This window comes from Paenibacillus sp. HB172176 (assembly GCF_011947265.1).
Lineage (GTDB): Bacteria > Bacillota > Bacilli > Paenibacillales > Paenibacillaceae > Pristimantibacillus.
In genome coordinates, this window is record NZ_JAATHD010000031.1 from 1 (window position 1) to 57671 (window position 57671).

At 51.7% G+C, this 57671-nt stretch carries 41 protein-coding genes (1 of these 41 running past the window's edge); 32 read left to right on the plus strand and 9 right to left on the minus strand.

Annotated features, from left to right (window positions below; genetic code table 11):
• Positions 1-151 precede the first annotated feature (151 nt).
• The 3 genes from HFP08_RS25700 to HFP08_RS25710 all read left to right on the plus strand — a co-directional run bounded on the left by HFP08_RS25700 (position 152) and on the right by HFP08_RS25710 (position 5709).
• Positions 152-1693, plus strand: coding sequence for an extracellular solute-binding protein (locus HFP08_RS25700; protein WP_168123499.1), 1542 nt, complete (start codon positions 152-154; stop codon positions 1691-1693).
• A gap of 83 nt (positions 1694-1776) precedes the next feature.
• Positions 1777-3612, plus strand: coding sequence for an FAD-dependent oxidoreductase (locus HFP08_RS25705; RefSeq protein WP_206109321.1), 1836 nt, complete (start codon positions 1777-1779; stop codon positions 3610-3612).
• Positions 3613-3624: 12 nt separating this feature from the next.
• Positions 3625-5709 (plus strand): beta-galactosidase, encoded by a 2085-nt coding sequence (locus HFP08_RS25710; protein WP_168123501.1) that lies wholly within the window; start codon positions 3625-3627, stop codon positions 5707-5709.
• Between the two features lie 7 nt (positions 5710-5716).
• Here HFP08_RS25710 and HFP08_RS25715 read toward each other — a convergent pair whose 3' ends face one another.
• Genes HFP08_RS25715 through HFP08_RS25725 form a run of 3 tightly spaced genes read right to left on the minus strand, consistent with a single transcriptional unit; the run spans position 5717 to position 9322 of the window.
• On the minus strand, positions 5717-6808 hold the full coding sequence (locus tag HFP08_RS25715; RefSeq protein ID WP_168123502.1) for a Ger(x)C family spore germination protein: 1092 nt from the start codon (positions 6806-6808) through the stop codon (positions 5717-5719).
• Between the two features lie 2 nt (positions 6809-6810).
• A complete protein-coding gene (locus tag HFP08_RS25720; protein WP_168123503.1) occupies positions 6811-7911 on the minus strand; it encodes a GerAB/ArcD/ProY family transporter in 1101 nt (366 codons plus the stop codon).
• Between the two features lie 37 nt (positions 7912-7948).
• Positions 7949-9322 (minus strand): spore germination protein, encoded by a 1374-nt coding sequence (locus HFP08_RS25725; RefSeq protein ID WP_168123504.1) that lies wholly within the window; start codon positions 9320-9322, stop codon positions 7949-7951.
• A 163-nt stretch (positions 9323-9485) separates the two neighbouring features.
• Here HFP08_RS25725 and HFP08_RS25730 point away from each other — a divergent pair, with 163 nt between their 5' ends.
• From HFP08_RS25730 to HFP08_RS25750, 5 genes are all read left to right on the plus strand, one after another.
• A complete protein-coding gene (locus HFP08_RS25730; protein ID WP_168123505.1) occupies positions 9486-10832 on the plus strand; it encodes a spore germination protein in 1347 nt (448 codons plus the stop codon).
• On the plus strand, positions 10825-11904 hold the full coding sequence (locus tag HFP08_RS25735) for a GerAB/ArcD/ProY family transporter (protein ID WP_168123506.1): 1080 nt from the start codon (positions 10825-10827) through the stop codon (positions 11902-11904). Before HFP08_RS25730 ends, HFP08_RS25735 begins: the two co-directional genes overlap by 8 nt.
• Positions 11888-12961: a Ger(x)C family spore germination protein gene (locus HFP08_RS25740; RefSeq protein ID WP_168123507.1), complete on the plus strand. Its 1074-nt coding sequence runs from the start codon at positions 11888-11890 to the stop codon at positions 12959-12961. Before HFP08_RS25735 ends, HFP08_RS25740 begins: the two co-directional genes overlap by 17 nt.
• Before the next feature lie 106 nt (positions 12962-13067).
• Positions 13068-14162, plus strand: a complete 1095-nt coding sequence (gene rlmN / locus HFP08_RS25745; RefSeq protein WP_168123538.1) for a dual-specificity RNA methyltransferase RlmN — start codon at positions 13068-13070, stop codon at positions 14160-14162.
• A gap of 263 nt (positions 14163-14425) precedes the next feature.
• Complete coding sequence (locus HFP08_RS25750) at positions 14426-15427, plus strand: hydroxyacid dehydrogenase (protein ID WP_168123508.1); 1002 nt, start codon at positions 14426-14428, stop codon at positions 15425-15427.
• A gap of 25 nt (positions 15428-15452) precedes the next feature.
• Here the strand turns inward: HFP08_RS25750 and HFP08_RS25755 are convergent, their stop codons facing one another.
• Entirely contained in the window at positions 15453-16358 is a 906-nt protein-coding gene (locus tag HFP08_RS25755) for an AraC family transcriptional regulator (RefSeq protein WP_168123509.1), read from the minus strand.
• A gap of 132 nt (positions 16359-16490) precedes the next feature.
• Here HFP08_RS25755 and HFP08_RS25760 point away from each other — a divergent pair, with 132 nt between their 5' ends.
• A complete protein-coding gene (locus tag HFP08_RS25760) occupies positions 16491-17324 on the plus strand; it encodes a sugar phosphate isomerase/epimerase family protein (protein WP_168123510.1) in 834 nt (277 codons plus the stop codon).
• Between the two features lie 16 nt (positions 17325-17340).
• On the plus strand, positions 17341-18258 hold the full coding sequence (locus tag HFP08_RS25765; RefSeq protein WP_168123511.1) for a Gfo/Idh/MocA family protein: 918 nt from the start codon (positions 17341-17343) through the stop codon (positions 18256-18258).
• A gap of 101 nt (positions 18259-18359) precedes the next feature.
• Here HFP08_RS25765 and HFP08_RS25770 read toward each other — a convergent pair whose 3' ends face one another.
• Entirely contained in the window at positions 18360-20549 is a 2190-nt protein-coding gene (locus HFP08_RS25770; protein ID WP_168123512.1) for a helix-turn-helix domain-containing protein, read from the minus strand.
• 274 nt (positions 20550-20823) lie between these two features.
• Here HFP08_RS25770 and HFP08_RS25775 point away from each other — a divergent pair, with 274 nt between their 5' ends.
• The 5 genes from HFP08_RS25775 to HFP08_RS25795 all read left to right on the plus strand — a co-directional run bounded on the left by HFP08_RS25775 (position 20824) and on the right by HFP08_RS25795 (position 29331).
• Positions 20824-21774 (plus strand): ABC transporter permease, encoded by a 951-nt coding sequence (locus HFP08_RS25775; RefSeq protein WP_168123513.1) that lies wholly within the window; start codon positions 20824-20826, stop codon positions 21772-21774.
• A gap of 16 nt (positions 21775-21790) precedes the next feature.
• Entirely contained in the window at positions 21791-22660 is an 870-nt protein-coding gene (locus HFP08_RS25780; RefSeq protein WP_168123514.1) for a carbohydrate ABC transporter permease, read from the plus strand.
• 48 nt (positions 22661-22708) lie between these two features.
• Positions 22709-24346: a type 2 periplasmic-binding domain-containing protein gene (locus HFP08_RS25785; RefSeq protein WP_168123515.1), complete on the plus strand. Its 1638-nt coding sequence runs from the start codon at positions 22709-22711 to the stop codon at positions 24344-24346.
• A gap of 82 nt (positions 24347-24428) precedes the next feature.
• The gene (hepB, locus tag HFP08_RS25790) at positions 24429-28145 is read left to right on the plus strand and encodes a heparin/heparin-sulfate lyase HepB (protein WP_168123516.1); all 3717 of its coding nucleotides are present in this window, start codon (positions 24429-24431) and stop codon (positions 28143-28145) included.
• A gap of 67 nt (positions 28146-28212) precedes the next feature.
• Positions 28213-29331 carry a type I phosphomannose isomerase catalytic subunit gene (locus tag HFP08_RS25795; protein ID WP_168123517.1) on the plus strand — a complete coding sequence of 373 codons (1119 nt, stop codon included), beginning with the start codon at positions 28213-28215 and terminating at the stop codon, positions 29329-29331.
• Positions 29332-29491: 160 nt separating this feature from the next.
• Here HFP08_RS25795 and HFP08_RS25800 read toward each other — a convergent pair whose 3' ends face one another.
• Positions 29492-29965: a GNAT family N-acetyltransferase gene (locus HFP08_RS25800; RefSeq protein ID WP_168123518.1), complete on the minus strand. Its 474-nt coding sequence runs from the start codon at positions 29963-29965 to the stop codon at positions 29492-29494.
• A 395-nt stretch (positions 29966-30360) separates the two neighbouring features.
• Between HFP08_RS25800 and HFP08_RS25805 the strand changes: the two genes are divergently transcribed.
• The 6 genes from HFP08_RS25805 (at position 30361) to HFP08_RS25830 (ending at position 36595) form a co-directional block, all read left to right on the plus strand.
• Complete coding sequence (locus tag HFP08_RS25805) at positions 30361-31884, plus strand: NarK family nitrate/nitrite MFS transporter (RefSeq protein ID WP_168123519.1); 1524 nt, start codon at positions 30361-30363, stop codon at positions 31882-31884.
• A gap of 208 nt (positions 31885-32092) precedes the next feature.
• Positions 32093-32716, plus strand: coding sequence for a TetR/AcrR family transcriptional regulator (locus tag HFP08_RS25810; protein ID WP_168123520.1), 624 nt, complete (start codon positions 32093-32095; stop codon positions 32714-32716).
• A gap of 62 nt (positions 32717-32778) precedes the next feature.
• Positions 32779-33660, plus strand: coding sequence for an ABC transporter ATP-binding protein (locus HFP08_RS25815; RefSeq protein ID WP_168123521.1), 882 nt, complete (start codon positions 32779-32781; stop codon positions 33658-33660).
• A gap of 6 nt (positions 33661-33666) precedes the next feature.
• Positions 33667-34461: an ABC transporter permease subunit gene (locus tag HFP08_RS25820; protein WP_168123522.1), complete on the plus strand. Its 795-nt coding sequence runs from the start codon at positions 33667-33669 to the stop codon at positions 34459-34461.
• Complete coding sequence (locus tag HFP08_RS25825; RefSeq protein WP_168123523.1) at positions 34458-35252, plus strand: ABC transporter permease subunit; 795 nt, start codon at positions 34458-34460, stop codon at positions 35250-35252. The genes HFP08_RS25820 and HFP08_RS25825 overlap by 4 nt, the downstream gene beginning before the upstream one ends.
• 74 nt (positions 35253-35326) lie before the next feature.
• Positions 35327-36595: a hemolysin family protein gene (locus tag HFP08_RS25830; protein WP_168123524.1), complete on the plus strand. Its 1269-nt coding sequence runs from the start codon at positions 35327-35329 to the stop codon at positions 36593-36595.
• A 76-nt stretch (positions 36596-36671) separates the two neighbouring features.
• Here the strand turns inward: HFP08_RS25830 and HFP08_RS25835 are convergent, their stop codons facing one another.
• The 3 genes from HFP08_RS25835 to ggt all read right to left on the minus strand — a co-directional run bounded on the left by HFP08_RS25835 (position 36672) and on the right by ggt (position 42235).
• Positions 36672-38717 carry an eCIS core domain-containing protein gene (locus HFP08_RS25835; protein WP_168123525.1) on the minus strand — a complete coding sequence of 682 codons (2046 nt, stop codon included), beginning with the start codon at positions 38715-38717 and terminating at the stop codon, positions 36672-36674.
• Positions 38718-39358: 641 nt separating this feature from the next.
• Positions 39359-40615 (minus strand): amidase family protein, encoded by a 1257-nt coding sequence (locus HFP08_RS25840; protein WP_168123526.1) that lies wholly within the window; start codon positions 40613-40615, stop codon positions 39359-39361.
• Positions 40616-40648: 33 nt separating this feature from the next.
• Complete coding sequence (ggt, locus tag HFP08_RS25845) at positions 40649-42235, minus strand: gamma-glutamyltransferase (protein ID WP_168123527.1); 1587 nt, start codon at positions 42233-42235, stop codon at positions 40649-40651.
• Between the two features lie 243 nt (positions 42236-42478).
• Between ggt and chrS the strand changes: the two genes are divergently transcribed.
• The 11 genes from chrS to HFP08_RS25900 all read left to right on the plus strand — a co-directional run.
• Positions 42479-42961, plus strand: coding sequence for a chromate efflux transcriptional regulator ChrS (chrS, locus tag HFP08_RS25850; protein ID WP_168123528.1), 483 nt, complete (start codon positions 42479-42481; stop codon positions 42959-42961).
• Positions 42962-42964: 3 nt separating this feature from the next.
• Entirely contained in the window at positions 42965-43612 is a 648-nt protein-coding gene (gene chrB / locus HFP08_RS25855; protein WP_168123529.1) for a chromate efflux transporter ChrB, read from the plus strand.
• Positions 43599-44150 (plus strand): chromate efflux transporter ChrA, encoded by a 552-nt coding sequence (gene chrA / locus HFP08_RS25860; RefSeq protein ID WP_168123530.1) that lies wholly within the window; start codon positions 43599-43601, stop codon positions 44148-44150. Before chrB ends, chrA begins: the two co-directional genes overlap by 14 nt.
• Before the next feature lie 717 nt (positions 44151-44867).
• Positions 44868-46688, plus strand: coding sequence for a sensor histidine kinase (locus tag HFP08_RS25865; RefSeq protein ID WP_168123531.1), 1821 nt, complete (start codon positions 44868-44870; stop codon positions 46686-46688).
• The gene (locus tag HFP08_RS25870; protein ID WP_168123532.1) at positions 46681-48201 is read left to right on the plus strand and encodes a response regulator transcription factor; all 1521 of its coding nucleotides are present in this window, start codon (positions 46681-46683) and stop codon (positions 48199-48201) included. Before HFP08_RS25865 ends, HFP08_RS25870 begins: the two co-directional genes overlap by 8 nt.
• A gap of 150 nt (positions 48202-48351) precedes the next feature.
• A complete protein-coding gene (locus tag HFP08_RS25875; RefSeq protein ID WP_168123539.1) occupies positions 48352-49791 on the plus strand; it encodes an ABC transporter substrate-binding protein in 1440 nt (479 codons plus the stop codon).
• 85 nt (positions 49792-49876) lie between these two features.
• Positions 49877-50815, plus strand: a complete 939-nt coding sequence (locus tag HFP08_RS25880) for an ABC transporter permease (RefSeq protein ID WP_168123533.1) — start codon at positions 49877-49879, stop codon at positions 50813-50815.
• A 36-nt stretch (positions 50816-50851) separates the two neighbouring features.
• Positions 50852-51790, plus strand: coding sequence for a carbohydrate ABC transporter permease (locus tag HFP08_RS25885; protein ID WP_168123534.1), 939 nt, complete (start codon positions 50852-50854; stop codon positions 51788-51790).
• 33 nt (positions 51791-51823) lie between these two features.
• Positions 51824-53143: a glycoside hydrolase family 125 protein gene (locus HFP08_RS25890; RefSeq protein ID WP_168123535.1), complete on the plus strand. Its 1320-nt coding sequence runs from the start codon at positions 51824-51826 to the stop codon at positions 53141-53143.
• The gene (locus HFP08_RS25895; RefSeq protein WP_168123536.1) at positions 53140-56286 is read left to right on the plus strand and encodes an alpha-amylase family protein; all 3147 of its coding nucleotides are present in this window, start codon (positions 53140-53142) and stop codon (positions 56284-56286) included. Before HFP08_RS25890 ends, HFP08_RS25895 begins: the two co-directional genes overlap by 4 nt.
• A 26-nt stretch (positions 56287-56312) precedes the next feature.
• Positions 56313-57671, plus strand: the 5' portion of a protein-coding gene (locus HFP08_RS25900) for an alpha-mannosidase (RefSeq protein ID WP_168123537.1). 1389 nt of this gene lie beyond the right edge of the window; only the first 1359 of its 2748 coding nucleotides appear in the window; the start codon lies at positions 56313-56315; the stop codon falls past the right edge of the window.

Consider the following 57671-nt stretch of genomic DNA (forward strand, 5'->3'; position numbering starts at 1 on the left):
CCACAGGGATCGCTTGGCGTACGATGTTCCTTGAAGGAATATCGCTACAACTTTGCTCCTTCAGGAGTAACAACCCAAGAATCCCCCACCTCTTCTAGGTGGAGGGAGTGTTCAAATAAGCTCCAACATTATGACAGAGAGAAGGGGTACTATGAATTTGAAGAAAAACGCACTGTCAACTTCAATTGCCATTCTATTAATCATCGCATTGCTTGCCGCATGCGGCGGCAATAACAACAATAACGGGAATGGTTCAAACACCGGAAACGGCAATGCGTCCAGTCCCGGGACGAACGCGAATAACGAGAAGAAGGTTATCAATCTCGAGATGGTCATGAATACCTCCGGAGCAACGCTGCCGGATAATGACTTCATTAAAACGAAATTGAAAGAGGTGCTTGGCGTCAATCTGACGATTACGCCGGAATCCCAGTTGATGGAGAAGCTGAATGTGCGCGCCGCGGGCAATAATCTGCCTGATCTCATTACCTTCGCAACCGCCAACGACTTCCGCGAATACGCCAAGCGCGGCTTGCTTGCCGATCTTACGCCATACAAGGATAAGCTGGACAAGGTTCAGGACTTTCTGGGCGATGAAGGCTTCACCAAGGCTACGGTAGACGGCAAAGTATACGGCGTCGCAAAAGCAGCTCCCGTGCGAGCTTTCTCCTACTGGATTCGTCAAGATTGGCTGGATCATCTGGGCTTGTCCATGCCGAAGACGCTGGATGAATTCTATAACGTGCTGCTCGCGTTCACGAAGGACGATCCTGACGGCAATGGCAAGGACGACACTTACGGACTTACCGGGACCTTCGGCGGTCTGCATGCTTTCACGCCGATTCTGGCGACGTTCGGAGCGGCTTCCGAGTATCAGATTCGGGATGGGGAGCTTGTAAACTTCTATGAGGACCCTCAACTGAAAGAAAGCTTGAAATATATGAAAAAGCTGGCTGATGCGAAGGTGCTCGACCCCGAGCTGCCTACGAATACGGGGCAGCAGTATTTCGACAAAGTGTATCAAGGCTCGGCCGGAGTCGTCTTCTCGAAATGGACGGAAATGACGAAGGATGACAAAGTGGAAGCTTATAAAACAGCGAATCCGAATGCGGAATGGACAATCATTCCTCCATTCGAGGATCATGTGTACGGCGCGGCCGTAGACGCCGAAAATATTGGCGGATCGTCGGGCTATGTCGCGGTCTCGAAGGCTGCGGGAAGCAATGAAGAGAAGATGAGCCGCATTGTTGATCTGTTCAATTATGTTTCCTACGGCGAAGGCCTGAACATGGTGCAGTACGGCTTGGAGGGCGTTCACTATACCTTGGATGGAGACAAGGTAACGCTTACCGACAAATCGGGCGAGGCTGGATTTACATGGATTTATCAACTAATGGGCCGACCGGAGAAGGAATATCTGTCCACGAAGTTCGCCAAGCAGGCGGAGTGGATCGAGAAGACGGCGGATGCGCCGAAAATTCCGGTCTATGACGGCTATCTGACTCGTCTGGAGGGCGTGAACTATTCGGATAAGGATCGATTTATTTCCGAGGAGCTGCTCAAGTTCGTTTACGGCAAGAGGGATATCGAGGAATTCGATCAATTCACGCAATCGCTTAAGGATATGTTCAAGCTTGACGAGGAAGTCGAACAGTCGAAGCAAACGTTGAAGGAACAAGGTTTATTAAAGTAAGAATAACGATCGGGAAGGACCGCCCGTACGGATGCGCTGGCTTCCGTGCCGCGGTTCTTTCCTCTGCCAAGGGGATGAGCGAGATGAAAGAAACGACGATGGAAACGATAGAAGCGGACGTGCATGTCGCCGGAGGAGGCATCTCCGGCGTTGCGGCGGCGCTGGCGGCTGCCCGCAACGGCGCGAGGGTTGTCTTATGCCAGGATCGGTCGGTGCTCGGCGGGAACGCCTCTTCCGAAATTCGCATGCATATTGTCGGGGCGGCCCATTCCAAACGAGGCAAGCCGCTGGAAACGGAGGCGAGAGAAGGGGGAATCATTGAGGAAATTTTGCTGGAATGCGCCGTTCGCAATCCGCAGCGAAGCGCGTCGATGCTGGATCTCATCCTGTACGAGAAATGCCGCGCGGAGCCGAATCTGAGGCTGATGCTGAATACCGCCGTTACGGGCGCGACGATGGATGGAAGTCGGATCGTGTCGGTGCAGGCTGCCAGGGAAAGCACGGAGCATCGCTTCGACATCATCGCCTCCGTCTTTATGGACTGCACGGGTGACGGCCGCCTGGGCAAGGAGGCGGGGGCGAGGTTCACGACGGGCAGGGAAGCCTCAAGCGAGTACGGCGAATCACATGCCGGCGAGGAAGCGGACAGCTACCGACTTGGCTCATCGCTCTTGTTCACGGCGCGAGATATGGGGAAGGAGATGAGATTTATTCCGCCGGTCTGGGCGAAGCGCTATACGGAGGAGGATTTGCAATACCGCGGCCATTCCTCCTGGGAATACGGCTATTGGTGGGTGGAATTCGGTGGCATGCTGGATACGATAGCGGATAATGAATCCATTCGGGACGAGCTGCTGGCGATCATGATGGGTGTCTGGGATCATATCAAGAACAGCGGCCATCATCCCGAATCCGCGAACTGGGCGCTGGACTGGTTCGGCTTCTTGCCCGGCAAGCGGGAATCGCGGCGATTCATCGGGCAGCATCTGCTGACGCAATCCGATCTGGAGAATGCCGTTCACTTCGAGGATGTCGTGGCGTTCGGCGGATGGCCGATGGACACGCATCCTCCGCAAGGCATCGAAGCCAGGGATCTGAGTCCCGCCAATCAGCCCCATACTCATTATGTGTACGGCATCCCGCTCCGTGCGATGATCAGCGCCAACATCGATAATCTGATGTTCGTCGGGCGCAACATATCCGCAACGCATATCGCGTTCTCCTCTACTCGGGTGATGGCCACCTGCGGCGTGATGGGACAAGGCGCGGGCACCTTCGCCGCCTTGGCGGCCAGAGAGGGACTTCCGCTGGAGGAGGCGCGGCTGAGCAAGGCTTTGGTTCGCAAAACGCAGCAGCAGCTGATTCGCCAGGATGCCTATCTTCCCGGCATCGAACCGGAGCTTCGTAATCTGGCTTCCCTGGCGACGGTGCGGGCATCCTCCGAGCAGCCGGAGGGACGGGCGTCGAATGTCATTGACGGTCATACTCGAGCCATGCATGGGGATAGGGGAGTGCGGGAGGATCTGGCCGTCCCTGGTACGCATCGCTGGATGTCGCTGCCGCTGCCGCTGGATCACTTGCCCTGGATCGAGCTGGAATGGGCGGAGTCCGTTTCCTTGCGAGAGCTTGCAATTGTGCTGGACACCGGCATGCATCGGCGACTGACGCTGACGCACGAGACTCATTTGCACAAGCAGTTGGAATGGGGACCGCAGCCGGAGACGCTGAAGTCGTTCCGCGTAATCGCATACTTGGCGGATGCGCCTGAGGAAGAGCGCGAGATCGCTCGAATAGAAGATAATTACCAGCGGCAAGTGGTCATCCCTGTCGAGGCGGAGCGGGTCGTCAGGCTTCGCATAGAGGTTCTGAGCACCAACGGTTTGGATCATGCCCGAATATTCGAAATCAGATTATTTTAGGAGGATTTGAGGATGATAAAGCGTTACCCGCCGATTAACGGCAGCTTGCCTGCGCTTATGCACGGCGCGGATTATAGCCCGGAGCAATGGCTGGACCAGCCGGAGTTGCTTCAGGAAGATATTCGCTTGATGCGGCTGGCCAAGACGAATGTGATGGCGGTCGGCATCTTCTCCTGGTCGGCGCTGGAGTCCGAGGAGGGCGTGTTCTCCTTCGACTGGCTGGATCGGCTGCTGGACCGTTTCGCCGCGAACGGGATATTCGCCTGGCTGTCGACGCCGAGCGCGGCGAGACCGGCCTGGATGTCGGAGAAATATACAGAGGTGCTTCGCGTCGGCGCCAACCGCGTGCGCAATTTGCACGGCTTCCGGCACAACCATTGCTATACCTCGCCAATCTATCGGAAGAAGGTTCGTCTGATCAACAGCAAGCTGGCCGAGCGATACTCGGAGCATCCGGCGGTCATCGGCTGGCATATCTCCAATGAATACGGCGGCGAATGTCATTGCCCGCTCTGTCAGGAGGCATTCCGGGAATGGCTGAAGGCGAAATATGGCACGCTGGAAGCGTTGAATCGGGCCTGGTGGACCTCGTTCTGGAGCCATTCCTATACCTCCTGGAGCCAGGTCGAGTCACCCTCTCCTCACGGCGAGAACAAGACGCATGGCCTGAACATCGACTGGCGCCGATTCGTTACGGATCAAACCGTAGATTTCTGCCGGCAGGAGATCGTGCCGCTCAAGGCGGCAAATTCCGAGCTTCCCGTTACGACGAATCTGATGCGCTGGTATGGCGGATTGGATTACAGGAAATTCGCCGATGTCATCGATGTGGTGTCTTGGAACGCCTATCCGGAGTGGCATCAGCATCCAAGCGATCAAGGGGACGGCGATATGGCCGCCGAGATTGCGTTCAATCATGATCTGTTCCGCTCGATCAAGGGCGGCAAGCCGTTCGTGCTGATGGAGAGCACTCCGAGTCTGACCAACTGGCAGCCTGTCAGCAAGCTGAAGCGGCCGGGCATGCATAAGCTGTCGTCTCTTCAAGCGGTCGCCCATGGCGCGGACGGCGTCCAGTATTTCCAGTGGAGGAAGAGTCGCGGCTCCTTCGAGAAATTTCATGGCGCCGTTGTCGACCATGCCGGTCATGAGCATACGCGGGTGTTCGGGGATGTCGCCGACGTTGGCGATTCTTTGGAGCGGTTGACGGAAGTGACGGGCACGACGGTGGATGCCAAGACGGCCATTCTGGCGGATTGGGATAATCGCTGGGCGGTCAATGACGCGAAGGGGCCGCGTAATAGCGGGCTTCATTACGAGGGAACGGTCATGCAGCATTACAGGGCGTTCTGGAGGCTTGGCATAGCCGTTGACGTCATTGGCAGAGAGGATGATTTCTCGAAATATAAGCTGATCATCGCACCGATGCAATATATGCTGGATGATGCGGCGGGTGCGCGGATCGAAGCCTTCGTGGAGAATGGCGGCACCTTTGTTGCGACCTATTGGTCGGGCATTGTCGACGAGAACGATCTGTGCCATCTTGGCGGCTTTCCCGGACCGCTGCGCAGAACGCTTGGCATCTGGTCGGAGGAGATTGAGGGGCTGTACGATCATGATCGGAATGCTCTGGCCTTCCTCGAAGGAAACTCGCTGGGTCTATCCGGGGCGTTCGATTCCCATGAGCTGTGCGAGTTGATTCATCTGGAAGGAGCCGAGGCGCTGGCGGTTTATCGGGCTGATTTCTACGCGGGCCGACCAGCTTTAACCGTTCATGCCTTCGGCAGGGGCAAAGCCTACTATCTGGCGACGAGAGCGAGTGAGCCGTTCTACAAGCCCTTCTATACCGAGGTGGCGAAAGCGGCGGGGATTGAACGGGCGCTCGAGACCGAACTCCCGACAGGCGTAACCGCTCAGGCTCGCACGGATGGGGAGAACGACTATGTATTCGTGATGAATTTCAGCGGACGGGCGCAGGAAATTCGCTTGGATGACCGCCGTTATACAGATTTGGAGACCGGAGAGCCGAGCGGCCCGAAGCTTGCTTTGGATGCGAACGGCGTACGAATCTTGAAGCGCTCTGCCATCGAGAACGAATAAGGCTGACTTAATTCAGAAACTCCAGACCTGTGTTTCTCATCGTAATATAGAAGGTATATTTGATTTCGGCATTCTTGAACATATCCGGCCATTTGTCGAATTCGGAAGGGTGAAGACGATCGCGGAAGTGATTGCCGAAGCCGAAAATATCCGCTCCCTTTGCCTGTGTTTTTGCGAACATGGAGTCCGCGTTCGTAGACAGAATTGATTTCAGCTCGGCGACAATCCCGGCTACATCCTGATGTTGGAAGCTGGAGCGGTCGACTAATGTTGTAACCAGCGAGCAATGTAGTTGGATTAGCGGCTTTCCGTTTTTAAGAGATGTTTGCATATGCATGTGATTGTGAAGAATTCTAACGTCGGCCCGATTCATTAATTCCACTTCGGAATCATGAAAGCGATGGGTGAAAATTTCATACAACAAAGATTCTTCTTTATTTAATTGGCCAACGAGCTTTCCTTGCATGAAAATCGCATTCCCGGTCAGGACGAAGGAGTTCTGGCTGCCTTCCGTCAAAAACGGGATAAGGTTGGCGTGCAAAGGATTGTACAGCTTCGAGTAAACTTCCCATAATAAGGTTTTGTTCTTGCGCGGGATGCCGCCGGCGTAAGGCTCGAAAAAAAGCTTCGTGTAAATGCCCGAAAGCTCTCCCGTCGGATTAGGCACGGTGAAAATCCGCTCCATCTTGCCTTTGACAACCGCCACTACCGCGTCTAGCGGGATGGAGCGTTCTCTGACGGCGAATTCCAAATAAGGCGAAAGCCCGGATTGAGCCAGGGATTCATCCAATAACAGGGCGCGTGTAGAAGATGATTCCACTGATTTGGGGAGCTTGTACCTCATTTTGTTGATCGCATCGGGGACGGTGCGCCCGCTCTGGCTCATGACGAAGAAGTCTTTCTTCGTCGACTCCTGCGTTGCGCTAGGGAGCGGAAACCGCAGCCATACCTTAAGCGTGGATTCGGATGTTTTTTCGAGTCCCATCGCGCCCACCAGAAGGCGATTATCAACATCCTTGGCATCCCAGCATCCGGACAGCAAGGGCAGAACGCAACAGCCCGCAACCATCCATCTTAGCAGCTTGCTTTTTCCTCGCATGGTTATTCCCCCGCTTCAAGCTTCTTCTTTCCATAGGCTAAAGCAAGCATGCCCAGCAACGGAAAGAAGAACATAACATAGAATCTGCAGCCAAACGTCAACAGGATCATATTCTCTACCGTTCTCCAGGAAGGGATAGCCGTTGCCGCCGCATACACAATAAGAGAAAGACAAGTATATAGGATCTTCTTGTTGGCCCGAGGCATGAAAATTTTCATCATTTCGCCGATCGCATGCAGCTTCAAAGCCATGATGAGCAGCAGATAGAACATGATGGCCGAGACGAAAATAGCGGTCAAATTTTCAAATACAAGCCAATAATGCGTAATGGTATCCATTTTGGATATGAATGGAAAGGTTAATCTTTGGCTTAGCTCTCTGCCGAAGGTCATGACCGGCAAATAGATATAGCTCGCAATGAAAGGGAAAGCGCAAAGGAGGGAAAAAGCGTAGCTTTTCCATGCGCTTTGCGCGGAGGAACGCGTATAGGTCCCGATAAACGAGGTGATGGCAAAGCCCATCCAAAGGAATGATCCGGCATAGAATCCCTTGTCCCGTAAGAAATCGCCGTTGGTTCTCATCCATGGCATGCCAAGCACCCACTTCACGTCGCTAAGGCCGATGAGCAACAGACAGAAGGTAAACAAGAATCCTAACAGAAAAAAAATTCGCGCCGCTCGCACAATCGGCATCATACCGGCAAATGCAAGCGCGGCAGGAGCCAGCAGCATTCCGTTCAGAAAAGAAATGGGAGTGGTCGGCAGTATCGTCATGGTGATCATCTCAGTGTAGGCTCTCAGCATAATAACGAGAGCTATGATGAGAAAAAGCAAAACGGGAGCGGCCAACAGGGAGGCTCCCCATGTGCCGAGAGCGGATTGAATCCGGGCAATCATGTTCCCGCCATCGAGCCTTGCGAGCAATCGGCTATACAGGAATGAGCTGGCCAAGGCTCCTGCCGTCCAGATTGCAAGCGGAATCCAGTAGGCTCCCTCGGTGCTCTGAATGATGAAGTTTGGATAGATGAAGCCTGCCGAAGCGCCGGCATACAGCATTTGAATGGCGATCATTTCGTACCGCTTAACAGACAAGGGTTGTTTCATAAATGAGCTCCTTCTCGATGCATGGGCTGAGAGCGGGTCAAGACGGCTTGGTTCTTTTCTTGGGCAAGAGCGATGTCAGGTACGGCGCTCCGAATGACTCCAGGCAGCTAAGGTAGATAATGAGACAGGAGAAGCAGAAGACAATTCCGAGCAATCCCGCGATTGAGGCCCCGATTACGATGAAATATTTTAAAATGCGTTGAACCAGCCCCATTTGGTAATCGATCACAATGTAATTGGAAATGGCTGTTGTCGCCACGATAATGACGAGCAAGTGGCTGACAATATGAGCCTGGATAATCGCTTGGCCAAGCACGACGCCTCCTACCATCGTGACGGTCGAGCTTATCGTCTTGGGAAGACGCAAGCCGGCTTCCGTAATCAAGTCAATAACGATAAGCATCAATATCGTCTCTATGAACACGGGGTAGGGGACAGCCTCGCGACTGGCGGAAGCGGCCAGAGAAATTTCAAGCCGATTGACATCCACATTAATCGATGTGAGCGCTACATATAAAGCGGGAAGAAACAAATTCAGGAACATGGCAATAAACCGCAGGGAAAGAAGGAAATAGGCGACATAAGGATTCATGTAATCGTCTTCGGGCGAATGCCAAAAATCCGTATAGACAGAAGGCAAGCTGAGAGCGAACGGAGATCCGTCGACCATGATGACGGCTTTTCCTTTCAGCAAATCCGTGGCTGCGTGGTCGGGTCTTTCCGTCGATATTCCCAGAGGGAACAAATGCATTCGTTTTTTGGACGACAGCAGCTTTAGAAGCTGATTAATATCGCGAAGTCCGGTAATGTTGATTTGCTTTAATTTCTCCTGCAGATGCGACAGCAGCAGAGCATTCATGGCTCCTTCATAGTAGAACAAAGCGACTCGTGTATGACTGGCCGAACCGATAACGGTTTCCCACATTTTCAGTTGCGAGGAGCGGATTTGCTGCCGGATCAGCGCAACGTTGGTATCAAGGTTCTCGATGAACGCGTTCATAGGTCCTTGAAGCACATTTTCGGTAATGGGTGTACTAACGGCTCTCTGCTGAACCTCGGATATGTTCACAATAATGCCGGTGGAAGAAGCATGCTTGCATAGAATGGCCGATCCATGGCAAATCGCTTCCATGCAGCTTTGAAAATCGCCTTCCGTTGGATTCGTGCCGTAATATTGTCCCAACTGAACAAGCAGATTTTGTTCATCGATGCCTTCAAGGGAATAAATTAATTTTTGCGAAGAGCAGAGGGATTGCAGATAACAAATAAACCAGTCGCCCGAATCGCGCATTCCAAAGGGGATCGCTTTATAATCTGCCGAATTCGCGAAAGCATCCTGCAAGAGAGTAAATAAAGGGAGCTCCTTCGATTGTTCGCTTAATCGGAATGTCGATGAAAGGAGATCTGGCATGGCGATACCTCCGAAATGAACCTGAACATGGAATCATAAGAGTAAACTGCCCTGCTATACCGTTTTTATACAGAGCAGTTGATTCGCCCGTATAAGCCATTTTATCGCATATTCGTATCGTTTGAGGGCATACTCCCATTATCTTCATATAGTCAAAGGATGGATGGGAATGTCAGCGCTCTTACGTCAACTAAGCAGTGAGTTTTCGGATGATGATGATTTTTTTTATGTTCAAGAAGCTATAGTCAATGTGCCTGTTGTCTATTTTGGTCTGCATTCATTAATTGATTTGGCGCATACCAGGCTTAATTTGCAAATTTTTTTCGAGGCGGCTGTGCAATCCAATCTGACCTTGGAGCAGCTTAAAAACGATCTTGGAGAAGTATGGGAGGAAGCAGAAGTTAACGACCTCATTCTCAAAATGGTTCAAGGAAAGCTGCTCATTTTTTTTGAGAATGACGAATCGTTCGTCATTATGAATCCTGCTGCCAAATCGCTTGACCGAGCGATTGCTCCGCCTGTTAATGAAAATATTTTTCTGGGTCCTTTGGATGCGTTCACGGAGGATATTCATTCAAATATCGGGATACTCAGAAAGCAGCTTCAGTCTGAGCGTGTCAAAACGAAATCATTCTTTTCCGGGAATGAAGATCATTCGAAGCTTGCACTCCTTTATTACAGTGGTGTCACGGATATGAATTTCATTCAGAAAATGACCGATCAAATCGAAAAAAACAAGCATATAGCCATTCATAATCTTCAACAGCTATCTCGACAAATGATGGAATTCCCCTCTTGGCTTATGATTTCGAAGTTTAATCAGACAGAACTCCCGCAAGAAGCTGCAGCCTTCTTGAAGCAGGGACGAGCGATTGTATTTATTGATCGGTTCCCGCTGGCATTAATCTTTCCCGGTATGTTTGTAGACGTCTTCTGTCTCAACAATGACCGTAATTTCCCATTGCCGTTAATGCTGTTTTTGCGTACATTGCGGCTCTTCGGCATATGGTTAACCATGATTCTGCCAGGATTATACGTTGCTTTTGTATCGGTTAATCCAGAAGTGCTGCGAATAGAGATGGCTCTATCCATAGCCGAAACGCGGATAGGCATCCCTTACCCCGCCTTTATTGAGATGATGTTTATTCTCATTATACTGGAGCTGACCATTGAAGCTGCCATTCGACTGCCCAAAAATATTGGAGTGACTGTAACTATGGTTGGAGGGATCATTCTAGGACAAGCTGTCGTACAAGCAAAGCTGGTTAGCAGTCTTCTGATCATAATACTGGCTGCGACAACGATTGCGAATTCGACGATTGTTGGCATGCAGCAATCGCTTGCTCTTCGCGTTTCGAAATATATTGTCCTTGTGATGGCTGCCGTTTTCGGTGTGCTTGGCATTTTGGAGGGCATGGTATTCATATGCGCCTATTTAGCTAGCGTGGAAACCTTCGGTGTCCCTTATATCGGATTATTAAAGTCAAAGGATGGCAGCAAATATGGATAAAACCTGGCAAGTAGCTTCCATGTATTTTATGACGCACCTGGGGCTTATCTTCTTTATCTATCCCGGTGCAATCATAGCGAGTACAACTCAAGGCCACTGGATTCCGATCGTCATGGGATTTATCGTTCATATGGCTGCCATTTCCTTCTATATGAAGGGACTTAAAGATGCGGGGAATATGGATATTATCAGTTTGAATTTGAAATTCGGCAAAGGGATGCCCATCTTGATTCTCCTGCCGCTTACGTTATATCTGTTGATGAGTTGTATTGTTACCGTTCGATCTTTAGCTGAAATGATGACCATCGTTTTCCTCTCCAATACGCCGCTTTGGGCAATCATGATATTGTTTCTCCTGATCTCTACGTATATGGCATTCAAGGGCATTTCGTCTATCCTTCGCACAGGAGTGCTTATCGGGTTATTGAATGTTCCGATTATGCTCTTTTTTTCATTGTTTTCGTTTCAGAACGTGGACTGGCATTATGTATTTCCTCTGCTGGGGGGCTTTTCGTTTCTGACGAATCCCTATTACCTTCAAAGCTTATTTGTATTTACGGGAGGTTTTTTATTTCTCGGCTTCATTCCGTCCAGTGTCGCTTATCGAAAGCGCTCTGTATGGTTTGCTGCGATGGCGCTGCTTCCTTTCTTTCTTTTCTCCGTTTATATTCCATTATTAACATTTGGAGAGGCGACAGCTTCTACTTTCATCTTTCCATTCATCGTGTCTCTGGATACGATTGCGATTACATGGTCGATGTTTGATCGGATTACGATATTTTTATTTCTGAGTCTGGTTTCCTTTATCATGTTGTTTCTCTCCATCACATTGTGGTCAATGATGAGGGTTGTTAGCACTTGCTTTACTGTTGCAAAGTCTTCCTATTGGCTTATTTTCATATCGGTTCTCGTGTTTCTGGCATGTATGGCTATTCCAAACTGGAAGGATGTCGAGGCAGTGGTTAACTGGGATACCAGCTTAAGAATTTATATACTAATTGCCGTACCGCTTTCGACCTATTTTATTGGAAGACACCTCAAAGGCAGGGTAAGCTATGATGCAACGGATTAGTCGATTGCTCGGAATCATGATCAGTTTGGGATTGCTTGGATGTCTATGCGGTTGTTGGGATAATAGAGATATCGACCATCGTTCCATGCCTGTCGTTATGGGCGTATCGTTTCACAACAACTTATATAAGGTTTTTCTTCAAATTCCTGAACCCAGACCGAAAGGAATAAATATTAGAATCTTGAAGCAAGAGGGCATAACGATTAGTCAAGCCGTTGATAAGTTAAGTGAAAGGGTGGAGAGCAGTGTTGATCTTCTGCATCTGAAAATGATCTTGGTTGAAAAGGGGTATGCGGAGCAAGGGCTGAACGACAGTATCAAAAGCTTTATGCGCTCGAGACAGATCTCTTCCAAAGCGATTATCGTTATATGCGAAGAAAGGCTGGATCCCTTCTTTGATTATGTGAAAAAATCGATGACTCCCAAAGGAACGACGCTTTACGATTGTTTCGAGAAAAATGCAGGCTGGAATCCGCAGATGTCGCTGACGCGTATCTGGGAGGTATACCGGAGCATATTCTCCTATACACGCGATGTAGCCATCCCGATTATTAAGTCCGGAACGAATGGAACCATTGATTATCTGGGCTCGGCAATCATTAAGAATGGAAAAATGGTTGATCGGATCACACCAGAGGAAACCTTGTTGTTCAATTCTTTTAAAGGGAATAGCGCGCAAGGGAAAATCGAAGTGATGAATGATGCAAGTGTGCAGGTATTGAGCAGTTCCATGAGGCATCACAGCTCATTCAAGAATCAGATTCCTTATTTGGATGTGCAAATTACGATTAAGGTTACCATTATGGAAACCAGAGGCGATGTGACAACAGAGAGGATTAAACAAGAAATGAATGAAATTCTCTCTGCAAGCTTTAATCACATGTTTCAGAAAACGAAAGCTCGGGAAGCCGATATTCTTGGCTTGGGGCAGCTGTTTCGCAAACAAATTCCGCGAGATCGATTAAGCAATTGGAGGAAGGAGTATCTCCCGAAGCTGGAGCTCCGACTGAAGTTCAAAACGATTATTCAGAATGAAGGGAATACAAAGCTGGCATAACGATTTGCTTGTGTTTGAGCGGGCTTTTTGCGACAATGAGAGCAGAATGCTGCGAGGCGGAATGAAATGAGGAACAAGCATGAGCGATAATGGGTTGAATGTACAAATGAATGAGGAAATCAAGGCTGCGGAGCGCGATGCGCTGCCTTCTATATATGGACTTGCGCTGACGCAATTAACGGCGTGGCTTGAGGAACGCGGGCATCGAAGGTTTCGGGCGGGCCAGGTATGGGACTGGCTTTATCGGAAGCGCGTCACATCCTTTGACGCGATGGAGGATGTAAATCCGGAATGCCTGGCGTTGCTCAAGAAGCATTTCGTCATCGATGCGCTCGAGGAGCATGTGAAGCAGGAATCCTTCGACGGGACGATTAAATTTCTACTTCGTCTGAGCGACGGCAATTTGATCGAGACGGTGCTCATGCGCCATAAATTCGGCTTGTCCGTCTGTGTGACGACGCAAGTCGGCTGCAATATCGGCTGCAGCTTCTGCGCCAGCGGCCTGCTGCCGAAGAGCCGCGATCTATCCAGTGGCGAAATCGTCGGTCAAATCATGAAGGCGCAGCTCCATCTGGACGCGGCTGGCGAGGGAGAACGGGTCAGCCATGTGGTCGTGATGGGCATAGGGGAGCCGTTCGATAATTTCGAGAATATGTCGGATTTCATCAATGTTATTAAAGATCACAAAGGCTTGGCTATTGGCGCCAGGCATATTACGGTTTCGACGAGCGGCCTGGCCGGCAAGATCAAGGAATTCGCGGACAGCGATTTGCATGTGAACCTGGCCGTCTCTCTGCATGCGCCGAACAATGAGCTTCGCACACGCATTATGAAGATTAACAAGGCGATCCCAATCGAGAAGCTGATGGATGCGATTGATTATTACCTCGAGAAGACGAACCGCAGAATGACGATCGAATATATCCTGCTGAAGGACGTGAACGACGGAGTCGAGCAAGCGCTTGAGCTGGCGGAGCTGATGCAAGCTCGTCGCCAGCTCGTTAACGTGAATTTGATACCGTACAATCCTGTAGATGAGCATAGTCAATATCAGCGAAGCCAGCAGGAATCCATTCGCTTGTTCTACGATGCGCTTAAGAAGCAAGGCATCAGCGTTAGCGTGAGGCTTGAGCATGGCGCCGATATCGACGCGGCTTGCGGTCAATTGCGCAGCAAACAGATTAAGTCGATGGCGAAATAACAGATGGAGTCGGATTTTTGCTCGAAAAGAGGTTGCCCGCGAAAGCATCATGTTGCAACAAATGATGCTTTCGCGGGCAACCTCTTTGTCATTTTGCAGCAAAGGCAAGCACCCGCTTATTATACGAATTGCGCAAATGTGCAAAAGGTTCGTGGAAAAAGAAAAGCGTTGCTTATGAGCGTGTGACATAGTTATGACATGTAGGTATTGCGCCAAAGCAATTGGCCAATATCGTACAATTTCAATGAAATGAGGTCATATTGTTGAAAACATTAATCGCCATCTCAAATGAAGATTTGCGGGAATTGTTCTGGCAAGAAGCTGTGGAAAATAAACTGGCGAGCTTTTCGCAAGTTGATTTTATTCCAAAGGGAGTCAAAATGACCAGTGACGGTCTTGCCGGAATAATCGGTGAATACGACGCTTGCATTACTTCCTGGGGCTCCCCGTCTTTCACGAGCGAAGTGCTTGCAAGAGCCTCGAAATTGAAATTTATTGGTCACGGGGCAGGAAGCGTAGCCGCCGTTGTCAATGAAGAGGCGTTCGAGCATGCCATAACGGTAACCTCTGCGAATAAAGTGCTGGGGCTCTCGACTGCGGAATGCGCGGTCTCCTTGATGTTTGCGGGCGCCTGGGATTTGGGCGGATACGCCTCGCGCTTGAAACAAGGGAAGTGGAGCGACAATAGCCGAGACACCGTGCTTGGCTTGACTCGAAGGGTGGTAGGCTTGGTAGGATTCGGTGAAATATCCCGAAATGTGATTCGTATGCTTCAACCTTTCAATGTGAAAATTCTCCTCCATTCCAGCTACTGCAGCGAAGAAGAAGCGACTGCAATCGGTGTTGAGCGTTGTGAGCTGAATGAGTTGTTTGAACGCAGCGACATTGTCTCCATGCACAATACGTGGACTTCCAAAACAGAAGGCATGATTGGCGAGGAACAATTGAAGCGGATGAAAGACGGTTCGCTCTTCATCAATACGGGAAGGGCGGCAACGGTGCAGGAACATGCTCTCTTGGAGGAGCTTCGAACCGGGCGCATTTTTGCGGCTCTTGATGTATTCATGAACGAGCCCCTCCCCGTCAATCATGAGTTCTTAACCTTGTCCAATGTGCTCTGCGTCCCCCATATTGGCGGGTATCATGGATTGTTGAAGCGAGAGTTATGCGATTTTATTGTGGATGAGCTGCATCGATTTGTAAGAGGAGAGGTTTTGCTCGGCAAGGTTTCCTTGGCGCATTATAGAAGATTGACCCCGAGGTGAATGCAAGACGCCGCCCGTTATTCGGCTAATTGGAATAGGAAGGGTGCTTTCGGAAATCTCGGGGAGTCACACCCGTATGTTTTTTGAACATGCGGTTGAAATGGCTGATATGATTATAGCCCGTGCGGGAAGCGATTTCGGTTACATGAAGTCCGGTGCTTCGCAAGAGCTCCATAGCGGCCTGCATGCGAATGGCGGACAAGTATTCGATATACGATTTTCCTTTGATCAGTCGCAGCATACTGCTGAAATAAGAAGGGGACATGTACGCAATGCCGGCTACATTCTCAAGATGAAGGTCTTCGTGATAATGGGATTCCATATAAGCAATGGCCTGATGCAGAGCCTCGCGATGCAGTAAGACGCTCTGATGCTCTTGTTGGCCCTGGTTTTCCGAATACCGGGCATACTGCCGGCCTGTAATCACAAGCAGCTTTAGGAGCTCGGCTTTAATGGCCAGCCGAAATCCGTCTTCCTTCTCCGTCCATTCGGTCATCATGACCTCCAGCAAGCTTTCAACGGATAACTGGTTGCTTGGCGGAAGGGACATCTTGGGAATAAGATCATCTTGCGAAATCAGCGGTCTGATGTATGCAAAGTCCATAAACGTTTGCATGTGAGTAAGGTCGCGAAGATTCTCGTTAATAACATGCGGCATGAAATCGATCTGAACGAGGACGAATTCCATCGACTCGCGCACTTCGAGCCGGTGCTCCTGATAGGGAGGGATGGAAAATAGATCGCCCTTGGTTAAAATGTAAGACCGGTTATTCGTCACATGCCGACAACTGCCTGACATCATATAGCAAAGCTGCAAATGCTCATGTGCATGCTGGACCCTATTCATGTCCGCAGGCGTACGCACCTCAACTTTAAACGGAAACTCGTCGTCCATCATTTCGATGTACGAATAAACGGGGAAATCAGACATGAGACTCGCCACGCTTTCATTTTCTATTATTCATGATTTTACAGGGAGTCACGAAAATGTACAACACGGTTGCAACCGACAGGCCAACGCATGCCGTTAAGATAAAGGGATATGGAAGAGGAGGTATGAATCTTGAGCCGATTAGCGTTTAGTACGCTGCCTTTTGGAGGCTGGAGCTTGAAGAAAATCGCGGCTTTTGCACGGGAAAGCGGATTTTCAGCTCTGGAATTGCGCGAAGGCGAAGAATGGTCGATTACCGTTGACATGTCTTCAACCGAGCGGAGGGAGGTCTGCGCATTATTTGATGCAGCGGGCTTGAATGTTTTGGATATTGGATCAAACGTATGCTTGAAGGGTAGAGATTCGGATCATGCCATGTCGAAGCATTTTGAGAAGGTTGCGCGGCTCGCTCATGACTTGAAGGCTCAAGGCGTTCGGATTTTTCTCGGACATTTCAATGATCGCAGAGACAATGAAGTTCCTGAAATCTCTTGCGAATCTATTATCGTTTCAATTAGGCAGGCCTGCGATTATGCGGCCTCTCTGGGGGTGCAAGTATGGATAGAAACGCATAATGAGTTTGCAACGGGCAGGATTCTCCGCAAGCTGCTCCATGACGTCGATCGGGTCAATTGCGCTATCATCTACGATATCATTCATCCTATAGAAGAAGGGGAAGCTCCGGCAGATACGATTGCGCACCTGGGAGATGCCTGCGCGCTTATTCATATGAAAGACGGCGTGCCCTTCGTAGATCCGATGAAAATCGATTGGGAGTACAAGAAGATTGGCGAAGGCGCGCTTCCGATTGGTAATATTATAAGCCTGTTGAATCAAGCGGGATACAAGGGGTATTATTCCTTGGAATGGGAAACGAAATGGCGCAGGGAGCTTCAGGTTCCCGGTATGGAGCCTGAAGCGATTTTTCCCGATTATGTGGATTACATGAAGGCTTTGTCGATTTGAACGGGAGGATGCGATTATGAAAATAGCCATTATTGGTCTTGGATTTATTTCATTGACAGAATTTTTTCCTGCGTTAATGAAACTGGAGGACATGGAGATCGTTTGCGCGGTGGATCCGAATCAGGATCGCTTGCAGGGCGCAGCACGCAAGTACAATATTCCGAGGCTGTTCTCGAGCTTCGAGGAGATGGTGGAGGTTGATATCGACGCAGCGCTTGTGTTGACGCCCTATAAAGCGACTTACGGGATCGTACGGGCGCTGCTTGAGCGAGGAATCGACGTCTTCAGCGAGAAGCCGATGGCGGAGACGATGGAGCAGGCGGAGGAGCTCGTGCGATTAGCCGATGAGAAGAACGCGATCTATATGATTGGATTGAACCGAAGGTTCGCAGATTCGTTCCTTAGAGCGAAGGAGTTGATGCCAATTGCGAAGACCGAGCTGGTCTCGGTCGAGAAGGTCAAGCATATGACCTATTATCACGACAAGCCCATGCTCGATTTCGGCATTCATTCACTGGATGTGTTGTTGTGGCTTTGCGAAGGAAGAGTAACGTCATGCTCGGTCGATTGTACGCGGATGCCGGACGGGCGGGAATCCTCGGTTCAAGTCCAACTGGGCTTTGATAACGGGGTGAAGGGGCAGTTTCTGATGAGCTGTTGTGCCGGGTTATGGGAGGAATCCGTGCGCATGTTCGGGCATGCGAGGACGGTAGAGATACAGGCTCCCGACGTACTCAAAGTCAAGGAAGACGGCCAGGTGATCGAGACGGTATTCGGAATGGCCGGACCGGGCGGGGGCAGCAATTCCTTTGGTTTTCGCCAGGAACTGGAGCATTTTTCGGAGTGCGTACGAACGCGCGCGCAGCCGTTGACGTCCGGCAAGGTGGCATTGTACACCCAGCAGGTGATGGATATGATCTACAAGCAGATGTGAAAATAATCCCAAAGAAGGTACTGTTCCTCGAACGTCTGGAGGAGCAGTACCTTTTTTGCGGTACAATTAACGCATTAAAGCGGCTTCGCCATACATCCGAATTAAGACTGTTGTTGATCACCCTTCATCAATTGCTGAAACTCGCTGGGAAGCATGCCGGCATGCTTGATGAAAAGCCGGGTCAGAATGTCCGTATTACAGCCGGTCAACTCGGAAATTTGCTTGATTCTCATATCCGGATCAGACTTCATGATCTCGCAAGCCTTCTGAAAGCGAAACTCTCCAATATACTCCTTGAAGTTGCGTCCGACGGTATTTTTAAACAAGGTCGACACGTAATTGCGTGATAGATTCAGGTGATCGGCCAAATCGAACAGGCCAATGTCCCTTTGATAATGTTCGTGAATATAGGACAGCATTTTGGCGGCAAGCCCCGAGGTTGACTTGTCTTGCTCTTGCGCGAACCAAGCCTCGAACAAGCGGAGCACATGTTCAACCTTATGATGCAATTCCTCGAAGGTCTGGCAGGAGCGAAAGCGCGGATTGGCGGCCTCGGCTCCGATTGGCTCCAGATTCTCGACTCCGGCGCCATCCATAATCCGGGTAACGGTCGCTTCAAGCATGCGGGTCAAGGGTGGCAAGCTTGTCTTGCGTTCCACGCTATTCGTGTGAATCAATTCCTCAAGCGCAGCCCTCCATACGGATGTCTTGCCATGGACGACGGCATTCACAATCGATTGCTCCACTTGCAAGGGATAATAGACGGAGCTTGTCCAATGGGCGTTCAACTCCTTCACTCGAATGACTTTGGAATTGACGTTCCAATAAAGCTGCTGATCGGCCGCATTGACCAGTTGGCGATAGGAAGCCGGGATAGCGTGCAGAGTGGAGCATGGCGAACCGACAATTGCCGAGATTTCCAGGCCGAGCTTTGGCTCAACGGAGATGATCGAGTTGCGAAGTCGTTCGAGATCGATCTTTTCTTCATCCGAATGGACGACGATGACCTGCGTTTCAAAATTCAGGTCCACGATTCGAAATAATCGTCTGGCTGCGAATATTGCTTCAAGAGAAGCTTGCAGACTGTGTTTGGAATCGAGCACAATGTTCTGCAGGAACTCCGTAGTGAATTGCCCGGTGTCAGCATACTTGAGCAGGATCGCGACAAAGGGTCCCTCGACCTGAAGCTGCGGGAAGGGATTGAGCGCCTCATCGATACGTTCCGGGGGAATGAGGCCAAGCAATAGCTCGCGGAATTGCTTGTTCTCGACCGAAATTTGATATTCCCCGAGCGAATGGGACATCGTCTCCATATCGAAATGCAAGGATTGAATGGTGTTGCGAATATGAGCGAATTCATCTCCCTTCGTGAACGATTCCCCCGTCGATTGAAGAACGCCCTCGATCGGCGTATACATCCGATTGGTAATATAGGCCATCAGTCCGATGCTTGCGGCAAGCGCAAGCAAGCTGATGCCGATAATCATCATGAGCGTAGGCGACATGATCGATTGCGGTTCGTACAGGTACAAATAACTGAATCCGCTAACCGTAGAGTATCCCATTCGATATTCTTTGTCTGAATTCTTCAACCCGGCTGACCAAATACTTTCCAATTCTCTCATATTCAGTTCTCCTGCGGAGGCTACAAGCTCGTTATTATAGAGGATGGCAAAGGTGCCCCCGCTTGGAAGCGCATTCAAATGAAACAATTGATAATCATAATAACTTGAGAAAATATACAGTGGCTGCAATGCGCCGAGCCACTCTCTGCGGGCGATCACATACAGTTCCCGATCTCGGTCGTCGCGCACGGAGAGCACTTGCATCGGCAGGGTTCGATTATCATTGAAGACCCGAATGATTTCCTGGAGTCGATCATCGTCGATATGAAATGTGGATTGGAAGAAATCAACGCTTCCAGTCATGTTATTCATCGTGACGTAATCGTCCGTGATCATCGTGACGGCAATATCGTTATAGGGGGGCAATGTGATTCCCGATATGCCGTTCACGTATTGATAAAACTTCAGACGCTCGAAATCGGTCATATATTGTCCCATATACTTCTTCGTGTAATCCGAGATGCTTAACATATGACCTATATATTGAGGGGATTGCAGCCTGCTGTCGGAATACTCAATCAACTGCTGTGTAGTCGTCTCCAATGATTCGGAAAATTTGTTATGAAAGGATGTCCAGTAGAAACTGATAAAAACGATTTCCAGCAGGATTGTATAAATGACTGCGATTCCCGCGAAGGTACGGAACATCTTTCTATAATAATGCAATGCCATTCCCCCTTATCTATATAGTTTTATTTTATCGGATACAGGCCTATAAATGAAGACGGGACAGCCCCTTAAAAGTTACGGTTGCCTATTTTGTAAGAAATAAGGGCTGTTTCGGTATTTTTGCGGCGACAGGAAAAAGAAAGGGTTTTCATTGATAGACGAAGGTGTTACATTGCAAGAGCGGAAGGTTCACAAGCGAACTGAAAGCGTTGCCGTGGCATCATAGCCTGTAGCGATCGCGAACGCGACAGGCGCATTAGGAGGGACGGATTTGAAACAAAAGGAATTGCACGCATCAACAGGCAGTCGGTCCCGCCGGAGAGGAAGACTGGATTCTATCTTTGCCAACCGTTATTTGTACATGATGATTGCTCCGTTTCTTCTTTATTACATCCTCTTTTATTATGTTCCTTTTAGCGGATTGCGAATGGCATTTATGGACTATAAGCCTTTTCTGGGGATGAGCGGGAGTCAGTGGGTCGGGTTTGACAATTTTATCGAATTTTTTAATGGACCGTTTTTTTGGAGGATTATTCGCAACACCATCTATATCAGTGTACTGATGTTGTTTTTTTCGTTTCCGATTCCCATTGTTCTCGCGATATTGTTCAATGAGCTTGGAAGCAAAAGGTTTCGAACTCTCGTGCAGACCATCTCCTACATGCCGCATTTCATTTCAACGGTCGTCATTGCCGGGCTGGTCGTTAACTTTTTGTCGCCGTCAACGGGGATCGTCAATATTTTTCTCAATATGATGGGCTTTGAAAGCGTTTATTTTTTAACGAAACCAGAATATTTCCGTGCCATTTATGTGATTCAAAGCATTTGGGCCACCGCGGGATTTTCTTCGATTATTTTCTATTCGTCCTTGATGTCTATCGATTCGTCTCAATATGAAGCCGCTACCATTGATGGAGCGGGGCGATTCAAACAGATTCTGCATGTCTCGCTGCCGGGATTGTATTCGACGATCGGCATTATGCTTATTCTCAGTATCGGCAACATTATGCATGTCGGTTACGAAATGATTATTCTGCTGTATCAGCCAATCACTTATGAAACGGCCGATGTTATAGGATCTTTCGTATACAGGATGGGGATGGAGAATACGAATTACTCCATGTCAACGGCCGTAGGCTTGTTTAATGGGATCATTTCATTAGTTCTGGTGTTGACGGCCAATCGGATTTCCAAAAAAATTAGCGAGGTATCCATTGTATGAGGAGGGGAATCGGAGGATGAGTCGAACAACGGGAGAAAAAATATTCGGCGCCGTCAATATCGGATTTATGCTGGTCCTGATGGCGGCGACGCTGTATCCCCTCTATTACGTGGTAATTGCCGCCATCTCCAATCCGATGGCCGTATCGATGGGAACCGTTACGGTTTGGCCGCAGGGCCTGGCGTTGGACTCCTTCAAGAAAGTGGTCAGCATGGATAATATCTGGACGGCATACGGGAATACGATCTTCTATTCCGTCGTGGGCACGGCAATCAGCATGACGCTGACAGTACTGGGCGGTTATCCGTTATCCAAGCGGCGGTTGAACGGAAGAAAAGTGATTACGATCTTCATATTAGTCACTCTGTGGTTCAACGCCGGCATGATGCCGACCTATTTGAATTTTCAGAACCTCGGATTGTTAGATACGCGATTGGGTATTTTGCTTTGCTTCGCCGTGGATACGTTTTATGTCATTCTTATGCGTACTTTTTTTGAGAATGTGCCTGATTCCATGGAAGAATCGGCCAAGATGGACGGAGCTAACGACTGGACGATTCTGACGCGCATCTATTTGCCGCTATCCTTGCCTGCGCTTGCGACGCTGACCATGTACTATTTCGTAGGACGCTGGAATGCGTATTTCTGGTCGATGCTATTGCTTAGGGATCAGGATCTGGTTCCGCTGCAAGTATTGCTGAAGAAGCTCATCGTTGAAGTGTCGTATAATAATAACGAAACTTTCGATATGAGCGCCAATCTCATGACGGAGCAGACGATTGTTTATGCGACCATCGTTGTCGCCGTATTGCCGATGCTTGTGATGTATCCATTCATTCAACGTTTTTTTATCAAAGGAATTATGGTAGGCGCAATTAAAGGGTAATCGCCATTCTGAGCAAAGACACGACTAATCAATTGGGGGAATCGATCCATGAATAAAAATCTTTCAAAAAGTTTACTGTTAGCGCTGCTTGGCAGTATGCTCCTGACCGCTTGCACCGGCAACTCGAACGAGGCTGACAATGGCAAATCGGGTTCCGTTGCCCCGACCAGTTCATCTGCTTCGGGGGGAACGCAAACCTCGGGATACAACGGCGTCGACAATCTGAAGGTGTCGGAGGAGCCGCTTACGGTGTCCTTATTCTATTCTTTCGGAATAAACGGGGCGCCTAAAGGGGATATGCCGGTCTGGAAGAAAACGGCGGAAATTACGAATGTTACGATGAAGAATGTCGCCAATGAATCGATCTCCGACGATCAGCAATCGTTGAATACGATGCTGGCATCCGGTGATATTCCCGATATTATTCAAGGAAGCTTGACGATGCTGAATCCTGTCATTTCGCAAGGCGTTTTTATTCCGTTGGATGATCTGATTGATCAATATGCACCCAATATCAAGAAGTTTCTGGAGGATTATCCGGATGCGCGCCGTGCCGGTACCGCTCCGGACGGCAGCTTGTACGCGATTACGGGAACGCTTGGCGGCGAGCCGGGCAAGGCGCTGCCGGCCGTGGGCTACTTCGTTCGCCAAGATTGGCTGGATAAGCTGAACCTGCAGACGCCAACGACGCTCGAAGAGTATAAGGATGTCTTGTACGCCTTCCGGAATCAGGATCCGAACGGCAACAACAAGAAGGACGAAATTCCGTACTTCTTCCGGGACAAGGGAATTGCGAACTTGCTTCAACTGTGGGGAGCCCACAAAGATTGGTATATCGGAGAGGACGACAAAGTTCATCAGGGGAAGGCCGAGCCTGAGTACAAGGCGGCTATGAAGGAGCTCGCCCAGTGGTATAAGGACGGCATTATCGATCCGGAAATCTTCACCCGCGGTTCCCAAGCCCGTCAGTACTTGCTCGGCAACAATCTGGGCGGTGCAACGATTGACTGGTTCGCTTCGACCTCTGCTGTGAACGATGCCGTGAGAGAGCAAGTGCCGGACATTCATTTTGCCGCTATTGCGCCGCCTGCGGATGTTAACGGCGTCGTCAAGATGGATATTACCCGTCCGGCGATTCATGGCATGGCTTGGGGAATTTCGAGCGCTGCGAAGGATCCGGTCACTGTCATTAAATACCTGGACTTCTTCTTCAGCGAGCAAGGCGAGATGCTGATGAACTATGGTATTGAAGGCGAGGACTACACGATGATTGACGGTGAGCCGGTACCATCGGACGAAGCGCTTACCTATCCGACCGGATTTCCTTTCTACCTCAGAAGCATCGGAGCCGGCTACGAGATCGGACGCCGAGGCAGTTCGGACAGCGAAGTGAATACGATGAACGAGATTGGCAAAGCGGGGTTTACGATGTATGCGGAAAGCGATTGGTTGTCGCAGCCCTTTCCAACCCTTTCCTATACGGAAGAGGAAAGAAAAACTATTGATAACGCGATGGTCAATTTGAAGCCATTCATTGATGAATACGAGCAGAAGGTTCTTATGGGGGCCGAGGATGCAGATTCCTCCTGGGATAAGCATCTGGAAGAAATGAACAAGATGAATCTGCAAAAAGCGTTGGATGCTTATAACAGCGCTTATGAAAGGTATAAGGCCGATAATAACTGACGGCGCTTAAGCATGAAACCAACTGTTCCTCCCGAAAGCGGACCCGGGAGGAACAGTTATAGGAATGGGAGGGGGTAAGATCATGAAGCTGGAATGGGAAAAGCCAAACAGGATAGTGTCCTTATTCATTTGTTTTTGTTTATTTTTGCAATGTATTACCGCATACTTCATACATGCCGATACGGCTGCGGCTACTGCGGCTACTTACGATCTGGATACGGTGATTGAGCTGGAGAACACCGATTTTCAAGGCGCATTTTCGGTGGTGGAAAATGTATACGCTTCCGGCGGCGAATATATTGTAAACAATGACAGCGGCGGAAATCTGAGCGACCCTGACGGTCAGGAACCGGAAATTCTGTTGCCGCTAACCATGGAGGAAGCCGGCACTTACTATGTCTGGCTTAGGGCCAATGCGCTTAATAGCGGGCGGGATTCATTCTATATCGGCTTTAACGACGAAACATTAAATAGTAAACCTTACGGCACCACCTTCCCGATTCGCGAGGACGGGAGTTTCATCTGGGTGCGGGTGAAAACGGCGACGCTCAGTGCAGGAGAGAATACATTGAAGCTCTATCATCGCGAGCGAGGGCTTCAAATGGACGCTATCTACGTGACATCTCGCGCATGGTTCGATCCTGACGCGGCACCGCCGCCAACGTATGCGCTGGATACGACAATCGAGCTGGAGGATACGCCGTTCCAGGGGAATTTCACGGTGGAAGAGAGCGTGTACGCTTCCGGGGGCCAATATATATCGGACACCGTATCGAGCGGCAACCTGACCGATCCCGACAGCCAAATGCCGGAAATAGCGATGTCGTTCGAGATTGATGAGGCGGACACGTACTACGTGTGGCTGCGGGGCAACGCGGCGAGCAGCTCGGCCGACTCGTTCTATCTCGGCTTCAATAACGAGGAGCTGAGCGGCGGGTCCTACAGCAGCTTCCCAATTCGCGAGGACGGCAGCTATAGATGGGTGCGAGTCAAAGCAGTCTCGCTCGAAGAGGGGACGAATACACTGAAAATCTATCACCGCGAGAAGGGGCTCAAGATGGACGCGATTATGGTCACCTCGAACGCGCTCAACAATCCCGCCAGTTCCGAATACGTGGAGCCGGCTTACCCGATGCCTTCCGAGTTTACTCCGCCGGCTGGTCATCCGCGAATTTATTTTGGAAGCGATGATATTCCGGATATTCTCGCGAATAGCGTCAAGCCGCAAAATGCGGACGCAATGGCCAAGTTTCAGGCCAATTTGCTTTCGACCGCGGACGGCAGCCTGCCCGTTGTCGCGGGGAGCGCCAACTTTAACGCCGCGACGCTCGACGTCATTGAGAGCCGCGCGTTCGAATACGCGCTTCATGGCGACACGCAGATCGGTCTCAGCGCGATTTCCGCGATGCGCAATTTTATGGAGACGGTGAGGTTCTCTTCGACAGACTATAACGGACAAGGGCAATCCATCTTCGTCGCTGCTGAAGTGTATGATTGGTGCTACGCGCTGCTGACGAGCCAGGATCAATCGAAATTCATCAATTTCGTGACGTCTGCGGCGTCGCTTATGGAGATTGGATGGCCGCCGGTCAAACAAGGAGCCGTCGTTGGCCATGGGGTAGAAGGTCAGCTTTTGCGAGATTTGGCGGCTGCGGGCATCGCGATGTACGATGAACGGCCCGATATTTTTCAGCATACGGTCGGACGCATCTTTGCGGAGTATATCGATCCGAAGCTATTTATGTACCAGGCGCAAGCGCACAATCAAGGAGACAATTATATGCAGTACCGCTTTCAGTGGGAAATACTGTCGACCTGGTTGTTCGATCGTGCCGGATATGCCGAGATTTTTGGCCCCGATCAGCAATACGTAATGTATTGGCCGCTCTATGCCAGACGTCCCGACGGCGTGGTTCTGCGCGACGGAGACAGCAGTCGCAACAATAATGTAGTTGGGAAGTATGACCCGTCGTTCTACCGCTCCATGCTGCTGGCAGGCAATTACTTCAACGATCCGTATTTGAAGGAAGAAGGAATGCGGGAGCTGCCGTTTTTGAAGCTGCCGGATCCATTCAGCAATCAAACGATTAACCCGGTCGAGTTTCTAGTGTTCAATAACCCGGATCTTGGCGGCCGACCAACCAGTGAGCTGCCGATGACGATGTACTATCCGTCGCCGAAGGGAGGAATGATCGCCCGGACCGGCTGGGAGGATGGCTTCGATTCCCCGGCTGTCGTGGCGGAGATGGAGATTAACGAATGGTGGTTCGGCAATCACCAGCATCTGGATGCAGGGTCCTTCCAGATTTATTATAAAGGCGCGCTCGCGACCGATTCAGGGTACTACAAGGCCGCTCTGACAACGCCCAGCCAGACCAATAACGGCAGCACGGCATACGGGAGTCTCCATGACATCGATTATAACAAGCGTTCCATTGCGCATAATACGATGCTTGTCTACGATCCGGACGAAGAGTTCGTCCGCGGGGGCGTCCGCGCCAACGACGGCGGGCAGCGCATTCCGAACGAAGGCAAGGAGCCGAGGACGCTGGAAGAGATGCAGGACCCGGATAACGGATACCAGACAGGAGAGATTCTCGGTCATGAATTTGGCGAGGACCCTGTTGAGCCGAATTATACCTACTTGAAGGGCGATCTGACAAAGGCATACTCGGATAAAATATCAGATTACGAACGAAGCTTCATGTTCCTGAATTTACAGGATGACGATCATCCGGCGGCGATGGTGGTGTTCGACCGCGTCGTGTCCTCGAATCCCGACTTTAAAAAGACTTGGCTGCTGCACGGCTTGGAAGAGCCCGTAATCACGGGCAACCGGACGGTGTTCAAAAACGAGCGTCCCGGATACAATGGCAAGCTGACGGTCGATACGCTGCTGCCGCAGGCGAGTGACGCTCAAATTGAGAAGATCGGCGGACCGGGCCAGGAGTTTATGGTGGATGGCGTCAATTACGACGCGTTGACCGTCCCCAATGGCAATAATGAAGGGGGAGGCTGGAGAATGGAGCTTTCCCCGCAAACGGCCAAAGCCGAGGATTATTTCCTGAACGTGCTTCAGGTGGGCGATGCCGATGCGGAGGTTGAAGCGCTGCCGGTTGCCAGAATTGAAACCGATGATGTGGCAGGCGCTGTTATTGCAGACCGCGTAGTGGTGTTTGGCAAAAATAAACTGCGGACTTCCTCGGATGTTGAGTTCGAATTCTCGGGCGAAGGCGAATACGAGATTACCGTCGCCGATTTGACGGCAGGCACGTGGACGGTTGAACGTGACGATGTCGCGGTAGACGAGGCGATTGTAACGGAAGAAGGCGGCATCGCCGCATTCCATGGAACACCGGGAGCTTACAAGCTCGCCTATCTTAATGCCAATGCCGTTCGCCCTGTCATTCCCGTGGACCCGCCCGTCCATAACGAAACGGCCATTCGCGTCAATAACACGTTTGTATACGCCGAGGTATCGCCCTTTATGGAAGGAGAACAGCTGTTGGTTCCGGTGCAAACCATCTTCAATCATCTGGATATCCCTTTTGCATGGGACGAAGGGACCCAGACCGCGACGATAACCAAAGACGGGCAAGAGCTGACCATCGAGAGCGGTTCTTCCACCGCTTATCTGGATAATGAGCCGGTACCAATGCAAGCCCAAGCAAGAATAGTCGACGGTGTGTTTATGGCTCCGGCCAGCCTATTGTCGTCGGATACCTGCTTTGCTAATTTGGAGATGGATGATTTCGCGAACGTCTTGTACGTGACTCCATCCATAGAGCCTCCAATTTAAGTAGGACCAGGACGGCGATTGCAAAGATTATCGTAATATACGGCATGATGAGGAAACGGGTGAAACGATGAAAGAGCAAAGATTATCGACGCAGCCGCTCAAGCTGCTGCCGAATCGAGTATGGCGAACATACGAGGGAGGGCGCCTGCTGGAGGCTTGGTCAGGCGCGATCGAACCGAAAGACGGTCCGTTTCCGGAAAATTGGATAGGGTCCGTAGTACGGGCTCATAATGTTGGCAGGGAGCGGCTCGTAGAGGGTTACAGCAAGTTTATTGCCGCGGACGGTACCGAGCATCCTCTTAAAGATTGCATAGAGCAGGACCCGCAAGCTTTTCTCGGCAGACGTCATGCGGAGAAGTACGGAAGGCAGACGGCAGTATTGGTGAAAGCGCTCGATTCCAGCGAGCGCCTCACCATTCAGGTTCATCCGGATCGCCGCTTTGCCAAACGGCATTTCCAATCCCATTACGGCAAGACGGAAGCTTGGTATGCACTGGGCGGCAGAACGATTGACGGCGAGGAACCCTATGTGTTGCTTGGCTTCAAACCAGGCGTGACGAAGGAGGTATGGCGCAGGTTGTTCGAAGAGCAAGATCTCGAGGGCATGACCCATGCGCTTCATAAGGTTCCTCTGCGCGAAGGGGAGGTCTTCCTGATCGAGGGGGGCGTCCCCCACGCCATAGGCAGCGGCTGCTTGATCATCGAGATTCAGGAGCCGACGGATTTGACCTTGCGAACCGAACGTACGACTCCTCGCGGAATGCTCGTGCCGGATCAAGCTTGTCATCAAGGCATTGGATTCGATCGCATGCTGGACTGTTTCCATTACGAAGAACTGAGTTATGAGGATACAATGCGAAGATGGAAGAAGGAACCGCGCGTCGTCAACGCTACGTTGGACGGGACGGAGTGGGAGTTGATCGGGGAGAACGATACGGAATGCTTCCGCATGCGCAGGCTGGATATTAGCGGTCGGTACGGCATGAGCGGAACAGGCGTGTTTTGCATTGTGATCGTCGTTGAGGGCAAGGGGAAAATAGGCTGGTCTTACGGCGAACAAAGCCTTAAAGAAGGGGATTCGTTTTTTATCCCTGCAGATTGCGAGTTTGTGCAGTACGTGCGCGAAGGAGATACAGAACTGCGGATTGTGCTTTGTTTCCCTCCTCAGACAAATTTGGGAGTTTAGGTAGAATTTGAAGCGAGAGAGCATCTATGCTGATGTTTGGAAAAACAGCAATAGATACTGCTCTCGCTTTTGCTTGGGAGTTGAATCATTGGTGAATTCTCTTGAATTGTTGTTGACCAAATTGGTCAACGTTTAGTTGTCTCATGGCATTCCGGGAGGATCAGCCCACCGCAACCGGCAAATTTTTCTCGAATAACAGCACATCGAAGCCATCGATAATCGAAGAGCCGTTTCTGGCGTAGCCGTTCTTCTCGAACAGCTTATGCGCATGCTCTTGATTCCTCAGCGCATCGAGATAGATATGCGTGAAGCCAAGCTCTGTCGCGCGTTCCTCCAGCCGGCTGAGCATAAGCTGGCCGTAGCCCCGCTTCTGGTAATCGGGATGAACGCGCAGGCGTTTGATTTCCGCTTTGCCTTCTCCCAGTTTCTTCAATCCGCCTATGGCAATAACCTGTCCGTCATTATCCGTTCCGACTAGAAAATCGCCTCCGTTTTGCAGGTATTGCTCATCAATATGGAAGATATCGTGATAGTGCTGATGGGTGGGTTCGACGCCGGCTTTAGAGATAACCAGCAAATGAACGCGCCATACATAATCATGATCAATTGTGGAATATTGTCTAAGTTTTAACATAAGGACCACTCCTCGGCAAAGTTATGTTATATAATCTAACGCGAATTTCGGAAAAAGCAACTAAAATTTTAAAAAGTTCACATAAGACTATTGACTAATCCGGAATCGACGTTAAAATAAAATCAAAGCCTAGCCGAAATGAAAGGTTTAGTGTTAGGAAAACTAACGTACGAGAAAACGGAAAGAAATCCAATTTAATAATTTACGCGAGGAGAATGACAATGATGTCATTCCATCGCGGGCAATGAAGCCCTGTTTGTGCAAGAGAAGGACGTACCGAGGTGTCGGTATATCGTTCACTCTGTGCAAATGGGGCTTTTCGGTTTTGCGGGAACGAAAGATAGGCAGACAGAGAGAAAACAAAAAAAGAACGAACAAAATGGAGGGATTGGACGATGAAAGCAGCGGACTTATTCAAGGTGAGGGATGAGCGAATTAAAGTATTGCATTTGACGATGATTGCCTTCTTCATTACGTTTGTAACCTGGTTTAACATGGCTCCGCTCGCAACAACGATGATGGATGATCTCGGCTGGATGACAAAGCAGCATACGGCCGTGCTTGGTTTACTGAACGTAGCTCTCACGGTGCCGGCGCGCGTTATTATCGGCGGTCTGTTGGATCGCTTTGGTCCGAGAAAGGTGTTCAGTATTCTGCTCATAGGGATGTCGATTCCTACCTTTGTCTTCGCCTTCGGAGACAGCTGGGCGCAGTTGGCTATTTCGAGACTGCTCCTTAGCTCGATTGGCGCAGGCTTCGTTATCGGCATTCGGATGGTATCCGAATGGTTTCCGCCGAAATCGGTTGGTTTCGCGGAGGGCTTCTATGCCGGATGGGGTAATTTCGGTTCCGCGTTCGCGGCTATGCTGCTGCCTTGGGCAGCTCTCACGTTAATCGGCGGCGATAACGGATGGCGTTACGCAATTGCGCTCACTGGTTTGATCTGTTTGGTATATGGTCTTATCTATTATGCTTTGGTGAAGGATACGCCGGAAAATAAAGCGTACTTCAAGCCGAAAAAATCATCGGCGATGGAAGTGAGCAGCTGGGGCGATTTGATTCAGCTCATTGCCTGGACGGTGCCTTTGGTCGGAGTACTTGGATTAATAACATGGAGGATTCATGGTTTCAATCTTCTGTCTGGATCCGTTTCTACAATTATCTACGTTGGTCTTGGTTTCTTGCTTGTGTATCAAATCATTCGAATTCTTCTAGTGAATATGCCGATTCTGAAGAAGGGCGTTCCTCAGGACGATCGTTACAAATTCAGAAACGTCGCTGCGCTTAATACGACTTACTTTGCCAACTTCGGCGCTGAGCTTGCCGTCGTCTCGATGCTCCCGATGTTCTTCCAGACGACGTTCTCGCTTAGTCCGACAAAGGCGGGGCTCATTGCTTCCTGCTTCGCATTCGTTAACTTATTCGCGAGACCGATCGGCGGCATTCTATCGGATCGCATGAAAAATCGCAAAATGGTCATGCTGATCTATATGACAGGCATTACGCTGGGCTTCCTGAGCATGGGATTCATGACGGAAGGCTTCCCGCTTGGAGCGGCCGTTGCGCTCACAATTCTGACCTCCATGTTCGTGCAAGGCGCGGAAGGCTCGACGTTCGCGATCATTCCAATGATCAAGAAGCGGATTACTGGGCAAGTAGCGGGTATGGCGGGGGCTTATGGAAATGTCGGAGCGCTAACCTATCTTACCATTCTGACCTTTGTTACACCACAGCAGTTTTTCTTCGTGCTTGCCAGCGGGGCGCTTGTCAGTCTAATCGCTTGCGCAACGATGCTGGAGGAGCCTAAAAATGCGTTCGGGGAAGACTATGAATTGTCTTCGGTAGACCAGGAGCTCATCAGCTCTTCGCAGAAGACAGCGCCAAGCATGACTAAGGTGCCTGCAGCTGCCACGAAATGATGAAGAGTTGTTCTTGAAAAATAGAGGTTAAATAGAAACACTATTATAATAGAAGAAACTCGATCGATAACGGTCGAGTTTCTTCTGTTTTTTTGCGCCTATACCAATCGAAAGAAACTATTATTGACCATATTGGTCAATTGGATTACAATAGTATTGACCAATATGGTCAATGACTGTGTTTCCTATTTCGAAAGGAGGAGCAAGCTTGTTCACGAAGTTTCATACCATAGATAGAGAGAAGCAAGTGCGCATTCTGAACGCGGCAATGAAGGAATTCGGCGCAAAGGGCTATCAAGCGGCGTCAACGAATGAAATTGCGAAGGAGGCGGATATCTCCAAGGGGATTTTATTTCATTATTTTACAAGCAAGAAGGATCTGTATCTCTATCTGTTCGATTATGCGGTGCGGGAAGTTTCCGAGGGCATTCACAGTAAGGTTGATAAGGAAGAGCGCGATTTGTTCGTGAAGCTGCGGAAGATGGCGGAGGCGAAGCTCGAAATTTTCAACCGCTATCCCGATATCTTTGAATTTCTGAAATCGGCCTGCAGCGACGATGATAAAGTAGTGATGGGCGAGATCGATGCGTTGATGAAGGAAACTGCAGCCAATGAATTCAAAAACTTGCTTCACAATGTAGATTTGACTTCGTTCAAGAAACGGGTCGATCCGATGAAGGCAATCAACGTTATTCTATGGTCGCTCGAGGGTCTTAGCGCGCAGAAACGGGAAATGATGCGATTGTCGAAGGAAGAAATCGATATCCCGGCGTTGATGCAGGAATTCGATGAATATATCGCGTTATTTAAGGCGAGCTTCTTAAAAAAATAAGCAGGAAATCCTTCCGAATTGTAGGAGGGTTGTTCTTGTTATGATCAGAGGAGGGAACGAAGATGGCTATAATTGAGCTGGATCGATTGACGAAGAGCTACGGCGAAGCGAGGGGCATAACGGAGCTGAGCTTTCAGGTGGAGGAAGGGGAGATCTTCGGCTTCATCGGCCCGAACGGAGCGGGCAAATCGACCACGATTCGGACGATGCTGGGACTTATCTATCCGACGAGCGGCAGCGCGAAGATCTTCGGAAAGGATTGTATTGCGAATGGGCCGGAGATCAAACGCGAGATTGGCTATTTGCCTTCTGAGGTTTTCTATTATGACAATATGCGGGTGAAAGAGCTTCTGCAGTATTCCGCCTCTTTCTACAAGAAGGATTGCAGCAAGAGGATCAAAGAGCTGGCCGAGGCGATGGAGCTGGATTTAAGCAAACGAATCGACGATTTGTCGCTCGGAAACAAGAAGAAGGTCGGCATTGTGCAAGGGCTGTTGCATGAGCCGAAGCTCATCATTCTGGATGAGCCGACAAGCGGGCTTGATCCGCTCATGCAACAGCGCTTTTTCAGTCTGTTAGAGGAGGAGAATCGCAAGGGGGCTACGATTCTGTTCTCCTCGCATATTTTAAGCGAGGTACAGCGCCTCTGCGACAGAGTGGCAATCATCAAGGAAGGGCGATTGATGGCGCTCGAGAAGATGAGCGAGCTGAAGGAAAACACGCATAAGCGCTTTAAGCTGGAACCTAAATCGAAAATCGATAAGAACGTATTCCGGGTGGACGGGGTTACGGAGTGGAAGGAAGGGAATGGCGAAGTCAGTTTTTTGTTCCACGGCAACATTAATGAAATTATGGCCAAGATTGCTGATGTAGAGCTTGCGAACATTTGGGTGGAGGAGCCGGATTTGGAGGAAATCTTCATGCATTATTATGTGAAGGAGTGAGCGAGCATGAATATGTATCGATTCGAAGTGATGACGGGTCTCAGGGCGGCGTTGCTCTGGGGAATTGCACTGGCTGCGGTGGCAGGCTTCATGATGAGCTTGTATCCCTCGTTCGCAAGTGACGCGGAACAGTTCAAGCAGCTGCTGAACGGTATGCCGGAGGCTGTGCTGAAGGGCCTGGATATCGAGATTGACTCGATAACCTCTCTGCTGGGATTCTATTCCTACATCTTTCTCTATATCGCTCTCGGGGGCTCGATTCAGGCGATGCATCTGGGCGTATCCATTGTGTCGAAGGAGACGCGGGAGAAGACAGCCGATTTTCTGCTGACTAAGCCTGTGGCGAGAAGAAGTATACTTGCTGCCAAAACCTGCGCGGCGTTAACATCGCTGCTTATCACGAACGCCATCTATATCGCGGCGGCAATGCTTATAGCGCAGCTTGTGCACCAAGATGCGTACAGTGAAGGAGCCTTGCTGCTCATATCGCTGACTTTGCTATTCATGCAGCTTATCTTCCTTGCTCTCGGTTATGCGGCCTCTATGCTGATGCCGCGGATGCGGACTGTGTTGCCGGTATCGCTCGGCACGGTATTCGCCTTCTTCGCCATCTCGTTTATCAGCTCTTCGGCGGGCGATGGATTATTGCGTTATTTTACACCGTTTCAATTCTTCGATCGCGCCTATATTATGCGGCATAACGGCTACGAGGCAACCTATCTTGCGATAGGAGCCGCTGTCGTTGCGGTGTGTCTGGGACTTAGCTTCCTACATTACAGCAGGAGGGATGTGACGGCATGAATCTATTCTGGAGAGAAATGAAGGCGAGCCGGAAGTCGCTCATCATCTGGATCATTGCTATTGCGGCTATGGTCGGCGGCGGGATGAGCAAGTACGGAGGGCTCGAGGGTTCAGGGCAGACGATGAATGATCTGATGGCGGATATGCCAAAGGCTATGAAGGCGATAATGGGCGTCGGCGAACTGGATATGGCGACGGCCGGGGGCTATTATGGCATTCTGTTCTTGTACTTGATTGCCATGGCGGCGATTCATGCATCCATGCTCGGCTCGAACATTGTATCCAAGGAAGAACGGGACAAAACAACGGAATTTCTGCTTGCGAAGCCGATTTCGCGAAGCTGGATGCTGACGTTCAAGCTGCTGGCCGCTTCGATGAATGTCGTTGTTATCAATGCGGCAATGCTTCTCTCCTCTTTCTTGTTCGTCACGCCATATGCGAACGGGGAATCTGTCTCTAGGGAGATCGGAAAGCTGATGCTCGGCATGCTGTTCGTGCAGCTATTGTTCCTGAGCGTTGGAGCGGCGATTGCATCGGTGTCGAAGCGTCCCAAGCGGGCGGTTGCTCTATCGGCGGGCGTCATGCTGGCGACGTTCCTGCTGTCGCTTGCGATTGAGATCAGCGGGAATATCGACTATCTCTCGTATGCAACGCCTTTTCAATATTTTGACGCTAGCGGGGTCATACGTTATGGCATTGACTTTGTGTATGTGATTCTCAGCGTTATTCTGATTCTGATTTCGCTGTTAGCTGCGTATATTCGTTATAATCGGAGGGATCTGACGATCTGATTCCGGGGAAATTTCGCAATTGCCCTCCATTTCGGTTAAAATAAGAGAAACGAAAACAGGAGTGTGACGATCCTTTGGATGATCTTCCCTTACCCTTGCTTTTGACGCTTGGGGCATTGATACTATTATCGGCTTTCTTCTCATCGGCGGAAACGGCATATTCCAGCGCGAATAAGATCAGACTCAGGAATTATGCGGATGAGAATAAACCCGGCGGCAAGAAGGCGTACTTTATTGTCGATAATTTCGATAACGCGCTCTCGACAATTTTGGTGGGCAATAATATTGTGAATATCGCGGCGGCGAGCATTTCGGCCAAGTTGTCGACGGATATATTCGGCGATAGAACGGGGCTGCTCGTCAGCACCTTCGGGATGACGGTGCTTATTCTTATTTTCGGAGAAATTCTTCCCAAGTCGATTGCCAAAGAAAACGCGGAAGCCTATTCGCTTCGCATTTCCGGTATCTTACTTCTTCTTATTCGCATATTGACGCCGATTAACTATTTGTTCCGGATTCTGAAGAATGGCGTATCCAGACTGTTCTCTCGGGGCGAGAAACCGAATTTGTCTGTTACCGAGGATGAGATTAAGGTTATGATCGATATTAGCGAGGAAGAGGGAGTCATAGAGAAGGAGGAGCGGGAGCTTGTTCACCGCTCTCTTGAATTCGATGAAATTACGGTCGGCGAGGTGCTGACGCCTCGGCCGGATATGATTGCGGTTGAGGTGGATATGCCGGAAGAGGCGATAAAGCAGGTATTCCTGAGAGAGCGATTCTCCCGAATTCCGGTCTATGACAAGGATATTGACAACGTCATCGGAATTTTGTCGGAGCGCGACTTCTTCGCGGCGCTATTGCAGCATCAGGAAGCGGATATTCGGAAGCTTATTCGAAAGCCGAAGTTTGTAGTGAAGTCGATGAAGGTATCGGCCTTGCTGCTGGAGCTGCAGAAGAGCAATGTACATATGTCGATTGTTATTGACGAATTCGGCGGCACCTCCGGTCTGATTACCCTGGAGGATGTGCTGGAGCAATTAGTTGGCGAGATTTGGGATGAGCATGACGTGGTTGTGCATATGTTCAAGCAGCTCGATGATTATACATTTGAGATGAACCCGCAGATATCGCTGGATGAATTCGCGGAAATTATGGGGCTGTCGCCGATCGACAGTCATTTCCACAACCTGGGCGGCTGGATCTTCGGCAATATCGACCGCATTCCGCATAAGGGCGACACGATCTCCTACGAGCATCTCACGATGACGGTCGCAGAGGTGGAGAAGAAGCGAATTAAGAAGGTGAAGGTAGTAGTGAATGAGATTGAGACGGCCTCCGAATAGGGCATTCGATATAGAAACGGCAGCGTTGGACATTTGCAAGAAGTCCGATGCTGCCGTTGTTTGCATGAGCTATTGCTTAATTTGACGCTTGCCTCTTGTTCTCAACCTTGGATCTTGCAATTTCAACAGTGGCGTCGAGTATGGTTGCATAGCTCTTGTCGCCTTGTCTCATGCTCTCGTTCATAGACCTCCAGTCGTCAACACTGAGCAGTCTTGTCGACTCTTGCCTCAAATGCTGCTTGAGTTTATTCAGCCGATTGAGGAGCGCGTCTATTTCCGCAGGGCTTAACAAGTCTTCCATTGCCGTTCGAAGCACATCATCTCGAAGCGCGAGAATTCTCTCAGCAAGCTCTTTGTCGACAAACTTGCTCAGCCCCGGGTATTCCTTATGCTTCTTCTCCAGATCAGTCTGCAGCCCGAAAGCCATGTCGTTATCGATCCCCGTTACCGCGATTACTTTTCCGTCATCTCCGCGATGAATGAAGAAGTTGCCGACATGTCGATCGATCTGCATAGCGAGCGTATCGAGGAGCTGCATGCGTGAGAGGGCGCGTTGGAAGACGGGGTCATTCATATTGAAAGATTCCTCGCGTTCTGCCTTGATATCCTCCAGAAGAGGGTCAAGCACCTTGCCTCCGGATTTGCCTTTCGCTTTCTCCATGTAGCTGCCCTTGACGACTCCTGCGCCTGAATTGTACAGCGCGAATTCGGCTCTTGCGATGACACCTCCGCCCAGTAATTGATCCAGCTTGTACATGGCGATGTTCCGATTGGCCATATGCGCGTCATCGGCAGAGATTTGCGCGTCTTTCGTTCCATAGATATACTCGACGTAAGCGGCGTCTCTCTCCTTCTCCGTGGCGCTTTCCGGCAATTCATCATCTCGAAGCAGCACATCCTTCGTCTCCTTGAACACCCCTTCGATATCAGGGCCGATCTCGAAGAAGGAAACGGTGTTAACGCCTCCGCTGCTGCTTTCTCCCGTACTCATCTCGTCGGTTAGATGAAGAATGCTCGTGCTTGTCAGCAGCTTCCAGAACGGTCTGTCCAAGTCGGGGTCGAGCTTGTATGCCGCGGCTGCTGAGCGGACTGCTGTCTTCTCCAGCGGAATCGCGGTTTTTAAGTTACGGATATAAACAACCTTGCCATCCTTATCATTGTCTCCGTTATGTCTGATGTACGCATCGCTTACCTGCTCCACTTCAGCGTAGAGCGTCATGATTTGATCCAGCTCTGCCGATATTGCGTCTTTCGTATCGCCGACGCGGTTCGTATCGACATAGTTGTCGAAGTCCTCGACCTTCTGCAGGAAAGTGCGGTAATGCGTACTGTTCTGCTTCAAGGTGTCCTTCATGCCCATTTTCTTGGTAAGCTTGCCGTAGAAAGGATTTTTCACATGCTTCTTGGGCTCTCCCAGTTTTTGCTTGACCTCCGCAGGGCTTGGCATTCTCTGGATGACGGATGAGGAAGCTCCGTCTGCGGAGGAAACTGGAGGAGAGATGCTTTTATCGACTGCGCGCTGTATAGGCTGTTCGGCGGCAATTGCGCGAGCGGCTCTGGCGCCCATCTGATCGGCTTCTCGTTCCAGCGAAGGATTGTCGTTCAGGGCAATGCCGGGAGCGAGCTGCGCAGTCGGGGAGACGCGTCCCTGCTTCTGTTGCACGACATGAGTGAGCTCATGTCCGAGCAGTTGTTGACCTCTGCTGCTGTCCGGATTGTATTGTCCGGGAGCGAAGTGAATGTGGGAGCCTTGCGTATAGGCGAGCGCTCCGACCTCTCTTGCTTTCTGCGAGCCTTCGTGAATGCGCACGTTGGAGAAATCCGCGCCCAGAGCGCTCTCCATCTTGGCTTGAATGGCCGGCGGCATGCCGGAACGATTCAAGGATGGAGCGGAAGCCTCTTCCGTTCCTTCCATCATGCGATCCGATGAATGGAAATTACTGTTCCTCATCATTTGCAAGACGGCTTGATTGCCTGCGGATGCCTGCAAAGCGGATAACTGCCCGGAAACGCTGTGATTCTCACTGCGCTGGATGGGCGGCAATGCTTCTCCTGCTCGACTGGCGGCTTTGCTGGAAGCGCGTTTCGGCGGCTCTGCTGGGCGGCGCGAAGATTTGTCCATCAATGGTTTCACCTTCCTTGTTATGTTGACTCAATTATAACGGAAGATGGAAGGGAATGTCATCGAATTCTACAATTTTCGACGTGAACCTTACTGCGAGAGTGCGGTTGGAGTGGATGATGAATTGGAATTTCTCCTGCTTATTTTGCGGATTTGGCTGAAAAGAACTATTATGATGGAATTTCTCCTGTATATACTCGTTGTTTAGCGAGATTTTGACTATTGGCATGAAATATGCTGGAGGAATTCCAGTTAAATGCTGCGAGAGAAAGCGATTGGATTAATATGTAGGAGAAAATCCAGTATATTCTTGTGGGGGGGCGCGAAATGATAGATAAAGCTTGTTGGGCATGCAGGCCTCACAATTACGAGAGGCCTGCGAGGAGGCTGGCTCAGCACTATGACGCTAGCTGATCTGAAGCTACATCATAAGCCAAGCTGTCGTTACTTCGCAGGCCAAGTTGCTGCTACGCTGCAGTCGTTAACGCTCCAAGCAAATTTCTTGAGCTCGCGCGTCAAGCGTTCACATGCCGATACCTCGGTGAGTTCACGCGTCAAGCGTCCATATACCAAAATCCAGGGAGATCACGCGTCAAGCGTTCACATGCCAATATCCAGGGGAGCTCATGCCTCTGAGGCGCTCACATGCCGGAATGCAGCGCAGCGGCGACTCGCTCCACCCATCGAAGCAAATTCAAGTCCTCATGCTTCGCGGCGATGAAGGAGAGGCCGATCGGGAGGCCGTCTTCGCCTGTGATGGGAATGGAAACCTGGGGTAGACCGGATAGTCCCGCCACACAGCATAGCTGCATCGTTCGACTGCGGTTCTTCTCGACGTCTTCGCCAGAGCCGTTCAAGTGCGGGGCTGCTGAAGGTGCAGTGGGCGCAACGATAAGCGTGCCGGGTGTGAGCAGTTCAGCCATGCGGGCTTGGGCTGTCTGCTGCAAGGCGAAGGAGCCCGCATGCTCTTCCGCGCGCAGGGTGCTGGACCAAGCGAAGCGATCTGCGATGCCGGGGCCGAATTTCGGCTTCGTCCCGGTGATCCATTCGCCGTGTGACTGCCAGATTTCCAAGCCTTGAATATGGCGAAATGAGTTCAGCCAAGCAGGCAAGCCTTCCTCCGCAATGACGAGAGATTGGACTGCGTCGCGCTCATTCGCAAAATCACTTGCAAGACCATCTGTGCCGGATTCCGAAGCGGCATCCGTACCGAGCAGCTTGATGATTGCGGGGAGCAGAGATTCCAGCTTTATTCTTGTCGCTTCATCCGCCAGGCTCCACATGTCCTCCGCGATAATTAATCGAGTGAAGCCATGTGCAGGCTTTGCCGTCGTGTCCTCATCGCCAAGCAGTGTTTTCCCTACAGCAAGCAATGTGGCTGCATCCTGGGCCATCCAGCCTACGGTATCAAAGCTCGGAGCAAGCGGAATCAAGCCGTCTACGCTGACGGTGCCATGACTCGGACGAATGCCGAACACGCCGCAATAGGCGGAAGGCACGCGCACTGAGCCCCCGGTATCTGTGCCTATGGCGAAGCTGGCGAGTCCCGCCGCGACAGCCGCGGCCGAGCCGCTGGAGGAGCCTCCAGGTATGCGACCGGGAGCGTTCGTATTGACTGGTGTGCCATAATGCAAATTTTCCCCGTTAATGCTGTACATCAGCTCATCCGTTATGGTCATGCCCTGCAAGGAGGCGCCGCTGCGAAGAAGCTTCTCCACAACGGCTGCGTTTTTCTCAGCAGGGGGATGCGTGCGCAGCCAATCAGGGTTCCCTGCGCTTGAAACTTCGCCTTTAATTTGGAATACATCCTTCACTGCAAAGCTCAATCCGTCCAAGCTGCCGCTGCCTTGCGGCGGTATCTTAACTCTCTCGTTCGCGTATATATTAAGCTGCTGCATTGGTGTTTCCTCCTTGTGTGTATATGTGCAAATTTACCAACCGATAGCCGATCCGTCGCTTCGCGGATCCGCGCCGCCTTGCAGGAAGCCTCGCTCATCGCGCAAGATTGCATGCGCATGACCCATCACGCCGTCGAACGCTTTCACCTTGCGAACTTGATGCCCTGCACCGGCAAGCCGATCAAGCACAGCGGCATCAACTCGTCCTTCGGCCTTCAGCTCCTGGGTTGCCTCGCCCCAGGTTCGTCCCCATACCCAGCGGGGTTCGTTAATCGCTGTCTGCGGGTCCATGCCGTAATCGACCATGCGCGTGAAGATCGCCGTTTGCGTCTGCGGCTGTCCTTCGCCGCCCTGAGTGCCGTAGAGAACGGAAGGCTTGCCGTCCTTGAACGCCATAGCTGGCATGAGCGTATGGAACGTCCGCTTGGCGGGCTGAAGACAGTTCACATGCGTGGGATCAAGTGAGAAGAAGGATCCTCGATTCTGCAGCAAAATGCCGGATTCGCCGGCAACAACGCCTGATCCGAACTCGAAGTACAGGCTCTGGATGAACGAGACGGCATTGCCGTTCTTGTCGACGACGGCGGCGTATGCCGTATCGCTGCCGAGCATTTCGGGCTGCAGTGAGCTGGCTCGCGCGAGATCGATAGATGCGGCGAGCTGAGCGGCGTAGCCCTTGTCGAGCAGCCGATCGAGCGGCACCGCCGAGAATGCGGGATCGGTCAAGTAGGCGTTGCGATCACTGAAGCTGAGCTTCAGCGCCTCCACGCAGAGATGATAGTAATCATAGGAGCCGTGCGGAATCCGCGCGAGATCGAAATTTTCCAGGATTTGCAGCGCCATAATACCCGAGAAGCCCTGTGAATTCGGCGGCATTTGGAAGAGCGTATAGTCGCGGTAGCAGCCGGTGATCGGCTCGACCCAGTTCCCATGATGGTCTCCGAAGTCGTCTGCTCCGAGCAGGCTTCCATGCTTCCCGAGGAAGGAAAGCATCTCCTGCGCGACCTCGCCTTTATAGAAGGCGTCCCGTCCCTGCTTGGCGATGCGGCGCAAGGATCTTCCCATCGCCGCTTGACGAAAGCGCTCGCCTGTCCGCGCCGGCTTTCCCCCTGCTCGAGGCAAATAGATCGCGGCCGTCTCCGGCGTCGACGCGAGCATGGCGGAATGGGCGGCGGCGTTCTCGTATTGATCCGCCGTCATCGGGAAGCCCTGCTCCGCGTAGAGGATAGCGGGAGCAAGCACGTCGCCCCATGGCAGCGCGCCGTATTCGCCGTGCACCGCCGCCCAGCCGTCGACCATTCCGGGCACCGTAACGATGCTTTCGATGCCGCGATTCGGAATCGAGGTTTTGCCTGCATAAGCGTCCGGATTGGCACGGTAGCCGGATCTGCCGCTGGCGTTGTAGCCGCGCGCCTTATTCTCTCCCTGGCTATAGGTTAGCCAGAAGGAGTCGCCGCCCATGCTGGTCATATGCGGATAGACGACCGCCAGGCAAGCGCTGATCGCCACAGCGGCGTCGAAGGCATTGCCGCCCTGCTCCAGAATGCGCGCGCCTGCCGTTGTTGCCAGATGATGCGGGCTTACAACCATCGTATCCGTGCCGATAACAGATTTGTTCATGGCAATTCACTCCTATTCGAATGGTCGGGCGCTTAAGCGGTTGGATATACGGTGCTCCGATTCATGAGTATTTGTTTCAAAAATAACACCACAGCTCGTTTTTGCGCAATACATATGTAAGGTATTTATTAAAAATGTATTGAATTTGTTTGTGTATGAATATATATTTAATCATATCGTAACCAAAAGTCTTAATTATTGTTCGAATAGAAAGTGAAGCAAAAAGCGAATGGAGGGCCGGCAATGAATCAGAGGAGCGAAGAGGAAGCTGCGGTTGTCGACATTGACGAGAATGATCGCAAAATTATAAGCGAGCTTAACGCGAATGGCAGAATCTCCTATACCGATCTGGCGAAGGAAATCGGGTTATCGCGCGTAGCGGTGCAGGCAAGAGTGAACGCGTTGATGGAATCGGGCGTCATCGAGCGATTCGCGGCGGTCATTAATCCGGAGCGGATCGGGATTCAGGTATCCGCCTTCTTCAACGTGGAGGTGGAGCCGAAGCATCTGCACGAGGCGGCGGATCGGCTGTCACAGGAGCCCTACGTGACTTCTCTCTATCATATGACGGGTCCGAGCAAGCTGCATATGCACGGGCTGTTCCGCAATAACGCCGAGATGGATCAATTCATGAAGGATAAGCTGTACGTATTGCCCGGCATCATGAGCGTGGATTGTCAGTTGCTCATTAATCGTTACAAGAGCCGGATGGGAATGAGGTTGTAGATTATGAACGAGGAGAAGAGAGGCACTTACGCGCAAATTTCATGGGCAATGGCGAAGACGGGAATTCTGGGCTATGGCGGCGGCCCGTCCGTTATTCCGTTGTTCCGGTATGAGGCCGTTAACGCGCATGGCTGGATGAAGGATGAGGATTTCGGCGAAATATTGGCGCTTGCTAACGCCTTGCCCGGGCCGATCGCGACGAAGATGGCCGCTTATATCGGCTATCATCAGAAGGGCGTGCCTGGCGCGATCGTGTCGGTGCTGTCGCATATTCTTCCTTCCGGCGCGGCCATGATTGCATTGCTTACGGCTGTGCAGTGGCTGAGCGGATCGGCAATTATCCAAGGCATGATTGGCGCGGTTATCCCCGTCATCGCGGTTATGCTGGGCATGATGGCTTATGAATTCGGGGAGCGCGCGGTGAAGGGGCTTGGCCTCTACACGGGTATCGGCTTCTTCATTCTTGCCTTCGCGCTCCTTCAACTGGTTCATGTGCATCCGGCTATTGTCATCGTGATCTTCCTTGGCTACGGCGTATTCCACCTGCGGACGGCGGCGGCCTGGAAGCGGCGGCGAGAACAGCGCGCATTGAAGCGCGAGCAGCGGGCGGCTCGCCAAGAGAAGGAGGGAGTTACGCGTGGATTGGACTAATTGGCTGCAGCTTATTATTGGCTTCTTCCTTGCCAATGTGCTTGGCTATGGCGGAGGACCCGCCTCGATTCCGCTCATGTATCGGGAGATTGTAACGCATCATGAATGGGCAACGCCCCAGCAATTCTCCAACATTCTGGCGCTCGGCAACGCGCTGCCAGGGCCGATCGCAACGAAGATAGCCGCCTTCGTCGGCTATGATGTCGGCGGCGTCGGGGGCGCGCTTCTGGCGCTCGCCGCAACGATCGTCCCTTCGGCCGCGGCACTCATCATCCTGCTCAAGCTGCTGCAGAAGCATCGCGCTTCGCCCGTCGTGAAGGGCATGACCTTGCTCGTTCAGCCTGTCATCGCAATCATGATGCTGCTGCTCACTTGGCAGATGGCGGACAGCGCCGTCGCTTCGATCGGCTGGATTCAGTCAATCTGCATAGCGGCCATTGCCTTTTGGGCGATTCAGCGCCGCAAGCTTCATCCGGCGTTCGTCATACTCGCCGCTTTCGTGTACGGTGGATTGGTTATTCCGCATTTGAACGGTTAGCGGATTCTCTCACATCAACAGCATTAGACAAAATTCCTCTCCGTCTGTCTCATGTATTGTCTATTGTGAACTTCAAGCTCAACTTCAACAATGTCGGAACGACCGAAACGACCGAAACGACCTGGGATTGGGATGAAACTGCCGCCACGAATGGATATACTGGAATTATTCCTGTATATCTTTGCTCTTCTTTACTATCCCGCTGCTTAAGCGGGAAATACTCCAGTATAAATGCCGCTGCAACTAGAAAAACGAACATTTTCAAAAATATACTGGAGGATTTCCAGCTTATAAGTTTATTTATCGCTATTCAGTAAAATAAGCTGGAGAAAATCCAGTACAAGAGTCCGAAATGGCTAACCACAGAATGCTTCATTCAGACCATAGGGAAAGCCGAGCCCCAGCCGTTTCTCCACCGCAGCTCAAAAGCTCAGCCGCAGCAGTCTCAGCCGTTTCGCCACAGAACCTCGCTCGTCCCGCCCCCGCGTCGTTTCGCTATTGAACCTCCTCAGCAACCGCGCCTCAATCGCCACTGATCCGCCATCGACCCGTCGCCGACCCGCCACCGAACTGCCGCTATGGATGGACTATTCCATCTTATGACTCCAGTCGACCGCTCCCTTTTTCCCAATAACTTGTTCCTTCCCCACCCCTTGCAGTATGATATGATCTTGAAATGAACGCGGCTCATGCGAGCAATAGGGGAAGGAGGCCGACATGAAAATCGGAAGCTTGTATGATCAATTTATTCGCAACAACACGTTCATGAAGATGATTCTGACCTTCACTGTCATTACGACGGTTACAATCGTGACCTTCTCCTATTTCATGTTCGACTTCATGTCCCGTTCCATCGTTCACAACGAACTTGAGAACCAGAAGAAAGCGATGGACGATGTCGCCGGCTATATGGACCGCAAGGTCGAGAACGTGCAGACGATGATGCTGGATGTGTACCGCAACGAGCCGATGTCGCAGCAGCTCGCCTTCTTCTTGCAGAATCCGTTCGACGAATATATGAAATATATGCTGGACCAGAATCTGTCCGAGCTCGATATCGATATCCCGCAGGGCCTGGATTATTTCAAAAACAAGCTGAAGAACGATCCCGCTATTACGAATCTCGTGCTTTACAGCTCGGATCAGCAATTCTTGTTCGTCTTCAATCAGAATCTGGCCTCCAAATTAATCTCGGTGAATGTATCGAAATCCTATGTTCCCGATTCAATCGCTCTCGAGACGAATCTTGTCTCCACCCCGAACATTTGGGTCCGTCATGCGATTGGTCAATTGGATGAAAAGCTGTATGCCGTGCGAATCCCCATCAACGACAAGCAGACCTTGAAAAATATTGGACAGTTGCTCGTGTACTTCAATTCGGAACGGATTCAGAAGGAGTTGGAGAGCCAGAAAGAGCAGCTGAAGGGCTATATTCTAGTCCTGGGACCGACAGGCGAAGTGCTGTTCGATTCTTCGGATCGCTATTACGGGGAAAGATATCCATATGCGGATCGAATCGATACGCTGTACGGAACGGCCGACCTGGAGGAGGATTCCTACGTAACCACGCTGACGAAGAACAAAGAAGGCTACGTGATCGTCGGAGTGGCGCCGAAATCCGAAATCAAGGCGGCTTATCAGGGATTGAAGCGCAGCATTATTTTGATTAGCGCCTTCGCAATTCTTATTGTTCTGCTGGTACCTACCTTTGTCGTCGTAAACTTCGCGAAGCGGACAAACAAGATTATTCGCTTCATGAGGAAGGTGGAGACCGGCGATCTGACCGCCCGCATTACGGACGAGAGAGAGGATGAGCTTGGCCAAATATCCCGAAGCTTCAACGACATGCTCGATGAGCTCACCAGGCATATCGATTCCGTGTACAAAGCGGAAATCAAGCAGAAGCATACCGAGCTGTCCTCCTTGCAGGCAAGAGTCAATCCGCATTTCCTCTACAACACGCTGGAGGTAATCCGCATGAGGGCGATCTCGCAAGGCGCGCGCGATGTCGGGGAGATGATCTACAGCTTGTCGATGCTGTTCAAGAGCTTCGTTCAGCCGCGGGGCATCAACACGGTGAAGGACGAGCTGGAAATCGCGAGGCTGTATCTGGAGCTATTCCGCATCCGGTACAAGGACAAGTTATCCTACGCGATTGAAAGCAATGAGCGATTATCGGGGAAAATGATGATGAGAATCGCCTTGCAGCCTATTATCGAGAACTATGTCATCCACGGTCTGGATTCCGGGAGGCACGACAATCATATTCGAATTGCCGTGACGGAGCTGAATGGACGCATCCGAATCGAAGTGAGGGACAACGGGAAAGGGATTTCGCCGGACAAGCTTCGCGATATTCGTCAGTCGCTGTCCGAGCCGGAGCAGAACGGCGAGTCATTCGGCTTGCGAAGCGTCGACGAAAGATTGAAGCTGCTGTACGGCAGCTCCTTCGGACTGAAGATCGACAGCGAAGAAGGGGCATGGACGAGCGTAACACTTGAATTCCCGGAGAATGCGGGGGAGGTTGAACATGTATAGAGTGTTTCTGGTGGATGACGAACCGTTCATTACCGAAGGCTTGTTCGATATTATCGAATGGTCGGATTACGGACTCGAGATCGTCGGCAGCGCGGAGAACGGGCAAGAGGCGCTTGGCAAGCTAATGGACACGCCCGCCGATATTCTGCTGACGGATATTTCGATGCCCGTCATGGACGGCTTGACCTTGATTCGGGAAGCAAGGCGGTTCCGGCCTGATCTGAAGGTCATTATTCTAAGCGGCTATAATGATTTTCACTATATTAAAGACGGCTTGAAGCTGGGCGTCGAGAATTATTTGCTGAAGCCGATTAATATCGACGAGCTGCAGGAGACGCTGACCACGACCATAGACAAGCTGAACGCAACCCGCGCGGATCGTTTGTTCAGCGAATATGATATTCGCATTCTGCGGGATAATATTCTGTATCGCTGGCTTACAGGAAGAATCGCGCCCCATGAGCTTGATGCGAGGATGGACATGCTGCAGATCAACATGAACAGTCCCTACCTCGTGACGGCGGTCCTGCGGACTCAGGAGCAATTCCAGCACTCCTACGACGAAGCGCAGCGGCTGGCCGTTGAAGATCCGTCCATGCTGCCGTTCGTGGACATAGACGGCGATCTTGTCATCGTATTCATGCTAGAGGAGCCGGAGGAAGGGAAACGAAGAGCGATGGAAGCTCTGCATGGCATGCAGAAGCGCTTCGAGCCCGCGCGTCTGCGCATTTCGCTTGGCAGCGTTGAAGCTATGGGAGAGCATGCGCCGAGAAGCTATGCCCATGCGAAGAAAACCCAGGAATATTTCCTTCTATTCGACGAACCCGGCATTCTCGATTACGACATACTGCCGCAAGGAGAGAAGGGGCTGCCCTCGCCCGTCGACTCCCTGAATTGGTCCGTCTACGCGAAGCTGATCAACGCCAAGGATACGGAAGGACTGCATGAGGCAATAGACGCCGAGTTCGCGAGGTTTCTGGAAGGTCCGTCCGCTACGCCGGCCAATCTGCAGAGCTTGGCGGTGGAGCTGATGATTCGGTTCAAGATGGAGCTTGAGGAGATCAAGCAAGCGGAGCTTCCCGAGTTTTTCAAGTCGGGATTCGCGCAGGTTCTGCAAGCGGACAAGCTTGAGGATCTCGCTTTCATCATCAAGAAGACGGCAAGCGAGACGGTGGAGTCGCTGATGCGCGATGTGAAGAGTCCAATCATTCAGCTGCTGCTGGGTTATATTCACGAGCATTACAACGAGGCATTGTCGCTGAAGACGCTTGGCCAGCAATACAACATCCATCCGGTCTATCTCGGCCACCTGTTCCAGAAGGAAACGAATGAATCGTTCACCGAATACCTGAATAAGCATCGTATTGACAAGGCGAAGGAGATGCTGAAGGAAACGCATCTGAAGGTTTCGGAAATCGCCCAGAAGGTCGGCTATTGGGAGACGGGCTACTTCTACAAGCAATTCAAAAAATACGTGGGAATATCCCCGACCGACTACAAAGGACTGCTCTGAATCGAATCGGGGCAGTCTGTTTCTTTAATTTGGACATGATATCTTTAGTTTGTTGCCTATTTGAAAAAGGTTACATGGGATAAAGTCAATGTAGGAAAGATGATGATACAAGGGGAGGTTACACTATTGCTGAAGAAGAAGAGAGGCTGGATGTCGGCGGCTGCGGTGCTGCTATCGACGACGCTGGTGCTGAGCGCCTGCGGCGGCAAGAATGAGGAAGAGGGAACGGCCGAGAAGCCGGTCGAGCTGATTTGGTACACGATCGGAACGCCTCAGAAGGATGTCGACAAGGTGATGGAAGAGGTCAGCAAGTATACGGCGGAGAAGATTGGCGTAACGGTCAAAATGAATATGGTGGACTGGGGAGATTACTCCCAGAAGCTGCAGGTGATGACCGCTTCCGGCGAGCCGATGGACATTATGTTCACCGCCTCATGGGCGTTCGACTATGTGCAGAATGCGCGCAAAGGCGCTTTCTACGAGCTTGACGATCTGCTGAAGGAGCATGGTCAAGGCATCATCGACGCGCTGGACCCGGCGTTCCTGGAAGGCTCCAAGGTGGACGGACATAATTACGGCATTCCGGCCAACAAAGAGCTTCCGGCACAGGAGGTATGGCGCTTCAACAAGGAGCTGCTGGACAAATACAGCCTGGACATCTCCGATGTCTATACGCTTGAGAGTCTGGAGCCGCTTCTGAAGACGATCAAGGAGAACGAGCCGGATGTGTATCCGCTGGCCGTCGACAAGAACCAAATGCCTTATGTTCCATACGATTATGTGATTGAGAAGCTTCCGATGGCGGTGGCGATCGACACGGATGATTACAAAATCGTAAACGTGCTGGAAACGCAGGAGATGAAGCAAGCTCTGGATACGATGCACAAATACTATCAGGCCGGCTATATCCCTACGGAAGCGATGACGATGGATTCGCTTACGGATGTTCAAACGACGGGCAAGTGGTTCGCGGATCGCGCGACCTCGCAGCCGTTCGCGGACAATCTGTGGTCGTCGAGCTACGGCTACCCGGTCGTGTCTACGCCGGCAAGCGAAGCTTTAATCTACAACTGGTCCGTTATGGGCTCCATGCAGGCCATCTCGGCCAATTCGGAATATCCGGAGAAGGCGATGGAATTTCTGAATCTCGTGAATACCGATCCAGTGCTTCGCAACATGCTGGATTCCGGTATTGAAGGCGTTCATTACAAGAAAGTCAGCGACGATGTCATGGAGAATCTTCCAGAATCCAAAAACTACGACATGCCGACCTTCTCGCTGGGCAATCTGATGATAACGTATCTCAATCCTACGGATCCTGCCGACAAGTGGGAGGAGTTCAAGAAATTCAATGACGCCGGCAAGCCGGCTCCGCTCCTTGGCTTCAACTTCGATACGTCGAAGGTGGCGACGGAAATCGCTTCGGTTCAGAATGTCAGAGAGGAATTCTGGGCTCCGCTCATGACGGGCACGGTTGATCCGGAAGAATATCTGGCCAAGGCGAACGAGAAATTCAAAGCGGCCGGACTGGACAAGATCATAGAAGAAGCGCAGCGCCAGCTTGACGAATGGAGAGCAGCGAACAAGTAATTTTATCTTGCGGAGGCGTGAGGAGAATGGAACTTCATTCGAGTCATGCCTCTTTCTCATTTTGCATACGAAAGAGGTGACAGCAATGAGAGCCTTAGGGCGAATCGTGAAGGATATCGGCAGGAACAAGGCGATGCTGCTGATGGTATTGCCCGCTACGGTGTGGTTTGTGTTTTTCTCCTATCTACCCATGGCCGGCATGGTTATCGCGTTCAAGGAATATCGCTACAGCCGGGACGGATTTCTGGCAAGCATCATTGACAGCAAGTGGGTCGGGCTGTCGAATTTCAAGTTTTTGTTCAGCACGAACGACGCGTATATTATAACGCGCAACACGGTGCTCTATAATTTGTTTTTTATCGTGCTTGGTCTGGTGATCGCGATTGTAATGGCCATTATGCTGGCCGAAATCGCGAACAAGAGGCTGGCGAAGGTGTATCAAACCGGTATGTTCCTTCCCTATTTCCTCTCCTGGGTAATCGTCGGTTATTTCCTGTACAGCTTCCTGAGCATGGATAAGGGCGCGTTGAATCAAATGCTCGCATGGTTCGGCATCGACGCGATGAATTGGTACTCGGATCCCACGTATTGGCCGATTATCATCGTAGTCGTGTTCCTGTGGAAGTCCGTCGGCTATAACAGCGTCATCTACTTGGCGGCCATTATGGGCATCGACAAGTCGCTGTACGAGGCGGCGATGATCGACGGGGCGAACAAGTGGCAGCAGATCCGCAATGTGACGCTTCCGATGCTGACCCCGCTAATGACGATTCTGACTCTGCTTGCCATCGGCAAAATTTTCTATGCGGATTTCGGCTTGTTCTATCAAGTGCCGCGCGATTCGGGAACGCTCTACAGCGTCACGAACGTTATCGACACCTATGTGTACCGCGGCTTGAAATCGACTGGCGAGATTGGCATGAGCACGGCCGCGGGGCTCTATCAATCGCTGGTTGGCTTCGTGCTCGTTATCGCCTCGAACGGCATCGTTCGCAAGTTCAACAAAGACAATGCTTTATTCTAGAAGCGGGAAGCCGCCGAATAGAGCTTCAGCAAGAGGATGGGAGGGAAAACATTGTCCGCAAAAACGGGTTCTTTGCAAGGTCGAGATTTTCATAAATTAACAACAGCCTGGAATATGATATTTCATTTGATCGCCGGCATTTTCGCTTTTGCATGCGTCTTTCCGTTCGTCTTCGTGACGATCATTTCCTTCACGGACGAGAAATCTTTGGCTGTGAACGGCTATCAGCTCATTCCGGAGAAGTGGAGCTACGAGGCTTACAGCTATTTGTTCAAGGCAGGAGATCAATTGCTTCGCTCCTATGGCGTGACCATCGCGATCACGGTCATCGGCACTGTCATCGCCGTTGTCTGCACCGCGCTGTTCGCATACGCCATATCGCGCCGAAGCTTCAAATACCGCAATTTCTTTGCGTTTTTCGCATTCTTCACGATGCTGTTCAACGGGGGGCTTGTTCCTACTTACATCGTTGTCACGCAGCTGCTGGGGTTGAAGGATTCGCTTTGGGCGCTAATTCTGCCGCTGGCGGTGAACGCCTTCTATATTATGATTCTCCGCACGTTCTTCTCGACAATGATCCCGGATGCGATTATTGAATCCGGCAAGATCGACGGAGCGGGCGAGTTCGGCATCTTCTTCAGGCTGGTCATTCCGCTCTCGCTGCCCGGACTGGCTACGATAGGCTTGTTCAGCACGCTTGGTTATTGGAATGATTGGTTCAACGCGCTTCTGTATATTGACAAGCCAAGCCTCGTGCCGCTGCAGTCGATGCTGATGCGAATCGAGAACAGCATGCAGTTTATTATGCAGAATTCGCAGAACACGTCCTTGAGCGTTGGCGTTCTGCAATCCATGCCGCAGGATACGTCGCGAATGGCGATGGTGGTGCTGGCGACGGGGCCGATCATCTTCGCTTATCCGTTCTTCCAGCGTTATTTCATCCAAGGCTTGACAGTGGGCGCCGTCAAAGAGTAGAAGCAACCAAGAGAGAGAAGGAGCGGAGCAATAATGGAGCAATTCCGATTACCGAAAATAGCGATGGAGAAGATGAAGCTGCCGGCGGCGGTCGATGCGGTGCTGCGGGAGGCTGAGGAGAAGCTGGCGCATCGGCCGAAGCTGCTGAAGCTGTTCAAGAACTGTTTTCCCAATACGCTGGAGACGACCACGAAGCTTATGGATGACGGAACGACCTTTATCATTACGGGGGATATCCCGGCTATGTGGCTGCGCGATTCCGTGGAGCAAGTCATTCATTATGTTGGCCTTGCGCGGGAGGACAAGGAGCTTCAACGCATTCTGAGTGGATTGATCAAGCGCCATATTGCCTGCATCACCATGGATCCGTATGCCAATGCCTTCAATGAAACGGCTAATGACTGGCACTGGAATACGACGGATGAGACGGAGATGTCGCCGTGGGTATGGGAGCGCAAGTTCGAGCTGGATTCCATCTGCTTCTCGATGCGGCTCGCCTATGAGTACTGGAAAGCGACCGAGCTTACCGATATTTTCGATGCGGGCTTCAAGGGCGCAATGAAGCAAATAGCCGAGCTGTGGCGGACGGAGCAGCGCCATTTCGAGCTTTCGCCGTATCGTTTCGTTCGGGACAACGGCATTCCTACGGATTCCTTGCGGAACAAGGGTCTTGGTATGCCCGTTAATTATACGGGGATGATCTGGTCGGGCTTCCGTCCGAGCGACGACGCCTGCGACTTCCATTACAACATTCCCGCCAATATGTTCGCCGCGGTGACGCTGCGGCAGATGGGAGAGATTGCGGAATGGGTATTCCGCGATCTGGCGTTTGCGAAGGAGCTCAAGGAGCTCGAAGCCGAGGTGGAGCATGGCATTCAACTGTACGGCATTTATCGCCATCCGGAATTCGGTCCGATTTATGCGTACGAAACGGACGGCTACGGAAATTACTGCCTGATGGATGACGCGGGCACGCCGGGCTTGATGTCGATTACGTATCTCGGCTATGCATCTCCGGAGGACGAGATCTATCAGAATACGCGGAGATTCGCGCTGAGCAAGGAAAATCCGTTCTATTACGAGGGCAAAGCGGCTAGAGGAATCGGCAGCCCGCATACGCCGCCGGGCTATATCTGGCATATGGCGCTGTCCATGCAAGGACTGACCGCGACGACGAAGGAAGAGAAGCTGGAGATGATCGCCATGCTGGAGGCGACCGATGCGGATACGGGCTTCATGCACGAGGGCTTTCACTCGGATGATCCTGCCGTATTCACGCGCAAATGGTTCGCTTGGTCGAACAGCCTGTTCTCGCAGCTGGTGTACCAGTCGATGAAGGAAGGCATTCTATGATGCAGAGAACGCTGATATTCTACGATTCTTCCTTCCCGATTTCCGGGCGGCTAGAAGATCGAGCTGCGACGGATTTCTCCCGCGCAGGCGCAGTTGTCGGAGCCGAAGGGCTTGCCGATGCTTTGAGCTGCGGGGAATATGCGTGCTTCGTTAACGTGCATGCTCCCTATTTCCCCAAGTCGGCCTGGCCCGAGATTATCGCTTATCTGAGGCGCGGAGGCGGATTGATCAGCATGGGCGGAGCTCCCTTTCGAATTCCGGTGGGAGGCTCTGCCGAATCCGGCTGGACGGCGGAAGCAACGCAGACGGCCTATCATCGGGAGCTGAATATTCATGAGATTCTAGAGGTCGACGCGGCCGAGGTCGCGGTGCTTGAAGCATCCGCGGATATTCCGCTGCTATGGGAGAAGGAAGAGCTGTTCTCGATCTCCTCTACCTGGAACCTGGTGCCTCATACGACGAAGAGCAGCGATTTGCCGCATCAGATGGGCTCCGCGGGTCCGATGGACGCCCGGCTCTATCCGCTATTGAAGGGCGTCTCCGAGGATGGGCGTGAGATTGCCGCGCCGGTCGTGCTCTGGGAAAACTTGAAGGGAGCATTCTCGGGGTCGCGGTGGCTGTTCGTCAATCAGCCGCTGGATGAACGGTTCTATCGGCATGGCGGCGGTGAAGCGCTTAGAGCCTGGGCGTCGTATTGCGCCGCGGGGGTCACGGAATTGTGGCTGAAGCCGAATTACGCTTCGTACGAACCGGGAGATTCGGCGATGCTGACGCTGCAGGCGCAGCGATTGGGGCGCTCCGGAAGCGAATCCGAAACGCGAACGACAGAGTGGCGATTCCGCATTGAAACGAGATTGGAAGGCAAGCCGGACGCATGCTGGACGCATGAATCGGTCATCGCGGCCGACAGCGAGCTTCGGATCACGCGAGTCGGAATGCCTATGAAGCTTGAGCCGGGCTTCTATCGCGTGCGCTGCCTCGCGGAGGCCTCTAACGGGGAGTCGCGTCTGTTGACGCAAGGCTTCTGGTGCTTCGATCAAGCGCTGTTGTCGCAAGGAAGCCCGCTCACCTGCGGCCGCGATTATTTCGAACGCGACGGCCGCCCCATGCCGGTCGTCGGGATGACGTACATGACCTCGGATGTGGCAAGGAAATTTCTATTCCTGCCTAATGTATCCGTCTGGGACAAGGATATGGCCCAGATGCGCAAGGCGGGCATTAACTGGATCCGCACCGGAATTTGGACGGCCTATCGCAACATCATGCAAGTAGACGGTCATGCCTCGGAGGAGGCGCTGCGGGCGATTGACGCTTTCATACTTACGGCGAAGCGGCATGATTTGCAGGTGACCTTCACCTTCTTCTCCTTCACGCCGGAGGCGTGGGAGGGACGGAATCCCTATCTGGATCCCAGAAGTGTCGAGGCGCAGAAGCGTTTCGTTCGTTCAATTGTATCTCGACACAGAGAGACGATGAACGTGGATTGGGATTTGATCAACGAGCCGTCGATGTTCGATCCTCCGCGCATATTCTCGGAGGGTCCGAGATCATGCGGAGACGAGTTCGAACGAGCGGCGTACGCGGAATGGCTGCGCGAACGCCATGGTTCGATTGCACGGCTGCAGGAGCTGTGGAATATGTCGCCGATGCGTCTGCCGAGCTTTGAAGCGGCGCTGCCGCCCGAGCCGGAGGACATAAACTTCGACGTGCAGGATATGCATCAGGGCAAGAACGGCACGCGTTGGCTCGATTATGCGCTCTTCTCGATGGATATGCATAATCAGTGGGCAAAGCAGCTGTACGACGCCATCAAGGACGAATGTCCGAATCAATTGGTGACGGTCGGACAGGATGAGGCGCTTGGCGCGCAGCGGCCATCGCCCTTCTTCTATGGCGAAGCCGCCGACTATACGACCGTTCATTCCTGGTGGTTGAACGATCATCTTCTCTGGGACGGCGTCTTCGCCAAGACCGCGGATAAGCCTTGTCTCACCCAAGAGACCGGCATCATGTACGTCGAGACGCCGGAAGGACGGGCGAAGAGAAGCGAGACAGAGCTTCGCAACATACTGGAGCGCAAGTATGCCTATGCCTTTGCAACCGGCGGCGCCGGGGCGATGCAATGGATCTGGAATACGAATTATGATATGGACAACGCGAATGAATCGCATATCGGCGCTCTGCGCGCCGATGGCACGGAGAAGCCGGAGGCTTCGGTTTCTTATGATTTCGGGCGATTCATGGCGGAGATTGCGGATCTCTTCCGGGGTCGCGCGCTGGAGGATACGGCCGTGCTGTTCCCGTACTCCAATGATTTCTCGAACCGCAAGCTGGCGTTCGACGCGACTACGCGGGCCGCGAGGGTGCTCGGTTTCGAGCTTAAGGAGCCGTTCCGAGGCATAGGCGAATATCAGCTGGAGGAGCTGAAGAGCCATCCGCCCAAGCTGCTTATCGCGCCGAGTCCGCATAATCTGGACAGCGGGGCCTTCGAGCGGCTGCTGGAATGGGTCGAGACGAGCGGCTCAACTCTATTGTTCACAGGTCCAATGGGACTCGATGCGTATTGGCGGCCGGCGAAGCGCTTGGAAGAACGAACAGGCGAAAGGCGTCTGCTGAATGTGAGACGAGAGGAGAGCCTGACGCTTGGCGATCGCGAGCTTTCGGTTTCTTACGGCCATCGTCGCATTGCCGAGGTGTCGAAGGAAGCGGCTGTCGGGACGGCGGCGACAGCTTCGGGAAGCAAGGTAGAGGAGCTTGCTTATGGCAAGGGGCGGATCATCTGGTGTCCGCTTCCGATTGAACTGAATGAACGGAACGAGGGGATCGCGGAGCTCTACCGACACGCGTTATGCGCAGCCGGCTGCGCTCAAGAGATGATCTGGCTTCAGGGCGGCGACAGGCCGGGCGTGTACGGTCGCAAGCTCGAGTTTGCGGAAGGCTTCTTGTACGTCTTCCTGTCGGAATCCGGCAAGCATGAGCCTGTTCACGTTCAGGATCCCGTCACCGGGAAGCAATATTCCTTCATGCTGGAGAGCGACCGATCCGTGCTGTTCGCCTGCGGCCCGGACGGGAGTTTGAGATCTGTATACAGGCCGAAGCAAGTCTATATCGAGACGACGCCCGCTGCGGCGAGAAACGACTAATGAACGACTCGAGGGAGGGAGTAGCTATGAACGACAAACGAACGGCGCATATTATTTCGCATACGCATTGGGATCGCGAATGGTATCTGCCGTATGAGAAGCATCATGTTCTTCTCGTGGAGCTTCTGGATACGCTTCTGGACACGCTGGATCGAGACCCGGCATTCAGAAGCTTTTATCTGGACGGTCAGACGATTATAATCGACGATTATTTGCAGGTGCGGCCGGAGAACCGCGAACGTCTGGAAGGCTATATTCGGAATGGGCGTATCGCCATCGGTCCTTGGTATATTTTGCAGGACGCCTTCCTGACCAGCAGCGAAGCGAATGTCCGCAATTTGCAAATCGGACATCAGGACGCGGCACGCTACGGCGTAATCGCGAAGGTCGGCTATTTCCCCGATACCTTCGGCAATATCGGGCAGGCTCCGCAGATGATGAGGCAAGCGGGCATTGACAATGCTGTGTTCGGGAGAGGCGTCAAGCCGACCGGCTTCAATAATACCGTCGGCGATTCCGATTATGAATCCTCCTTCTCCGAGCTGATTTGGGAAGGGCCGGACGGCTCCCGCGTGCTGGGTATTCTGTTCGCGAACTGGTATTGCAACGGGATGGAAATTCCAACGGAACCGGCTGCAGCCCAGGCTTATTGGGAGAGCAAGCTGGCCGACGCGCAGAAGTACGCGGCCACAAGCCAGCTCTTATTCATGAACGGCTGCGATCATCAGCCGATTCAGCAGGATTTGTCGTCGGCCATGGAGACGGTGCGAAGCTTGTTCCCGGACATCGATTTCGTACATTCGAGCTTCGAGGAGTATCTGTCGGCCGTTCGATCGAATATGGATCGCGAGTTGTCGGTCGTAAAGGGAGAGCTGCGCAGTCAGCGGACGGACGGCTGGTCGACGCTGGTTAACACGGCCTCCGCTCGCGTCTACCTCAAGCAGCTGAATCAGCGGGGACAAGCGGCCTTGGAGAAAATCGCCGAACCGCTTGCCGCGATGGCGCATTTCAGTAAGGATGCGTATTCTTATCCGCATCATCTGTTCACCTATGCATGGAAGACGCTGATGCAGAATCATCCGCATGACAGCATCTGCGGCTGCAGCGTCGACGAGGTGCACAGGGAGATGGTGACGCGCTTCGACAAGAGCTATCATGTCGCGGAAACGATTATTGAAAAAGCCAAGATAGCGATTGCCGGCGAAGTCAATACAACGGTATTTCAATCGTTTGGCGAGCGAGCGTTGCCGTTCATCGTATGGAATACGACGGGCTGGGAGCGAAGCGGAACGGTCAGCGTCGAGCTCGATGTCGAGCGGATCTATTATCGCGAAGGCATTCCGCTGGAGGAGATGAACAGTCGGATGAAGACTGTCGATATAAGC

Excerpts from the sequence above, each read along its gene's own strand:
- HFP08_RS25700 (WP_168123499.1), top strand. The coding sequence starts at position 152 with ATGAATTTGAAGAAAAACGCACTGTCAACTTCAATTGCCATTCTATTA.
- HFP08_RS25705 (WP_206109321.1), top strand. The coding sequence starts at position 1,777 with ATGAAAGAAACGACGATGGAAACGATAGAAGCGGACGTGCATGTCGCC.
- HFP08_RS25710 (WP_168123501.1), top strand. The coding sequence starts at position 3,625 with ATGATAAAGCGTTACCCGCCGATTAACGGCAGCTTGCCTGCGCTTATG.
- HFP08_RS25715 (WP_168123502.1), bottom strand. The coding sequence starts at position 6,808 with ATGCGAGGAAAAAGCAAGCTGCTAAGATGGATGGTTGCGGGCTGTTGC.
- HFP08_RS25720 (WP_168123503.1), bottom strand. The coding sequence starts at position 7,911 with ATGAAACAACCCTTGTCTGTTAAGCGGTACGAAATGATCGCCATTCAA.
- HFP08_RS25725 (WP_168123504.1), bottom strand. The coding sequence starts at position 9,322 with ATGCCAGATCTCCTTTCATCGACATTCCGATTAAGCGAACAATCGAAG.
- HFP08_RS25730 (WP_168123505.1), top strand. The coding sequence starts at position 9,486 with ATGGGAATGTCAGCGCTCTTACGTCAACTAAGCAGTGAGTTTTCGGAT.
- HFP08_RS25735 (WP_168123506.1), top strand. The coding sequence starts at position 10,825 with ATGGATAAAACCTGGCAAGTAGCTTCCATGTATTTTATGACGCACCTG.
- HFP08_RS25740 (WP_168123507.1), top strand. The coding sequence starts at position 11,888 with ATGATGCAACGGATTAGTCGATTGCTCGGAATCATGATCAGTTTGGGA.
- rlmN (WP_168123538.1), top strand. The coding sequence starts at position 13,068 with ATGAATGAGGAAATCAAGGCTGCGGAGCGCGATGCGCTGCCTTCTATA.
- HFP08_RS25755 (WP_168123509.1), bottom strand. The coding sequence starts at position 16,358 with ATGTCTGATTTCCCCGTTTATTCGTACATCGAAATGATGGACGACGAG.
- HFP08_RS25765 (WP_168123511.1), top strand. The coding sequence starts at position 17,341 with ATGAAAATAGCCATTATTGGTCTTGGATTTATTTCATTGACAGAATTT.
- HFP08_RS25780 (WP_168123514.1), top strand. The coding sequence starts at position 21,791 with ATGAGTCGAACAACGGGAGAAAAAATATTCGGCGCCGTCAATATCGGA.
- HFP08_RS25785 (WP_168123515.1), top strand. The coding sequence starts at position 22,709 with ATGAATAAAAATCTTTCAAAAAGTTTACTGTTAGCGCTGCTTGGCAGT.
- hepB (WP_168123516.1), top strand. The coding sequence starts at position 24,429 with ATGAAGCTGGAATGGGAAAAGCCAAACAGGATAGTGTCCTTATTCATT.
- HFP08_RS25795 (WP_168123517.1), top strand. The coding sequence starts at position 28,213 with ATGAAAGAGCAAAGATTATCGACGCAGCCGCTCAAGCTGCTGCCGAAT.
- HFP08_RS25800 (WP_168123518.1), bottom strand. The coding sequence starts at position 29,965 with ATGTTAAAACTTAGACAATATTCCACAATTGATCATGATTATGTATGG.
- HFP08_RS25805 (WP_168123519.1), top strand. The coding sequence starts at position 30,361 with ATGAAAGCAGCGGACTTATTCAAGGTGAGGGATGAGCGAATTAAAGTA.
- HFP08_RS25815 (WP_168123521.1), top strand. The coding sequence starts at position 32,779 with ATGGCTATAATTGAGCTGGATCGATTGACGAAGAGCTACGGCGAAGCG.
- HFP08_RS25820 (WP_168123522.1), top strand. The coding sequence starts at position 33,667 with ATGAATATGTATCGATTCGAAGTGATGACGGGTCTCAGGGCGGCGTTG.
- HFP08_RS25825 (WP_168123523.1), top strand. The coding sequence starts at position 34,458 with ATGAATCTATTCTGGAGAGAAATGAAGGCGAGCCGGAAGTCGCTCATC.
- HFP08_RS25835 (WP_168123525.1), bottom strand. The coding sequence starts at position 38,717 with ATGGACAAATCTTCGCGCCGCCCAGCAGAGCCGCCGAAACGCGCTTCC.
- HFP08_RS25840 (WP_168123526.1), bottom strand. The coding sequence starts at position 40,615 with ATGCAGCAGCTTAATATATACGCGAACGAGAGAGTTAAGATACCGCCG.
- ggt (WP_168123527.1), bottom strand. The coding sequence starts at position 42,235 with ATGAACAAATCTGTTATCGGCACGGATACGATGGTTGTAAGCCCGCAT.
- chrS (WP_168123528.1), top strand. The coding sequence starts at position 42,479 with ATGAATCAGAGGAGCGAAGAGGAAGCTGCGGTTGTCGACATTGACGAG.
- chrB (WP_168123529.1), top strand. The coding sequence starts at position 42,965 with ATGAACGAGGAGAAGAGAGGCACTTACGCGCAAATTTCATGGGCAATG.
- HFP08_RS25865 (WP_168123531.1), top strand. The coding sequence starts at position 44,868 with ATGAAAATCGGAAGCTTGTATGATCAATTTATTCGCAACAACACGTTC.
- HFP08_RS25870 (WP_168123532.1), top strand. The coding sequence starts at position 46,681 with ATGTATAGAGTGTTTCTGGTGGATGACGAACCGTTCATTACCGAAGGC.
- HFP08_RS25875 (WP_168123539.1), top strand. The coding sequence starts at position 48,352 with ATGTCGGCGGCTGCGGTGCTGCTATCGACGACGCTGGTGCTGAGCGCC.
- HFP08_RS25880 (WP_168123533.1), top strand. The coding sequence starts at position 49,877 with ATGAGAGCCTTAGGGCGAATCGTGAAGGATATCGGCAGGAACAAGGCG.
- HFP08_RS25885 (WP_168123534.1), top strand. The coding sequence starts at position 50,852 with ATGGGAGGGAAAACATTGTCCGCAAAAACGGGTTCTTTGCAAGGTCGA.
- HFP08_RS25890 (WP_168123535.1), top strand. The coding sequence starts at position 51,824 with ATGGAGCAATTCCGATTACCGAAAATAGCGATGGAGAAGATGAAGCTG.
- HFP08_RS25895 (WP_168123536.1), top strand. The coding sequence starts at position 53,140 with ATGATGCAGAGAACGCTGATATTCTACGATTCTTCCTTCCCGATTTCC.